Annotated in this window: 49 protein-coding genes and 7 pseudogenes (1 of these 56 running past the window's edge); 21 read left to right on the plus strand and 35 right to left on the minus strand. The window is 69.7% G+C overall.

Annotation, left to right across the window (positions count from 1 at the left end; translation table 11 throughout):
- Positions 1-207: 207 nt before the first annotated feature.
- Positions 208-327 (minus strand): annotated as a pseudogene (locus ACFU53_RS13060) (IMP dehydrogenase); the annotation flags it as partial.
- 11 nt (positions 328-338) lie between these two features.
- On the opposite strand from ACFU53_RS13060, the gene ACFU53_RS13065 reads away from it, so the two are divergent.
- A complete protein-coding gene (locus ACFU53_RS13065; RefSeq protein ID WP_383990135.1) occupies positions 339-563 on the plus strand; it encodes an FCD domain-containing protein in 225 nt (74 codons plus the stop codon).
- A 301-nt stretch (positions 564-864) separates the two neighbouring features.
- Here ACFU53_RS13065 and ACFU53_RS13070 read toward each other — a convergent pair whose 3' ends face one another.
- From ACFU53_RS13070 to ACFU53_RS13080, 3 genes and pseudogenes are all read right to left on the minus strand, one after another.
- Positions 865-1,494 carry a hypothetical protein gene (locus tag ACFU53_RS13070; protein ID WP_383990138.1) on the minus strand — a complete coding sequence of 210 codons (630 nt, stop codon included), beginning with the start codon at positions 1,492-1,494 and terminating at the stop codon, positions 865-867.
- Positions 1,495-2,028: 534 nt separating this feature from the next.
- Positions 2,029-2,265 (minus strand): annotated as a pseudogene (locus ACFU53_RS13075) (response regulator transcription factor); the annotation flags it as partial.
- Positions 2,266-2,474: 209 nt separating this feature from the next.
- Complete coding sequence (locus tag ACFU53_RS13080; protein WP_383990141.1) at positions 2,475-2,729, minus strand: hypothetical protein; 255 nt, start codon at positions 2,727-2,729, stop codon at positions 2,475-2,477.
- A 357-nt stretch (positions 2,730-3,086) separates the two neighbouring features.
- Between ACFU53_RS13080 and ACFU53_RS13085 the strand changes: the two genes are divergently transcribed.
- The 3 genes from ACFU53_RS13085 to ACFU53_RS13095 all read left to right on the plus strand — a co-directional run bounded on the left by ACFU53_RS13085 (position 3,087) and on the right by ACFU53_RS13095 (position 4,912).
- Complete coding sequence (locus tag ACFU53_RS13085) at positions 3,087-3,554, plus strand: VOC family protein (RefSeq protein WP_383990144.1); 468 nt, start codon at positions 3,087-3,089, stop codon at positions 3,552-3,554.
- 27 nt (positions 3,555-3,581) lie between these two features.
- A complete protein-coding gene (locus tag ACFU53_RS13090; RefSeq protein WP_383990147.1) occupies positions 3,582-3,722 on the plus strand; it encodes a hypothetical protein in 141 nt (46 codons plus the stop codon).
- A 518-nt stretch (positions 3,723-4,240) separates the two neighbouring features.
- On the plus strand, positions 4,241-4,912 hold the full coding sequence (locus tag ACFU53_RS13095; protein WP_383990150.1) for a hypothetical protein: 672 nt from the start codon (positions 4,241-4,243) through the stop codon (positions 4,910-4,912).
- A 115-nt stretch (positions 4,913-5,027) separates the two neighbouring features.
- Here the strand turns inward: ACFU53_RS13095 and ACFU53_RS13100 are convergent, their stop codons facing one another.
- Complete coding sequence (locus ACFU53_RS13100; RefSeq protein WP_383990153.1) at positions 5,028-6,245, minus strand: MFS transporter; 1,218 nt, start codon at positions 6,243-6,245, stop codon at positions 5,028-5,030.
- A 147-nt stretch (positions 6,246-6,392) separates the two neighbouring features.
- A complete protein-coding gene (locus ACFU53_RS13105; RefSeq protein ID WP_383990155.1) occupies positions 6,393-6,749 on the minus strand; it encodes a hypothetical protein in 357 nt (118 codons plus the stop codon).
- A gap of 261 nt (positions 6,750-7,010) precedes the next feature.
- On the opposite strand from ACFU53_RS13105, the gene ACFU53_RS13110 reads away from it, so the two are divergent.
- Entirely contained in the window at positions 7,011-7,424 is a 414-nt protein-coding gene (locus tag ACFU53_RS13110) for a hypothetical protein (protein ID WP_383990158.1), read from the plus strand.
- 130 nt (positions 7,425-7,554) lie between these two features.
- Here ACFU53_RS13110 and ACFU53_RS13115 read toward each other — a convergent pair.
- Together ACFU53_RS13115 and ACFU53_RS13120 are read right to left on the minus strand one after the other, a co-directional pair.
- Positions 7,555-7,825 (minus strand): annotated as a pseudogene (locus ACFU53_RS13115) (TauD/TfdA dioxygenase family protein); the annotation flags it as partial.
- A 15-nt stretch (positions 7,826-7,840) separates the two neighbouring features.
- A pseudogene (locus ACFU53_RS13120) lies at positions 7,841-8,000 on the minus strand (ABC transporter permease); the annotation flags it as partial.
- 695 nt (positions 8,001-8,695) lie between these two features.
- Between ACFU53_RS13120 and ACFU53_RS13125 the strand changes: the two are divergent.
- Positions 8,696-12,961, plus strand: a complete 4,266-nt coding sequence (locus ACFU53_RS13125; RefSeq protein WP_383990161.1) for a HAMP domain-containing protein — start codon at positions 8,696-8,698, stop codon at positions 12,959-12,961.
- A 76-nt stretch (positions 12,962-13,037) separates the two neighbouring features.
- The gene (locus ACFU53_RS13130) at positions 13,038-15,620 is read left to right on the plus strand and encodes a SpoIIE family protein phosphatase (protein WP_383990164.1); all 2,583 of its coding nucleotides are present in this window, start codon (positions 13,038-13,040) and stop codon (positions 15,618-15,620) included.
- A 9-nt stretch (positions 15,621-15,629) separates the two neighbouring features.
- Here ACFU53_RS13130 and ACFU53_RS13135 read toward each other — a convergent pair.
- From ACFU53_RS13135 to ACFU53_RS13170, 8 genes and pseudogenes are all read right to left on the minus strand, one after another.
- Positions 15,630-15,767 (minus strand): annotated as a pseudogene (locus ACFU53_RS13135) (IS481 family transposase); the annotation flags it as partial.
- A 21-nt stretch (positions 15,768-15,788) separates the two neighbouring features.
- Complete coding sequence (locus tag ACFU53_RS13140) at positions 15,789-16,898, minus strand: hypothetical protein (protein WP_383990167.1); 1,110 nt, start codon at positions 16,896-16,898, stop codon at positions 15,789-15,791.
- A gap of 296 nt (positions 16,899-17,194) precedes the next feature.
- On the minus strand, positions 17,195-17,986 hold the full coding sequence (locus ACFU53_RS13145) for an ABC transporter permease (protein ID WP_383990170.1): 792 nt from the start codon (positions 17,984-17,986) through the stop codon (positions 17,195-17,197).
- Positions 17,983-18,969 (minus strand): ATP-binding cassette domain-containing protein, encoded by a 987-nt coding sequence (locus ACFU53_RS13150; RefSeq protein WP_383990173.1) that lies wholly within the window; start codon positions 18,967-18,969, stop codon positions 17,983-17,985. The genes ACFU53_RS13145 and ACFU53_RS13150 overlap by 4 nt, the downstream gene beginning before the upstream one ends.
- An 82-nt stretch (positions 18,970-19,051) precedes the next feature.
- Complete coding sequence (locus ACFU53_RS13155) at positions 19,052-19,894, minus strand: DUF4097 domain-containing protein (RefSeq protein WP_383990176.1); 843 nt, start codon at positions 19,892-19,894, stop codon at positions 19,052-19,054.
- 80 nt (positions 19,895-19,974) lie between these two features.
- Entirely contained in the window at positions 19,975-20,493 is a 519-nt protein-coding gene (locus tag ACFU53_RS13160) for a toxin-antitoxin system HicB family antitoxin (protein WP_383990179.1), read from the minus strand.
- A gap of 271 nt (positions 20,494-20,764) precedes the next feature.
- Positions 20,765-21,109, minus strand: a complete 345-nt coding sequence (locus ACFU53_RS13165; RefSeq protein ID WP_383990182.1) for a hypothetical protein — start codon at positions 21,107-21,109, stop codon at positions 20,765-20,767.
- A gap of 852 nt (positions 21,110-21,961) precedes the next feature.
- Positions 21,962-22,132, minus strand: a complete 171-nt coding sequence (locus ACFU53_RS13170; RefSeq protein WP_037692688.1) for a hypothetical protein — start codon at positions 22,130-22,132, stop codon at positions 21,962-21,964.
- 270 nt (positions 22,133-22,402) lie between these two features.
- Between ACFU53_RS13170 and ACFU53_RS13175 the strand changes: the two genes are divergently transcribed.
- Together ACFU53_RS13175 and ACFU53_RS13180 are read left to right on the plus strand one after the other, a co-directional pair.
- Positions 22,403-22,819, plus strand: a complete 417-nt coding sequence (locus ACFU53_RS13175) for an ATP-binding protein (RefSeq protein ID WP_383990185.1) — start codon at positions 22,403-22,405, stop codon at positions 22,817-22,819.
- A 254-nt stretch (positions 22,820-23,073) separates the two neighbouring features.
- Positions 23,074-23,832, plus strand: coding sequence for a DUF5995 family protein (locus ACFU53_RS13180; protein ID WP_383990188.1), 759 nt, complete (start codon positions 23,074-23,076; stop codon positions 23,830-23,832).
- 728 nt (positions 23,833-24,560) lie between these two features.
- Here ACFU53_RS13180 and ACFU53_RS13185 read toward each other — a convergent pair.
- Positions 24,561-25,412 carry an RNA polymerase sigma factor SigF gene (locus ACFU53_RS13185; protein ID WP_383990191.1) on the minus strand — a complete coding sequence of 284 codons (852 nt, stop codon included), beginning with the start codon at positions 25,410-25,412 and terminating at the stop codon, positions 24,561-24,563.
- A gap of 294 nt (positions 25,413-25,706) precedes the next feature.
- Here ACFU53_RS13185 and ACFU53_RS13190 point away from each other — a divergent pair, with 294 nt between their 5' ends.
- The 5 genes from ACFU53_RS13190 to ACFU53_RS13210 all read left to right on the plus strand — a co-directional run bounded on the left by ACFU53_RS13190 (position 25,707) and on the right by ACFU53_RS13210 (position 30,924).
- A complete protein-coding gene (locus ACFU53_RS13190; protein WP_383990194.1) occupies positions 25,707-26,066 on the plus strand; it encodes an STAS domain-containing protein in 360 nt (119 codons plus the stop codon).
- Positions 26,063-26,992, plus strand: coding sequence for an anti-sigma factor RsbA family regulatory protein (locus tag ACFU53_RS13195; protein WP_383990197.1), 930 nt, complete (start codon positions 26,063-26,065; stop codon positions 26,990-26,992). The genes ACFU53_RS13190 and ACFU53_RS13195 overlap by 4 nt, the downstream gene beginning before the upstream one ends.
- A gap of 480 nt (positions 26,993-27,472) precedes the next feature.
- Complete coding sequence (locus tag ACFU53_RS13200; RefSeq protein ID WP_383990200.1) at positions 27,473-28,411, plus strand: ADP-ribosylglycohydrolase family protein; 939 nt, start codon at positions 27,473-27,475, stop codon at positions 28,409-28,411.
- Between the two features lie 513 nt (positions 28,412-28,924).
- On the plus strand, positions 28,925-29,959 hold the full coding sequence (locus tag ACFU53_RS13205) for a sulfotransferase (protein ID WP_383990203.1): 1,035 nt from the start codon (positions 28,925-28,927) through the stop codon (positions 29,957-29,959).
- A gap of 440 nt (positions 29,960-30,399) precedes the next feature.
- Complete coding sequence (locus ACFU53_RS13210) at positions 30,400-30,924, plus strand: hypothetical protein (RefSeq protein ID WP_383990206.1); 525 nt, start codon at positions 30,400-30,402, stop codon at positions 30,922-30,924.
- A gap of 204 nt (positions 30,925-31,128) precedes the next feature.
- Here ACFU53_RS13210 and ACFU53_RS13215 read toward each other — a convergent pair whose 3' ends face one another.
- From ACFU53_RS13215 to ACFU53_RS13235, 5 genes are all read right to left on the minus strand, one after another.
- Positions 31,129-33,894, minus strand: a complete 2,766-nt coding sequence (locus ACFU53_RS13215) for a LuxR C-terminal-related transcriptional regulator (protein WP_383990209.1) — start codon at positions 33,892-33,894, stop codon at positions 31,129-31,131.
- Positions 33,895-34,042: 148 nt separating this feature from the next.
- Entirely contained in the window at positions 34,043-34,753 is a 711-nt protein-coding gene (locus tag ACFU53_RS13220) for a sigma-70 family RNA polymerase sigma factor (protein ID WP_383990212.1), read from the minus strand.
- A gap of 268 nt (positions 34,754-35,021) precedes the next feature.
- The gene (locus ACFU53_RS13225; protein ID WP_383990215.1) at positions 35,022-36,911 is read right to left on the minus strand and encodes a hypothetical protein; all 1,890 of its coding nucleotides are present in this window, start codon (positions 36,909-36,911) and stop codon (positions 35,022-35,024) included.
- 492 nt (positions 36,912-37,403) lie between these two features.
- Positions 37,404-39,203 (minus strand): SulP family inorganic anion transporter, encoded by a 1,800-nt coding sequence (locus tag ACFU53_RS13230; RefSeq protein ID WP_383990218.1) that lies wholly within the window; start codon positions 39,201-39,203, stop codon positions 37,404-37,406.
- A 596-nt stretch (positions 39,204-39,799) separates the two neighbouring features.
- On the minus strand, positions 39,800-40,180 hold the full coding sequence (locus ACFU53_RS13235; protein ID WP_383990221.1) for a VOC family protein: 381 nt from the start codon (positions 40,178-40,180) through the stop codon (positions 39,800-39,802).
- A 478-nt stretch (positions 40,181-40,658) separates the two neighbouring features.
- Here ACFU53_RS13235 and ACFU53_RS13240 point away from each other — a divergent pair, with 478 nt between their 5' ends.
- Positions 40,659-42,197, plus strand: a complete 1,539-nt coding sequence (locus tag ACFU53_RS13240) for an RICIN domain-containing protein (protein ID WP_383990224.1) — start codon at positions 40,659-40,661, stop codon at positions 42,195-42,197.
- Positions 42,198-42,351: 154 nt separating this feature from the next.
- Positions 42,352-42,647: pseudogene (acnA, locus tag ACFU53_RS13245) on the plus strand (aconitate hydratase); the annotation flags it as partial.
- Positions 42,648-42,703: 56 nt separating this feature from the next.
- On the opposite strand, the gene ACFU53_RS13250 reads toward acnA, so the two are convergent.
- The 3 genes from ACFU53_RS13250 to ACFU53_RS13260 form a co-directional block, all read right to left on the minus strand.
- Positions 42,704-43,813 carry a hypothetical protein gene (locus ACFU53_RS13250; protein ID WP_383990227.1) on the minus strand — a complete coding sequence of 370 codons (1,110 nt, stop codon included), beginning with the start codon at positions 43,811-43,813 and terminating at the stop codon, positions 42,704-42,706.
- 2 nt (positions 43,814-43,815) lie between these two features.
- Entirely contained in the window at positions 43,816-44,865 is a 1,050-nt protein-coding gene (locus ACFU53_RS13255; RefSeq protein ID WP_383990230.1) for a hypothetical protein, read from the minus strand.
- Positions 44,866-45,349: 484 nt separating this feature from the next.
- The gene (locus ACFU53_RS13260; RefSeq protein ID WP_383990232.1) at positions 45,350-45,841 is read right to left on the minus strand and encodes a MarR family winged helix-turn-helix transcriptional regulator; all 492 of its coding nucleotides are present in this window, start codon (positions 45,839-45,841) and stop codon (positions 45,350-45,352) included.
- Between the two features lie 126 nt (positions 45,842-45,967).
- Here ACFU53_RS13260 and ACFU53_RS13265 point away from each other — a divergent pair, with 126 nt between their 5' ends.
- On the plus strand, positions 45,968-47,332 hold the full coding sequence (locus tag ACFU53_RS13265) for a pyridoxal phosphate-dependent decarboxylase family protein (RefSeq protein ID WP_383990235.1): 1,365 nt from the start codon (positions 45,968-45,970) through the stop codon (positions 47,330-47,332).
- 313 nt (positions 47,333-47,645) lie between these two features.
- On the opposite strand, the gene ACFU53_RS13270 is transcribed toward ACFU53_RS13265, so the two are convergent.
- Positions 47,646-48,107, minus strand: coding sequence for a MarR family winged helix-turn-helix transcriptional regulator (locus ACFU53_RS13270; protein ID WP_383990238.1), 462 nt, complete (start codon positions 48,105-48,107; stop codon positions 47,646-47,648).
- A gap of 104 nt (positions 48,108-48,211) precedes the next feature.
- On the opposite strand from ACFU53_RS13270, the gene ACFU53_RS13275 reads away from it, so the two are divergent.
- A complete protein-coding gene (locus ACFU53_RS13275; protein ID WP_383990241.1) occupies positions 48,212-49,159 on the plus strand; it encodes a zinc-binding alcohol dehydrogenase family protein in 948 nt (315 codons plus the stop codon).
- A gap of 440 nt (positions 49,160-49,599) precedes the next feature.
- Here ACFU53_RS13275 and ACFU53_RS13280 read toward each other — a convergent pair whose 3' ends face one another.
- From ACFU53_RS13280 to ACFU53_RS13310, 7 genes and pseudogenes are all read right to left on the minus strand, one after another.
- On the minus strand, positions 49,600-51,651 hold the full coding sequence (locus ACFU53_RS13280; RefSeq protein WP_383990244.1) for a PA14 domain-containing protein: 2,052 nt from the start codon (positions 51,649-51,651) through the stop codon (positions 49,600-49,602).
- A 319-nt stretch (positions 51,652-51,970) separates the two neighbouring features.
- A complete protein-coding gene (locus tag ACFU53_RS13285; protein ID WP_383990270.1) occupies positions 51,971-52,240 on the minus strand; it encodes an HAD family hydrolase in 270 nt (89 codons plus the stop codon).
- Positions 52,241-52,243: 3 nt separating this feature from the next.
- Positions 52,244-52,894 (minus strand): FGGY family carbohydrate kinase, encoded by a 651-nt coding sequence (locus ACFU53_RS13290; RefSeq protein WP_383990247.1) that lies wholly within the window; start codon positions 52,892-52,894, stop codon positions 52,244-52,246.
- Positions 52,895-52,897: 3 nt separating this feature from the next.
- A complete protein-coding gene (locus ACFU53_RS13295) occupies positions 52,898-53,344 on the minus strand; it encodes a hypothetical protein (RefSeq protein ID WP_383990250.1) in 447 nt (148 codons plus the stop codon).
- 95 nt (positions 53,345-53,439) lie between these two features.
- Entirely contained in the window at positions 53,440-53,871 is a 432-nt protein-coding gene (locus tag ACFU53_RS13300) for a hypothetical protein (protein WP_383990253.1), read from the minus strand.
- Positions 53,872-53,947: 76 nt separating this feature from the next.
- Positions 53,948-54,277, minus strand: a complete 330-nt coding sequence (locus tag ACFU53_RS13305) for a glycoside hydrolase family 3 C-terminal domain-containing protein (RefSeq protein ID WP_383990273.1) — start codon at positions 54,275-54,277, stop codon at positions 53,948-53,950.
- Positions 54,278-54,293: 16 nt separating this feature from the next.
- A pseudogene (locus tag ACFU53_RS13310) lies at positions 54,294-54,676 on the minus strand (transposase); the annotation flags it as partial.
- Positions 54,677-54,806: 130 nt separating this feature from the next.
- Between ACFU53_RS13310 and ACFU53_RS13315 the strand changes: the two are divergent.
- Positions 54,807-55,121, plus strand: a complete 315-nt coding sequence (locus tag ACFU53_RS13315) for a hypothetical protein (RefSeq protein ID WP_383990256.1) — start codon at positions 54,807-54,809, stop codon at positions 55,119-55,121.
- 50 nt (positions 55,122-55,171) lie between these two features.
- Here ACFU53_RS13315 and ACFU53_RS13320 read toward each other — a convergent pair whose 3' ends face one another.
- Positions 55,172-55,696, minus strand: coding sequence for a TetR family transcriptional regulator C-terminal domain-containing protein (locus ACFU53_RS13320; RefSeq protein WP_383990259.1), 525 nt, complete (start codon positions 55,694-55,696; stop codon positions 55,172-55,174).
- 42 nt (positions 55,697-55,738) lie between these two features.
- On the opposite strand from ACFU53_RS13320, the gene ACFU53_RS13325 reads away from it, so the two are divergent.
- Positions 55,739-56,440 (plus strand): 2-phosphosulfolactate phosphatase, encoded by a 702-nt coding sequence (locus ACFU53_RS13325; protein WP_383990262.1) that lies wholly within the window; start codon positions 55,739-55,741, stop codon positions 56,438-56,440.
- Positions 56,441-56,892: 452 nt separating this feature from the next.
- On the plus strand, positions 56,893-57,462 hold the full coding sequence (locus ACFU53_RS13330; RefSeq protein WP_383990265.1) for an SDR family oxidoreductase: 570 nt from the start codon (positions 56,893-56,895) through the stop codon (positions 57,460-57,462).
- On the opposite strand, the gene ACFU53_RS13335 is transcribed toward ACFU53_RS13330, so the two are convergent.
- The coding region annotated (locus ACFU53_RS13335) for an integrase core domain-containing protein (RefSeq protein WP_383990268.1) crosses the window boundary (this coding region is incomplete at its 5' end): on the minus strand, positions 57,379-57,671 show 293 of its 354 nt. Its footprint extends 61 nt past the window's final position. The genes ACFU53_RS13330 and ACFU53_RS13335 overlap by 84 nt on opposite strands.

Genomic DNA, 57,671 nt, shown 5'->3' on the forward strand with positions numbered 1-57,671 from the left:
CGCCCAGTCCGCCACCAGTAACGGCGCTCCGGTCGTCCAGTGGAACGACGTGAACAACGACGACCAGCTCTGGAAGATCGTCCGCATCAACTGAGAGGTCGTCTCCTTCCTCAACAACGGGCTGCAAGTGAGCAGGGGCCTCCCGGCGGTCGGCATCGCGATGCGAACCGATCGCCGGGAGGCCCCGGGGGTGTGCTCGGCGGCAGGTCAGAACGTGAGGAGCACCTTGGTGGCGCGTCGCTCGTCCATGGCCTTGTAGCCCTCCGCGGCATGCTCCAGCGGCAGGGTGAGGTCGAAGACCCTGCCCGGGTCGATCTTGCGGTCCCAGCAGCCGGATCGTGGAGCAGCTCCACCCCCAGATCCACCGCATCCTCTACCGCAAGTTCTCCACCCTGCTCGGCGGCCGCAACACCATCGAGCACCACGACCAACTCATCGACGTCTGCGCCGACGGCGACACCCGCGCCGCCGCCGAACTCTCCGGACACCACTGGTCCGAACTCGGCGGACACATCAACCAGCTCTTCGACACCAACCAGTTCGCCGAGGCTGCCACCGGTTAGGACGCCGGTCTCCGCCACGGGACAAGCGGACGGATGTCTCCGGTTGGCAAGGGTGGGCGTAGGGCAGCAACGGAGAGCACACCACCCGCCAGGCGAGCGCTGCGCGCGGACGCCCTGCGGAACCGGCAGCAGCGCGTCTTCTCGGCGAGCGCCTCGGTACCCCCGGCGCGGCGAGCGTCCAGCAGTACACCGCCTCCATCAACCAGGCATGGGTGCAGCTCAATGGCTGACGCCCCCGGCCCCGGTGAAAGCCTCGACGGATACCGCACGGCCGTCTCCGGGGCAGTGGAGAGGCCCAGCCTCAGCTGTCCGCCGACGCGGGTTCGGAATCGGCCGGGGACGGTGTGGTCGGTTCCGGCGCGTCGGCAGAGGTGTAGTAGACGGATGAGCCTTGCCTGGCGCGCTGGGCGTTGCTCTTGGCTACCAGCCCTTCGAGGGTGGTGCGCACGACATTGGTCTGAATACGGCGGTCGGGGTGAGCCTGGCTGAGCGCGGTGGCGACCTCTGCCGCGGAGCGCGGTTCGCTCTGTTCGGTGAGGTGGCGGCGGATGAGCTCGACGAGGGTGGGCTGGGACTTCTTGGGGACCTCGGTCTTGGCGGTGGACTTCTTCGCCTGCTTGGCGCCCTGTGGGGGAGTGTCCTTCTTCGCGCGCGTCCGCTTGCCGGTTTCCGTGGCGGTCTTCTGTCGGGGAACGGAAGGTGCTGCGACGTCTTCGGGTGCGGAAACAGGTTCAGGTGTCACGCCGCCGAGTGCCTGCTGCATGTTCACCAGCACGGTGTGGTCATGCTGCAGACTCAGGAGTTGGTCCTGCAGGGCGTCGATCTCCCCACGAAGTCGATCCTGCTCCTTGGCGTTGCGCTCGAGGTCGGCAGCGACCTGGGCGGTGTACTGCGCCTTGAGATCAGTTGTCTCTGATGGCGTCTCGGTCATGGCGGTTCCCTTCCCGGCAAACGAATGCGCTGTGTGCGGATGTTACTCACCTTCGCGCCTTCATGGCTGGTGCGTCTGCCGCATACGACCGACATGTGTTTCCTGCGGAGAGGGGCGCCGCCGGTGGGACGAGGCGGGGGAACCGTCCCGCCGACGGTTGCTCATGCCGGGCCGGGCGCCTGAACGCGGGGACTGCGGAAGGCCGGGCCCGGTCTGGGACCTGACCCGCGAACGTGCCCAGGGCCACCCTCGACCTGGCCACCCCGAGGTCCGCCACCCCGGGGGTCGGCCTCGCAGTAGTCGGTCCCGATCGTCGGCGTAGGTGCGGTACCGGCCGCTGACGTGGTCGAAGGCGATGAGTCGGTGCATGCGCGCTCAGTGCGGGTCGGTTGCTGATGCGGAACGCGGTGAAGCCAAAGGCGCGATCGAGGAGTGGGCGTCACATCTGGGTGGCGACTTTCGCTCCCCTACCGGGGTATGACGGTGCTACGCGGGCCGCAATGGCGCGGGCCTTCGCGCGGGGCCGACGACCCGTCATGACGATGCGCCTGGGGCGTCCAGTCCCGACTCGTAGGCGAAGACGACCAGTTGGGCTCGGTCGCGGGCGTCCAGCTTGGCGAGCAGTCGGGTCATGTGGCTCTTCACGGTCTGCTCCGCCACCACGAGTGTCTCGGCGATCTCCGTGTTCGACAGCCCCCGCGCCCCCACGAGCAGCAAGACCTCGGACTCCCGTGGCGTCAGGCCGTTCAGCCTGAGCCGAGCGTCGCGTCGGTGCGCGGAAACGGTCACCGATGTCCTCCTGTCCCGGCGGGCGCCCTGGCGGAACCACACGACCAGGAGCAGCGGGTAGACCAGGTAGCCGAAGCGGGTGGCCGGCATGAGGCACCTGGCCAGGCCGAGTCCGAGCGCCAGCCGGTCCGCGGCCGCGACGGCGGTGCGCGGCGGACGCACGACCAGCGAGACCGCCACCGCGACGGCGGTCACCACGACCGCCGCGGCCGCGACGGCACGCCCACCGGGACATACGCGGCCAGCAGGTACCCGGGCAGCGGACTGGTCGCCGGTGACGTCACGCCACCCGCGCCGAGCGGAAAGAGCACCACGTGCTCGGTGAACGCCCGCGGATCCACCAGCGCCACGGGCACCGCCGCGAGCCCAGCCACACCGAGGGCGACCAGGCCCGCGCGAACGGCAGCCCTGCGGCCCGCCGTCACCGCGACGAGCGCCAGGCCCACGGGCAGCAGTGGCCAGGCGGTCCACTTCGGGCCGGGACCGATGCGTGGGGTGGCGGGGCAGCCCTTCTCAGCTCTTGCCGGCCTTCGTCGGCCTTCGTCGGCAAGGAGCAGCGGCCTCGGCTGGGGTGGACGCGGGGGGCAAGCGGAGCCTCGGCCATTACGCCACCGTCCGCTCCACACCGACCTGCCCTGCGGCCGTACGGCTTCCTGGGCCGTCTGGCTGCGCGGTTTGGTGATGAGTGCCAGGCTTGTCCTGTATCTCGGCTTATCGGCACTCATGGGCATGGCGATCGTGCCTGGGCAGCGGCGATGACCGCGACAGACCCACGGCCGTCACTGACCGGAAGGTGGCAGACAGTGAGCGCAAAGCCCTTCTCCGAGGAACATCCGAGCGTCACGCCGTACATCTGCGTCGACGGTGCGGCGGCCGGGATCGACTTCTACGTCTCTGTTCTGGGCGCTACCGAGCGCATGCGGATGGCGGGCCCCGACGGCAAGATCCATCACGCCGAGCTGCAGATCGGCAACTCGGTGGTCATGGTCGCGGACGAGTTCCCGGACTTGGGGTTCCGCGGGCCGAAGTCGCTGGGCGGCACACCGGTGAACCTGTACGTCTACGTCGAGGACGTGGACGCGGTCTTCGCCAAGGCCCTCGCCAGGGGTGCCACGGAGCTCAACGCGGTCAAGGACGAGTTCTACGGCGACCGGGTCGGGCATTTCGAGGACCCCTTCGGTCATCGGTGGCACGTCGCCACGCATGTGGAGGACATCTCGCCGGAGGAGTTGGAGAAGCGGGCCGGGGAGGCCATGTCCGGCGGAGCGTGAGCTGCCCGTCACATCCACGACCATGTCGTGGCCGAGGTGGACGAGTTGATGGCGCGGCGCCTGCGGGAGAGCGGCCCCGCTCTCGACGTGTTGCTGCGGTTGAGCGGCGACATCGTGGCCGTCGGTGATCGCTGCCGGTTCCTGATCGCGCCCAACAACAGGTGGTAGTACCTGCCCAACACGTCCGAGTTCAAGAGCTACGTCGCCGAGCGCCAGCAGACGGGCGAGCTGCGCGGCGATCTGTCGCCCGAGTGGCTGGCGGCGGCCTACGGCGGTCTCATCGTCGCCGCGCTCGACCAGCTGGACGAGCAGCGCCTCAGCAGCGGTGTTTTCCGTCGGTGACGACTCGCCCGCACCATCGCTGCGGCCCTCTCACCCGAAGCGCCCGGACCTGTGCGGGAGCGTGACGGCCGCCCCGGTCCAAAGACCGACCGGCGCGGCCGCCTGCGGACCGGCATGTAGCCAACTCCCTGAGCCGTGGGTGGCGATCACCAGGCGGGTGCCGGCGTCGATGACGACCTGCACGTTCGCCGAGACCGGTAGGTGCGGCCGGAGCGCGGCTGGGCGGCCGGTCACCCCTATGACCCGCTTGACCCGACCGGTATCCGCCGGCTGCCGCCGGTGGGCGAAACTCCGTTGCCGAGGAGACCCGCCACCCGCGATCCTGAGGTCATGAGGCACTTCGTATGCGGCTGAGGCTGCGCCAGTTCAGGCCCCGGACCGGGCCGCACGAACATCGTGTCGTCCAGCCCGGGCAGCCCCTTCGTCACACCTCACTGCGCGCCCCCGAGCCCATCGGCTTGCTGCTCGGGGACCACGACGGGCTGAGCCGGCTCGCGGCCCTGCTCTCCTTCGCCGCCTACTCCCGGCACACGATCGTCCACGTACCACTGCGCAACAGCCTTCCCCCCGACGAGGGCGTCGGTGAGCTGGTCGACCTCGTCCTGGTTCACCACACGCTCGGCCTGCGCCCCAGCAAGTGGCCCGAGCTGCGGCGCAAGCTGGTGAACGGAGCCCCGCTGACCGTCCGCACCGACGAGGCACGCACCGTCCGGGACGCCACCACCTGGCGAGAACGCTGGGAACGGGCCGGCTCCCGGGACGAGTTGCGGCACGCCACCCACGCCCGCACGTTCTTCCTGTTCGGCAGCCGGGACGTCTTCGCGGAGACCGCCACGTCCTTCGCCCACGCGGCGGGCTGGGGCCCGCACCAGAAGGGCGTCGTCGAGGGCCACTCGGCGCTGATGACGGCGCTCCCGACGCTGGTCCAGGAACCCGGCGGAGGGCACCCCATCGAGGTACTGATCTGCTTCAAACCGTATCCGCCCTACGCCCACTTCAGGCGGCCAGGGCGCTGAGCCGGCCGTCGAGCGCCGACAGTGAAGACCAGCGAGCCTCGGTACCGGTCACGTCCAGAGATCCGGCCCCAAGAGCGGAAGACGAACCGCGATGCATCGGCCGACTCCCAGCCGATCAACTCGTCCCCTGGCGCACCCCGCCGGCCTCCGTTGCCGGTACCGGACGCCGTAGCAGGTAGACGCCTGCGAACGACACCAGAAGAGCCATGCACGCGATGAACACCAGCCCGGCGCCCTCCAGGCCGATCGACCCCGCCAGTAGCCCCACGCCGATGACCGGTACCGAGATACCCGCGTAAGCCAGCACGAAGAGCGCCGAGATCACGGCCGCGCGCCGGTCCGCCTCGGACGCGGAGGCCACGGCGGACAGCGCTCCGCGAAACGCGAGCCCCTGCCCCGCCCCGCCGACGATCGCGCTCAGCACCACCAGAAACAGGAGATCCCACCGCAGCGCGCCCGCCAGCAGCGCCAGCCCGGCCAGGAGCCCGGCGCAGCCCAGCGGCAGTGACCGGCTCACGCCGACCCGGCCGACGGCCAGCTGCCCGACGGTCGAGGCGAAGAAGGCCGACGCGACGACCAGCCCGCTCACCGCGTGGTTGTGCACGTTGAGGGACTGGGCGAGGAAGGACGGGCTGACCGACGTGAACACCCCGAACAGGGCGAACCCCACGAAGGAGGCAGCCGCCGCCGGTCCGAAGACCACCCGCACCGGCGGGGGCAGGCTGGGCCGTTGCGGCCGTACCGTGCTCAGCGGTCGGCGCTCCCGCACGGTCTCCGGAAGCCGCAGCACCACGGTGGCCGAGCAGGCCACCAGGGCGAGATGAACGGCGAACGGCAGGTACAGCGGCCAGTCGGCGTACTGCGCGAGCACCCCGGCGAGCAGCGGCCCGCAGCCGAGCCCGCCCATGTTCGCGGCGGTCGCCACGAACATGGCCCGAGAGACGCCGCCGGGCGGTGCCAACTCCATCACGTACGCCGTGGCAGCCCCGGTGAACAGGCCGGCGGACAGACCCGACAACAGTCGCCCCGCATACAGCCAGCCCAGCGCGGTGGCGCACAGGAAGCAGACGGCACTCGCGGCCGCGAATCCCAGGCCCCACAACAGCACCGGACGCCTGCCCACGGCGTCCGAGGCGTTGCCCGCCAGCAGCAGCACCCCGATGACGCCGACGGCGTAGACGGCGTAGACGACGGTGACGGTGAGTTCGGAGAAGTCGAACTTCTCCTGGTAGAGGCCGTAGAGGGGAGTCGGCAGTGTCGTGCCGGCCATGCAGACGGCGAACACCGCCCCGCTGAGCAGGCACCGGCGCCAGCGTCGAAGATCACCGCCCATACCGCAGACGGTAACCCCGCCCGCCGCCGCACGCGCCCTGACTCCGCCCGCACGGTGGGTTCGGCGGTGGTCGGGCGACGAACCCGCCGGAGGCGATCTCGGCCAGGCCGTTCAGCCAGGGCCGGGTGGGCGTCGGCGTTCCCCGACTCAGTGGAACCGCCGCTGCCACCGGCCGCCGAAGAGGTCGAGCTCCGAGTACTCGGCCTCGCCCCGGGTCTCGGTCACATTTATGCGGCCCTCGCCCTCGTCGATCGACCGCGGGGTGATGTCGTCGCGCAGCGTCTTCGGGCCCTCGGGCGTCCATTCGATGACGCCCCCTTTTGTGGCGGCGAAGAACAACCGGCCGTCGACGTGAGCCATGTCGATGACGGGCGCGTCGTGGCGCCCCAGCACCGAGAAGCCCTGCGTCGCGGACCTGCGCGGCACGCGGCCGCATCGGGACCTGCCGGAGATGTAGACGTCCCCGGTCTCGTCGAAGACGATGCCCGACAGCAGGTCGTCCACCTCAAGGCCGTCGGGATCGGCGATCCGCGTCCACTTTCGCCGTCGAAGTGCAGCAGCGTGCTCCCGCGCCCGCCACGGCGGTTCTGCAAGGGCCTGCTGGTAGGGATCCGGGCGATTGCTCGGTGGTGTTGAGGGGCGGGGGCCGTCAGCGCCGGGGTGGCGGCGCAGATCATCCGGAATTTCGAGCTGAGAGGGTCCGCCGCCCGGCTTCCGTGATACACCGGAAGGATCACCGCGACGCGAGCAGAGAGGACACCGCCCGTGGGCCGGCCGACGACGTCAACTCCTCTGCCGAGGGACACGAAGGTACTGTCCATCGGGCTGCATCCGAGTGTGCTCGACTACAGCCGCATGCCCGACGGTCTCGACGAGGCGGTGCTCACCACCCGGATCGAGGCCGGGAACGCGGCACTGCGTGAGGCGGGCTTCGATACTGTCCCGTGCCTGATCGACACCTCTCCGGACCGCGCCGAGGCGACCGTCCGGGAGCATCTTCAGGAGCATACGTTCGGCTTGGCGATGATCGGCGGTGGCGTACGTATGCTGCCGGAGAACACCCTGCTGTTCGAGCGGCTGGTCAACGTCCTCAGTGAGGCGGCGCCCGGGATCCGGTTGTGCTTCAACACGGCGCCGGAGAACACGGCCGAGGCGCTGGGGCGGTGGATCCAGTCGTAGGCGTGGCTGAGAAGCCGTCCGCACGCCGACCGGCGAGCGGCCTGAAACGAACGCTTAGCTCTCCCGCCGCCGACCGAAGTCATGCCCACCCACCCCGAACCGACGATGCTGTGCAATTCGGTTGGCACTTGAGCACCTGAGTCGACACCTCGAGCGCGACGCCCACGATGTGCGAGGTGAAGCCGGGGTTCACGAACAGGCCCTTGTGGCCGCTCTCGGGGTGCACCCGCACCACCGGGTGCTCCACCGGCGTCAGTTCGGTGAACACCTTGCCCTCCCACAGGTTTCCGCGGCCCTGCCGGTGCCGGGACAGGTAGTGGCCGAACTTGCGCGTGCCGTCGTGGACTGCGGCGAGCGTGTCGACGTACGCCCCGAAGGCCAGGCGACAGCGACTCGTAGGCAGCACCACAGCACGTAGGACGGGCGGCCACGGCCGGCAGGGTGACCTTCGGCTTCCTCGTTGATGCCCAGCCAGGTGATGAGCAGTGAGAGGTACGCCAGTGGTGGCAGCGTCCGCAGGAAGGCGATCCAGGGCTCGAACCGTGAGCGCATCCAACCGACTGTGCCCATGAGCAGCCACCGTCGTGCGTCGTGGACACGTCCCGCTCACCGCCGGGCAGTTGCCACAGGAGATGGAACAACAGGAGCGAGGAAGGGCGGACTCTGGGCGTCCTCCATGGGGCCGGGGCATGAGCAGCTGCCGTCGACAGACATGGCGGCCGTCCCCGAGCGAGAGCGATGCTCCGGTCGAGCCGATGTTCCGGAGCGCCCACGACTGCTTGTACATGACCGTTTCGGCGCGGACCACTGCAACTCCCGTGCCGGTGGCGGAAGATAGGGGCGGCGCTGCTCCTGGATCCACCGGCTGCCGCCGTCAACAGATGGGCGAGCGTGGTTCTTCCGTGGCGGTCAGACCGCCGATCACGACGAGTACGGGGTCATCCGTCGCGCGACGACCGGGAGCCGGAACGGCCGGGACAAGCTGTCGAGGGTGCCCTTCCGGCCCACACGCGAAACGGCAGTCCCGAACCCGACCGAGTACCCCGTGCCCGTCCGTGTATTCCACTCGGGACGGTGTCCTTTCGGGAGGCCGAGATCTTCGCACCAGGCTTTGGTTGTCGGGCGACAACTGAGTTAACCTTCACCGGATTTTCTCAACCGACCGATCAATGAACTGCGGAAATACGGACGGTCAGCGGGCCTTTCACAGGTCCGGCGCGGGTTCCGAGTCCTCGGCGCGAGGGCTCTTGGGGAGCGGAACGAGGGTGCGCATGAGCAGCAAGACGATCGAGGCCGTCGACCGGGCCCCGGGCGAGCAGGAGCTACGGCAGCTCCTGGCCGGACTGACCGCCGTACGGGACGGCGACTTCGGCACCAGGCTGCCGTCCGACGGCGAGGGGCTGCTCGGTGACATCGCCACGGTCTTCAACGGCATGGTGGACCAACTGTCCGTGTTCACCTCGGAAGTGACGCGGGTGGCACGCGAGGTGGGCACCGAAGGCACGCTCGGCGGTCAGGCCGAGGTGCCGGGCGTCTCGGGCACCTGGGCCGACCTGACCGACTCGGTCAACGCCATGGCGGGCAATCTGACCACACAGGTGCGCGACATCGCGCAGGTGGCGACCGCGGTCGCCAAGGGCGACCTTTCGCAGAAGATCGACGTCCCCGCGCGTGGCGAGATCCTGCAGCTGAAGGAGACCGTCAACACGATGGTCGACCAGCTGTCGTCGTTCGCCGCCGAGGTCACCCGCGTCGCGCGCGAGGTCGGCAGCGAGGGTCGGCTCGGTGGACAGGCCCAGGTGCCCGGCGTCGGCGGTGTCTGGCGCGACCTGACCGATTCGGTCAACTTCATGGCCGGCAACCTCACCTCCCAGGTCCGCAACATCGCCCAGGTGACCACTGCGGTGGCCCAGGGCGACCTCTCCCAGAAGATCACCGTTGACGCCCGTGGCGAGATCCTGGAGCTGAAGAACACCATCAACACGATGGTCGGCCAGCTTTCGGCGTTCGCCGACGAGGTCACCCGGGTCGCCCGCGAGGTCGGCACCGAGGGACGTCTCGGCGGCCAGGCGGACGTCAAGGGGGTGAAGGGCACATGGCGCGACCTCACGGACTCCGTGAACTTCATGGCGGGCAACCTCACCGCGCAGGTCCGCAATGTCGCACAGGTGGCCACGGCGGTCGCGCAGGGCGACCTCTCCCAGAAGATCACCGTGGACGCTCGCGGTGAGATCCTGGAGCTGAAGAACACCATCAACACGATGGTCGACCAGCTCTCCGGCTTCGCCGACGAAGTCACCCGCGTCGCCCGCGAAGTCGGCACGGAGGGCAATCTGGGCGGACAGGCGATCGTCCGGGGCGCGTCGGGGACCTGGAAGGACCTGACGGACAACGTCAACGTGATGGCGTCGAACCTGACCGGCCAGGTCCGCTCGATCGCCCAGGTCGCCACGGCCGTCGCGCGCGGCGACCTGTCCCAGAAGATCACGGTCGAGGCCAAGGGCGAGGTCGCGGCCCTGGCGGACGTCATCAACACGATGGTCGACACGCTCTCCGCGTTCGCCGACGAGGTCACCCGCGTCGCCCGCGAGGTCGGCACCGAGGGACGGCTCGGGGGCCAGGCGCACGTGCCGAACGTCGCGGGCACATGGAAGGACCTGACCGACAACGTCAACTCGATGGCCAACAACCTCACCGGCCAGGTCCGCAACATCGCCCTGGTGACGACGGCGGTGGCGGGCGGCGACCTGTCGAAGAAGATCGACGTCGACGCCCGCGGCGAGATCCTGGAGCTGAAGACCACCATCAACACGATGGTCGACCAGCTGTCGTCGTTCGCCGCCGAGGTCACCCGTGTCGCCCGCGAGGTCGGCAGTGAGGGACGGCTCGGCGGACAGGCGGAGGTGGAGGGTGTCGAGGGCACCTGGAAGCGGCTGACGGAGAACGTCAACGAACTGGCCGGGAACCTCACCCGTCAGGTCCGCGCGATCGCCGAGGTGGCCAGCGCCGTCGCCGAGGGCGACCTGACCCGCTCGATCACCGTGGAGGCGTCGGGCGAGGTCGCCGAACTGAAGGACAACATCAACTCCATGGTGGGGTCCCTGCGTGAGACCACGCGGGCCAACCAGGAGCAGGACTGGCTGAAGACCAACCTCGCCCGGATCTCCGGTCTGATGCAGGGCCACCGCGACCTGCCCGTCGTCGCCGAGCTCATCATGGACGAGCTCTCGCCGCTGGTCTCGGCACAGTACGGCGCCTTCTACCTCGCCGAGGACACCGAGCGTGGTCCCGAGCTGCGGCTTGTGGGCTCGTACGGCTATCCCGACGACACCGACCGGCCCGACCGCATCCCCGTCGGGCGCTCGCTGGTCGGGCAGGCCGCGCGCAACCGCCGTCCCATCAGTGTCGAGGAGCTGCCGCCGGGCTACGTGACCATCTCCTCCGGTCTCGGGCAGGCCGTGCCCAGCGCTCTGGTGGTGCTGCCCATCGTCGTCGAGGACCAGGTCCTCGGTGTCATCGAGCTGGGCTCCGTCACCCGCTTCACCCAGATCCACCAGGACTTCCTCGCCCAGCTGATGCCGACCATCGGCGTCAACCTCAACACCATCGTGGCCAACGCGCGCACCGACGAACTGCTGGGGGAGTCCCAGCGGCTGACCGCCGAACTCCAGGCACGGTCGGAGGAGTTGCAGGTGCAGCAGGACGAACTGCAGCGCTCCAACGCCGAACTTGAGGAGAAGGCCTCCCTGCTGGCCTCGCAGAACAGCGACATCGAGGCGAAGAACCTGGAGATCGAACAGGCACGGCAGGAGCTGGAGACCCGCGCACAGCAGCTGGCCCTGGCGTCCAAGTACAAGTCGGAGTTCCTGGCGAACATGAGCCACGAACTGCGCACCCCGCTCAACAGCCTGCTGATCCTGGCCCAGTTGCTGGCGCAGAACCCCTCGCGCAACCTCACGCCCAAGCAGGTCGAGTACGCGGGCATCATCCACTCGGCGGGCTCGGACCTGCTGCAGCTGATCAACGACATCCTCGACCTGTCCAAGGTCGAGGCCGGCAAGATGGACGTCACTCCCGAGCGGGTTCCCCTGCGCAAGCTGCTTGAGTACGTCGAGGCGACGTTCCGGCCGATGACGACGCAGAAGAGTCTGGACTTCACGGTGGCCACCGCGCCGGGCACGCCCGCCGACCTGCTCACCGACGACTCCCGGCTACGCCAGATCCTGCGCAACCTGCTGTCGAACGCGGTGAAGTTCACCGAACAGGGCAGCGTCGAACTTCGCATCGAACCCGCCGCGGACAGGGAGGTGCCCACGGGCGTCCTCCGCGGCGGCCCCGTCGCGGCCTTCCGTGTGAAGGACACCGGTATCGGCATCCCCCAGCAGCAGCTGGAGACGATCTTCGGGGCCTTCCAGCAGGCGGACGGCACCACCAGCCGCAAGTACGGCGGCACCGGCCTCGGCCTGTCGATCACCCGGGAGATCGCCCATCTGCTCGGCGGCGCCGTCACGGTCGACAGCACACCCGGTCAGGGCAGTACCTTCACCCTCTACCTCCCCGTGGCGCGCGCCGACTTCGAGGATCTGCTGGGCGGCGGCCTACCGACGGAGCATCCGCACACCACCGACCGTGAGCTCCCGGCGACCTCCCGGCCGGACGCCGCCGCCCCCGCGGTGCCCGAGCAGCGCCGACGCCGCCTGCTCGTCGTCGAAGACCGCCCACGCGGACTGCTGACCCTCGTCGCCGAACGCGCGGTCGCCGACCTGGCGCCCGACGACGACTCGCCCGGGGCGATCGACATCATCACGGCGGTCGGTGCGCAGGAAGCGGCGAGCACACTGGCCGCCGAACCCTGCCACTGCGTCGTCCTCGAACTCGGCATGCCCGACGACGAGGGCGCGCGTCTGCTGGAGGCCATGGAGGGTGACTCGGCGCTGGCCAGTGTGCCCGTACTGGTGCACACCGGTCATCGCGTGGACCTGGCGCACGAGCAGACGTTGCGCTCCCGTGCGGACGGCCGCCCGCTGGACTTTCTGTCCAGCCTGGACGAACTGCGCGAACGGATCACCCTGCACCTGTCCGCCGAGGAACCGGGGGACGTGCTGTCACTGGTACGCGTCGAGGAGTCCCAGCGCCCGGCGGCGCAGGTCGTCGACGGTGCCTTCCTCGGCCGTACGGTGCTCGTGGTCGACGACGACGCGCGCAACCTCTTCGCGCTGAGCGGGATGCTGGAACTTCACGGCTTCCACGTCCTGCACGCCGACAACGGCCGCAAGGGCATCGAGATGCTGCTCGCTCATCCGGACGTCTCGCTGGTCCTGATGGACGTGATGATGCCGGAGATGGACGGCTACACCGCCACCGCCGAGATCCGCGCGATGCCCCAGTACGCCGATCTGCCCATCATCGCCGTCACCGCGAAGGCCATGCCCGGCGACCAGGAGAAGAGCCTCGCCTCGGGCGCGAACGACTACGTCACCAAGCCCGTCGACACCAATGACCTCATCGGCCGCGTCCGACGCTGGCTGTCCGTGTGAACGTGAGTCACTCCGCCGCGCGTATCAGCCGACCGCGTGGCGTCCCTGGACGCCCGAGCCGAGGAACAGGTCAACCGTGAGCGATCCCCACCAGCCGGCCGAGCCGCACGCCGGGGCTTCGACGGGCGAGTCGCCCGCCGAGGACCCGACGGCGGACATCGACCTGCTTTCCGATGACCCGTCCGACACGATGCCCGTCGTCCGCGGCGACGATCCGGCCGCGACCGACACGAAGGAAGACGATCCGGCCGCGACCGGCACGAAGGAAGACGATCCGGCCGCGACCGGCACGAGAGAAGGAGACGGCAGGGGGCAGCCTTCCCCCGTCGGCAGACTGGCGGCGACCGTGGAGCGTTTGCGCCGCGAGGTGCAGGCGGCCCAGGCGGAAGCGGACGGACGTGCCGTGATCGAGCTGGCCAAGGGCATCCTTGTCGAGCGGCTCGGGTGCGGGCCGTCGCAGGCGGCACGGCAGCTCGCCCAGCTGACCGGGCAAGCGGGTGTGACACCCCTCGAATTCGCTGTCGAGGTCATCAACCAGGCCGCGCGCGACAGGCTCTCCGAAGTGACGACCGCCTTCCTCGAGACCACGGCGGGCCGCGGCGACGCCACCGACCCGCCGGGGAACGGTTCCTTCGCCGTACGGCTGCGGACCGCCGAGAGCGCCGCGCTGGCCGCCCACGACGCCCAGGCCGTGGCCGACTCCCTGCTGGAACACGCTCTGACGCCGCTCGGCGCGGAAGCCGTGGCCATCTGGGCGCTGGGCGCCGACGGCTCCCTCACCCTGGCGGGCAGCGCCGGATTCTCGGCCGCGGAGGCAGCACGCTGGCGATACGTGCCGCCGGGCGTGGTGACGGTGGCACGTCGCGGGCTCGGCGAGCGAACGGGCCAGTGGATCGGCTGCCTGTCGGAGACCGGACTGCCCTCCATCGGCCGGCACCACCACCCCGACGGCGGCCGGGTCGCCGTACCCGCGGGCACCGGCGGCCGGATCCACGGAGTGCTGGAAATCGTGTGGCCCACGCCGCTGGAAGCCCAGCCCCCGCAGATCGTCCGTCAGGTCGAGGCCCTGGCAGACCTGTGCGCGCACACGCTGGAGACCTCCACCCCGCACCACCCCGACGGCGCTTCGCGGCCCGGGATCCTGCCGGTCGTCGCCGAACTGATGGACCTGGCCGACGGTCTGCACGACCCCGCGCTGGTGCTCGTCCCGCATCTGGATGCCACCGGGGAGCTCGTCGACTTCCGCATCCACCACGTCAACAGCCGCTTCCTCGACCCGGCCGGCCGGCCGCGAGGCGTCGTCAACGGAGCCCTGCTGCTGGAGGCGTATCCGATGGCCGCCGGCGAGGGCGAACTGTTCGAGCAGATCGAACGTGTCTACGCCACGGGCGAGCCGTTCCGCGCCCGCCGCGTGCGGCTCACGGCCTTGGTGGACGACGTCCCGCTGGCGGGGGTCGCCGACATCAACATCAGCCGGCACGGAGGCAGCGTCCTGCTCATCTGGCGTATAGAGGACGAGACGGCACGGCTGGCGAGCCTGCTGCAGCACGCCCAGCGCCTCGGCCGCATCGGCGGTTTCGAGGAGAACCTCCTCACCGGCGAGATCACCTGGAACGGCCAGCTCTACAGCCTCTACGGCAAGCCCTCCGCCAGCGGCCCGGTCCCGCTGGAGGACCTGCCCGCCCACGCCCACCCCGACGACGCCGTCGCCATCGGCAGGTTCCTGCGCACCCTGCTGCACCACCGGCGCCCCGCGTCCGCGGCCTTCCGGCTCCAGCGGCCCGACGGCGTGACCCGGCACATCCGCGTGGTGGCCGAGCCGGTCCTCGACTCCGACGGCCGGCTGTTCGTCGTCCGGGGCGCCTACCAGGACATCTCCGCCCACCACTGGACGGAGGTCGCCCTCGCCGCCACCCGCGACCAGCTCGCCCACTCCGAGCAGCAGGCGAGCGAACGCAACCGGCTCACCCTGCAGCTCCAGCACGCGATCATGCCCCCGGCGCAGGCCCCGCTGGAGGCCCCCGGGCTGCGGGTGGCCGTTCGCTACCGGCCCGCGGAGACCCAGCACCTGGTGGGCGGCGACTGGTACGACGCGGTGGTGCTGCCGTCCGGGCTGGTGCTGCTGTGCGTGGGAGACGTCGCCGGACACGGCATCGAGGCGGCCACCAGCATGGTCGTCCTGCGCAACGCCCTGCGCGGTCTCGCCGTGACAGGCGCGGGACCGGGCCAGCTGCTGTCCTGGCTCAACATGGTGGCCCACCATCTGACCGGAGCCGTCACCGCCACAGCGGTCTGCGGCCTGTACGACCCCGACCGCCACACCCTGCGCTGGGCCAGGGCCGGCCATCTGCCGCCCGTCCTGGTGCGCGGCAGCGAAGCGGCGCCGCTGCCCTTGGTCAAGGGCCTGCTGCTCGGTGCCGTGCCCGAGGCGACGTACGAGGAACACGAGGTCCAACTGGCTGTCGATGACACCCTGCTGATGTACACGGACGGCCTGATCGAACGGCGTGACCGATCCGTCGAGGAGTCGCTGGCCCAGCTGCTGACGGCCGCGCGCACGGTCCCGCCCACGCTCGACCAGCAGTTGGACCGCCTGCTCACCCACAGCAAGTCCGATACGGACGACGACACGTGCCTCGTGGGCATCCGGGTGGCCTAGGTGTGTGCGGTTGGGGGCGCGGCTGGCGGGTGGTTGGCCTTTCAGCGCGGTGTGTCCGCGGCGGTGATCGTAGGTGTACAGCCAGTCGAGGGACGTGTCTCGTCGTTCGGTCTCCGTGCGGTAGGGGCGGGTTCGCTTGTGGGTGATCCCGGCCGCGGCAGATCCGTGTCAGGCGTGGAGGTGTTCGGCGTAGGCCTCGGTCGGGGGATACGGGCTGGGACGCGTCATGCCCACCGACCAGAATTCCGTGGTGCCGGGAACGGATGTCACGTCATTGAGGTACGGGGCCGGGGCCGTGCCGGCCGGGCCCCGGACGACGGCCCAGGTGTCGCCGTTCCGCTGTAGGTACGTACTGCGGCTCTGGTCCTGGAAGTTCCAGCCCGATATCCATGCGGCGCGGCCCTGCGCGTCGCCCGCGATTCCGGTCAACGACCCGAGGGTGAAGCCCGCTTCCATCCGGGTCCAGGCCGTGCCGTCCCAGTGGCTCAGGGCGGGGTTGCCGGGGCGGCCGATCGGCCCGCCGACGCCGGCCTCGGTGCCTACCGCCCATACGTCGTCCGGACCGGCGGAGTGGAGATCGGCGATGCCCAGACGCAGGCCCGTGACCGGGGGGAGGACCGTCCACGCTCCGTCCCAGCGGGCCACGAGTCCGGACCAGCCTCCGCCGTTCGACTGGTCTCCGCTCACCCAGACCTCGCCCGGCGGGCGCACCACGACCCGGTAGAGGTTCACGCTCGCGACGGGCAGCGGGTCCAGCCATCGCCATCGTCGCCCGTTGCCGTGCAGCAGACGGGCGGCGCCGCCTCGGCTGCCGCAGATCCACACCTGCCGGTCGGGGCCGACCGCCACCGAGCTGAGCCGAACGTCCGGCTCGCCCCTGCCCGGGAAGTCGGCTTCGCACCAGGTGGTTCCGTCCCAGCGCAGCAGGGGGCTGCCGTCTCCGGTGGGCTGGCCCACACTCCATGCCGTGGTCGCGCGCACACCGGCGACGTCGATCAACCGGGTGTGGCCGAGATGCGACAGGTCGGTCTTCGTCCAGACGCTGCCGTTCCACAGCATGGCCAGCCCCCGTTGCTGGGACTGCGGGCCAAGGTTCTCCTCGCCCACGGCCCAGGCCAGTCGGGGCCCGGCGACGGCGATGCGGCGCAGTTGCGCGGCGGGAGTGCTGCCGGGTGCCGGTACGGCCTGCCAGCCTTGCGTACGGGGCGCAGGCGTGTCGGCCCGGGACGGTACCGGGCCGAGCGCGATCCCCGAGAGTGTGCCGATCGTTCCTGCCACAAATCGCCTTCGTCTCACTGCTGGATCCCTCCGGGCGGATCGGGCGGATAGGAGGGTCCACCGTGGATCAGCACACCTCGAAGTTCTAGCTATGCACGTGACAAAGTAGCGGCCAGGGTGCCTGAGGCCGCGAGATGCGCCGTCCTTCGAAATGCGCCGACGATGTCTGCGGCGCCGGCCCGGCAGGCGGCCGAGAACGCCGACGGGCAGCGTACGCCGACGCCGTGTCGGAGTGCGCCGCCCTGGAGGGGACGTGCGGGCCGCGGCCCGCAAGCCGCTGACCGGTCCTTCTCGCGCTACTTCGGGTCGCGGTCGAACAGCGACTTGGACCAGAAGTAGCCGAGGACCGCGAGGCCGAGGCACCAGGCGATGGCGAGCCATCCGTTGTGGCCGATCTCGGTGCCGAGAAGGAGTCCGCGCAGCGTCTCGATGGCGGGGGTGAAGGGCTGGTATTCGGCGATGGGCTGGAACCAGCCGGGCATCGCGTCGACCGGCACGAAGGCGCTGGAGATGAGGGGGAGGAAGATCAGTGGCATGGCGTTGTTGCTGGCGGCTTCGGGGGTCGGGCTGGACAGGCCCATGCCGACCGCGATCCAGGTGAGGGCCAGGGCGAACAGGGTGAGCAGCCCGAACGCCGCGAGCCATTCCAGAGTGGTGGCGTCGGTGGAGCGGAAGCCGATGGCCACGCCGACGGCGCCCGCGAGGACCACGCTGGCGATGGACTGCAGCACGCTGCCGATGACGTGGCCGGTGAGCACGGAGCCACGGTGGATGGCCATGGTGCGGAACCGGGCGATGATGCCCTCGGTCATGTCGACGGAGACGGACACGGCGGTGCCGATGGTGGTGCTGCCGATGGTCATCAGCAGCAGGCCCGGCACGAGGTAGGCGATGTACTCGGACCGGTCCGCCCCGCTGCCCCCGATGCCGGCGCTCATCACATCGCCGAAGACGTAGACGAAGAGCAGCAGCAGCACGATCGGGGTGAGCAGCAGATTCAGTGTCATGGACGGATAGCGCCGCGCGTGCAGCAGATTCCGTCGCAGCATCGTGGACGAGTCGCGCACGGCGAGGGAGAGGGAGCTCATCGGGCATCCTCCTTGGACTGGTGGGGCACGGTGGTGCCGCTGGTGAGGGCGAAGAACACGTCGTCGAGGTCGGGGGTGTGCACGGTCAGCTCGTCGGCCTCGATGCCGGCGGCGTCCAGCCAGTCGAGGATGGAGCGCAGTTCGCGCTGGCTGCCGTCGCTGGGGATCTGCAGCGCCAGCGCCTCGTCGTCCCGGGTGGCTTCGCGCAGGGCGGAGGCGGCGGAGCGGTAGGCGGCCGGGTCGGTGAAGCGGAGGCGGACGTGCCCGCCGGGTATCTGTCGCTTCAGTTCGTCGGCGGTGCCCTCGGCGGCGATCCTGCCGTCGTTCAGCACCGCGATGCGGTCGGCGAGTTGGTCGGCTTCTTCCAGGTACTGGGTGGTGAGGAAGACGGTGACGCCGCCGGTGACGAGTTCGCGGATGATCTGCCACATGTTGTGGCGGGAGCGGGGGTCGAGGCCGGTGGTGGGTTCGTCGAGGAAGATGATCCGCGGGTTGCCGACCAGGGTCATGGCGATGTCGAGGCGGCGTTTCATGCCGCCGGAGTAGGTGGAGGCGGGCTTCTTCGCGGCCTCGACCAGGTCGAAGCGCTCCAGGAGTTCGGCGGCGACCCGTCGTCCCTCGTGCTTGGGCAGGTGGTGCAGGTCGGCCATGAGGAGCATGTTCTCCTCGCCGGTGATCAGGCCGTCGACGGCGGAGAACTGCCCGGTGACACCGATCGCGGCACGCACCCCGTCCGGTGACGTGGCGACGTCGTGGCCCGCGACCTGGGCCTGCCCGCCGTCGGCGGCGATGAGCGTGGAAAGGATCTTCACGACGGTGGTCTTGCCGGCGCCGTTCGGCCCGAGCAGCGCGAACACGGACCTGGCCGGGATGCGCAGATCGATGCCGTCGAGAACGGTCTTGTCGCCGTACGACTTGCGCAGACCGACGGTGGAGACGGCGGTGGGCGACTGCGGACTGTCACCCTGCTTGGATGTGGACATGACAGATGAAGGCACGGAGCCCTCCCCTTCGAAGGCTGAAGTGGCTGGGGGAGTGAGTGAGTTGCGGCCGGTTCTTCTGAGGTCAGACCTTGGCGCGGCGGACGTCGATGTTGCCGTACCGGGTGCGGGCGCGGACCTCGACGGTGTCCTCGGCCTTCTCCGGGGCCTCGGACGCGGTGAGTGAGTTGCGGACCTGCCCGGAGCCCGCGCTGACGTCGAGCCAGGCGGCCGTGCCCTCGCGGACGCCGACCTCGATGGCGCCGTACGAGGTCTCCAACTGGACGATGCCGCAGGCCACTTCGCCCACGCGCAGGGTGCCATGCGCGGTGGCGGCGGTGACCGAGTCCTCGGCGCGCCGGATGTCGATGTCGCCGATGGAGCCGCGCACCCGCAACTCGCCGGTCGCGGCGCCGACCGTCGTGGTGCCGTGCGAGTTCTTCAGGACGGCGGGGCCGTCGAGGAGGCCGACGCGCAGACTGCCGGAGCTGGTGGTGATCTCGGCCAGGCCCTCGACCCGGTCCACGGTGATCGAGCCGTGCGACGCGGTCAGCTGCAGCGGGCCGGTGGTGTCGAGGCGGACGTCGCCGGACGAGGTCTTCACGCGGACCTCGCCGAGCCGGCCCTCACCGAGCACCTGGGCCCAGGCGCCGGTCATGTCGATGCGCGAGCCCGTGGGCAGTTCGACCGTCACGTCGACGGTGCCGGTGCGGCCGAGCAGATTGGATTTGGGCGTCCTGACGGTCAGTGTGCCGCTCACGTATGTGACCTGGGTCTGGTCGGCCGTCCGTACGTCCAGGTCCTTCTTCGGGTCGCGGGGCCGCACCTCGACGACGGTGTCGATGCGGTCCCCCGCGGTGAACTGGATGGAACCGGCCTCCACGTGCGCCGTGGCCGAGATCGGTTCGGGAGTGTCGAAAGAAGGCATGGCTGTCCCGTCCTCATGAGTCTTGGGTCGTCCCCGCTGGTGGGACGTGGTGTGGGTGAAGTGGTGCGGGCGGGGCGCGGCTAGCGCACCCAGCCCCTGAAGCTCTGTCCGATGGTCTGGGCCTTCTCCGTCGTACGCGGCCGGGCGCCGCCGTCGACCGCGGCCGACACGGTGCGCACCAGCCATGCGTTGACCGACAGACCCTCGCGGTTCGCGGCCTCCTCGGCGCGGGCCTTGAGCTGGGTCGGCAGGCGCAGGTTGACGCGGGCGGTGCCGCCCTCGTCGCCGTCGGCCGGAGCTGGGGTCGTGAGTGGTTCGGCGGGCTCGGCCGGCTCCGCGGGGGCGCCGCCGTGAGCGAGCGGCAGTGTCACCACGAAGTCGGGGTCCAGCCCGCGCAGCCGTACGTCGACCGAGCCGGGGGCGAGTTCGCGGGTGATCTCGTCCATCGCGGCGGAGAGCACGCTGAGCATGGTCAGCCGGGTCGCCGACTCCAGGGGAGCGGTGAGCCTCTCTGCCAGCTCGCGGGCTTCGTCACCGCCGGCTTCGGCGGCCACCGCGAGTTCGCGGCGGAGGGTGTCGACATACGGGGTGAGGTCCATGACGCCATCATGGCGCCACAATGGCTCCATGTGCAAGTCGCGCGGTGACATTTCTGGGTCGGCAATCGAAGGCATTGCTCTGACCTGCGCCAATATCCTGGCGCCCGTCAGGGTAATTGTGGCGCCATGTGCGCCCATGGGCTTCAGAGGGGTGCTGAATGGCGCCGGATGGCGCCGGGTGGCACCGAATGGCGCAGGGTGATGCCAGATAAGTGCCAAGCGGTGCCACTCGACGCCATGATCGGCGTCCTCGCCTTCGGGTCGGGCCGCCTCAGGTATCCGCACCGCACCGACACGCTGACCATGGTCGGAGAACCCCGCGCCGGTCCCCTCCGTAGTGCCTGATGAGCGGGGAGCGGGCGGCTGTTCCGGCCGTCTTCGCCCCGGCGGCCGCGCAGACCGCGAGCACGAACGGCCAGAAGCTGTCCGCCAGTACGAAACCGGCCGTGGCCAGTGCCTGGACCGCGAGGGTGAGCGTGTAGACGCCGCGCGCTCCATATGTGTCCGCCAGATGACCGACCGTGACACCCAGAGCCAGCGCGACAAGACCGGCTAAGCCGAGGCCGAGTCCCACCCTGTCCGCCGGAAGGTGAACCGCCTGGGTGAAATACAGCACGCCGGCAGTCAGATAGAGGCCGCTGCCAACGGTGTAGACGAAGTTCGAGGACGCGCTGCGGCCGGGTGTCCGGGATCAGGCGGGGCATGGCAGGACTCCACGTGACAGGTGGGAAGCAAGGGCCCGGCAAGCTTTGTTGTGCACTACCTGCCATCGCATGAGTGCCGCCCTGGCCGGACGGCTCCCACCCGCAGACCTCCTGCGCGGCCTGGGTGGCACCCGGACCAGACATTCATGGGCGCTCGACGGGTAACGTTCCCCGTTCTGGCGGGCCCTCGGGGTGAAGGATCAGTCCACCGCCAACGGCACCAGGGTTCTCCAGTGGGCCGAACGGCGACAAACGCAACCTAGAGGCCGATGCGGCAACAGCCCTACCGCCTCAGGGATTGCCAGGCCCACCATCTGTGGCGGCGACCACGCCGAAGCCGGTACCCGGGCACGTCGCCACCACGCTCGATTCGACGACAATGTCTCCGACGCCGGGCAATGTCTCCGACGTCGGCGATGCCGCCGATTCCGGCGTACCGATCCCGATGTTGCCGAAAACAGCGGCTATCCGCAGAGTATCCAGCGTGGGGCGGGCAGCTACGAGGATGACTCCCTCCAGCGGGATGTCCGTGCGGTCCAGTGCTTTCGCGAACCAGACCGATACCGAAGCCGCGGTGTGGGCACGGGGCGGAGACGGTGCAGGCGCGCGCGGGGACGCCGGCTCTCGGTCTGACCGGCCCGCGGACCCGCGGACAGACCGGGGGCAACCCGTGTGTGCGCGACGTGAGAGACCAACGGATATGGGTGGGGGCGCACCGGCGTTCGGCGCGCCCCCACTCCGCGTGTGGCATCTATGAATGCGTGTTACCAGCGATACCAGCGACCTCGCTTCCCGCCTGGTCCGGTGGAGCGAGCGAGGAAGCCGACCAGCCAGATGACCAGGACGATCACGGCGATCCACCACAGGGCCTTGAGGGCGAACCCGGCGCCGAAGAGGATCAGGGCGAGCAGCAGAACGAGTAGCAGGGGAACCATGGTTATCAACCTCCGTCCCGTCGTGTGCCCCGCCGCGATCTCCGCACACGCTGAAATTTATCTGTTGCTTATTCGCCGCTCGGGGTATCTGACGGGCTGACTACAGCCATGCTTGCCTCTCATCGCACGGTCCCAAGCGCCAAGCGTGGACACCTCGGCCAGGCCGTGGGCCAGGACTTGAAAGGACACCGGCGACGGAAAGGTCTGCGAACGCGGTTGGCGGGCACACGGTGTGTACGAGTTGATTGGGACGACAGGACGGGGAAGTCGGTGGTGATCAAGGCGATGGGCTGGGCGCATTCGTTTCCCGTATCAGGGGGCGTGTACGCCGGCCGACGGTGGACGCGAAGGCAGTTGGAGTCGCTTCCGTGGACCGCTGCTGAGCCCGAGACGGTGGACGCTGTCGTCCTGACAGTGTCCGAACTGCTCACCAACGCACATGTCCACGCACACAGCGACGCGCATCTGATCCTCACTTGGGACGGCGACTGCCTCCATGTGAGCGTCCACGACGAGGACCCGACACTGCCACGCCAGCGTGACCCGCAGGCGGGTGAGGCCTCCGGCCGCGGAGTGGGGATCGTACGGATGCTCGCTGATGAGTTGCAGATGAAGTGCCAGCGGCACGGCAAGACAGTGTCGGCGTGCTTCCGTCCAGGCGGCGCCGACCGGCCAGGTGGCAGCTGAGCGCGCTGCTTCACCAGTGGCCTGCCCCTCAGAGGGCTGAGCTCGTCGTTCAACCCCCATGGCCCCACGCACAGTCCCGTCTCCCGGTGTGCCGCGGCCGCCGCCATGGTGGGGAGACGAGCGGGGCTCCCGTCCCAGTTCCTCCAGGGCGTGGACCCTCCACGGTGTGCGGTGGTAGGACGGGGCTGTAGTCGGCACTGCGGACAGCAGTCAGTGTGCGGACCCAACGAGGGGACCGCGAGAGGGAGTTGGGCATGGCGGCAGAGAACATCGACGATGTCGTGGACAGGCTTGCCGGGATCGTGCGAAAGGCGGGCCGCGCCGGTGACCGGGTCGGGTACTTCGCGGCGCTGTACCGACAGGTGACGGTTGAGGTCCGCACCGCCATTCACGGTGGGCTGTTCGACGACGGCGCCCGAATGGACCGTTTCGACACGCACTTCGGCAACCGTTACTTCGACGCTTACGACGCCTGGCGTCGTGACCGGAGCGGGCCGCGTTGTTGGCGCGAGGCGTTCGGGCTGCTCGACGACGCCGACACCGTCATCGTCCAGCACCTGCTGCTCGGCGTGAACGCGCACATCAACCTGGACCTGGCCATCGCCGCCGCGCGGACCAGCCCGGGCGAGGCCATCCACGCGTTACGGCGCGACTTTCTGCTGATCAACGACATCCTTGCGCGGGTGGTGCTGGCGGTGCAGGAGTCGGTCGGCGCCCTGTCACCACTCATGTCGCTGCTGGATCAGGTCGGAGCCCGCACCGACGAGCGGATCCTCGACTTCAGTGTCCGTCAGTCCCGCGAGGAGGCGTGGTACAACGCCGTCCTGCTCGCCGGCCAGAACGAAGGGGAGCGCAAGGCCACCATCGAGCGGCTCGAGGTCCGGGCCGCCGTGCTCGCACGGTTGATAGCGCGACCGGGCGGCCTCGTCCGGCCGGCCCTGCAGCTGATCCGGAGCACCGAGAGTGAGGACGTGCCCGCCGTCATCACTCATCTGGACAACGCCATGGAGTGACCTCCGCCCGGCAGGGGACCGGGCGAGGCCCGGCGGATCGACCGTCCAGCATCCTGCTGGAGCTGGTGCCGAACACCGGCTCACCCAGTGTCAGAACGAGCCTTGTCCGCCGCTCGACGAAGCGATTCAGCAGACCCACGTGCGGACGATTCCCAGGCCGACGCCCCGCGGGACCGCGGTCCCCCGGGGCGACGGCGGTCACGTGCGGGGCGGCATACGCATCGCACCGGAGTTGCTCTGACGCGACCGGCGGTGATGGCGAGGCGAACAAGGCGGTGATGGCGAGGCGAACAAGGCGGTGATGGCGAGGCGAACAAGGGGTCCCGTCCCGGCTTCCACAGAACGGGGCCCCACAGAACGGGGCCTTTCCCCCATCAGCTCCCGGTTCCTCGCCGTTGGCAGCCATGGGTCGGTGGGGTGGCGGTCGACCAGGTGCAGGGTGCGGCGGCCCACCGGGTGGGGGCCGGTGGGGGGCAACTCCAAAACCCATTGCCGCTGCCGTTCTGCTCTGCTCGCTACTCGGCTTCGAGCGCTTCCGTACCCCGGACGTGCTGCTCCGGCCCACCAGGGCGCACTGCCAGGCGGGCCCGCGACGCCCGCCGCACCCTCTGCAGCCGGAAGAGGGTGCGGCCGGGCCGAAGCCGGGAGGAGCAGAGCCGGGGCAGGGCCCGGGCGTTCCTGCGTGCGGTCGCGCGGAGGCGGCAGCGGACCGTCGGCTGCCGTTCGGCTCAGTTTGTGGTGAGCATGCCCCGGCGCAAGCGGGTCAGGGTGCGCGAGAGCAGGCGTGAGACATGCATCTGGGAGCAGCCGAGATGCTCGGCGATCTGGGCCTGGGTGAGTTCTTCGACGAACCGCATGTGAATGATCTGCCGGTCGCGCTCGTCCAGTTCGGCGAGCAGCGGGGCCAGGGCGTGGAAGTCCTCGACCAGCTCCATGGCGGCGTCTTCGGTGCCGATGAAGTCCGCCAGCGCCGCCTCCCCGGTCTCGTCACCGTTGATGGCGGCGTCGAGGGAAGAGGAGTTGTAGCCGTTGGCGGCCAGGCGTGCCTCGACGACCTCTTCCTGCGACAGGTTCATCAGCTCGGCCAGTTCCTTGACCGTCGGGGTACGGCCCAGCCTGCTGCTGAGTTCGTCGGTGGCGCGGGCGAGTTCGACGCGGGCTTCCTGCAGACGCCGGGGTACGTGCACGGCCCACGAGGTGTCGCGGAAGAACCGCTTGATCTCTCCGACGATGTAGGGGACGGCGAAGGAAGTGAACTCCACCTCACGCGAGAGCTCGAACCGGTCGATCGCCTTGATCAGCCCGATCATGCCGACCTGAACGATGTCCTCCATCTCGTCCGCGCCCCGGCTGCGGAACCGGCCGGCCGCATAGCGGACGAGGGAGATGTTCATCTCGATCAGCGTGTTGCGCGCGTACTGGTACTCGCGGGTGCCCTCTTCCAAAATGGCCAGCTGTTCGAAGAACAGCTTCGACAGCGACCGCGCGTCCTTGGGGGCCACCTTCAGCGGATCGGTAACCTCCGGCAGTTGCGCGGTAGCGCGATCGACGCCCGTCCGGAGACTCATGCTCGCCGTCATCCTTGCTTCCCTCCCTTGCGTGTCGGCCAACCCTTGCCCGTTGTGGGCCGACGACGAGCCGCTTACCCCGTCCGTCTACGACCATGCGCAACATTTTCGCGATCGGCTCTGTTCACCCATTGCGGTCCCGGGAATGAGGGGAGAACCACATGCCATTCTCTCCGGCCCGCCGACGCCCGGTGCACTGGGGGCTATACGATGACGTGTCCGCAGCCCGCCTGTCCGTAGTGCGGTAAGCGGTAAGCGGAGAGATGGGGAGCGCCGCTCGGCGGCACCTGAGGCAGGGGAGAGAACGTGAATGCCTCCCACGGCGTGGAAAGGCCGGTCCCGGCGCCGTCGCACGGCGGCGCTGTGCTGGAGATCCGCTCTTTGTCCGGTCGCCCTGGGATTCGTGCCGCTGGAGAGATCAACGTGATCACCCGTTCATCATGGGAACAGGCCCTGGAGGATTTGGCGAGCGCCCACACGGACCTCTCCTTCGTGGAACTGTCCGGCCTGATGTCCATCGATGTGGGCGGCGCGGCGGCGCTGGCGGTCACCGCGCAGCAATTGGGTGCCGGCCGAATCGTCCTGGACCGGCCGCCGCCGGAGCTGGAGCGCATCCTGGACATGTTCTGGCCTGGCCTTCCGACGATCGAGGTGGCGGGGCGATGAGTACGGCCACCAGCAGTGAACCCTTTGTGCACCCTGCGCTGTTCTACCGGGGCAGGGAGCAGTACACGGCGGGCACGGTGCCCTTCCTGGTGGAAGGTCTGGCCGCCGGAGAGGCCGTCGCCGTCGCCGTTCCCGGCCCCAACCTCGAGCTGATCAAGGCCGAAATGGGGGCGAGTGCCGCCGAGGTCAAGTTCCTCGACATGACCCAGGCGGGCCGCAACCCGGGGCGGATCATCCCCGGCGTACTGCGTGCCTTCGCCGACGCTCACCCGGCCGGCCGGGTGAGGATCATCGGGGAACCGATCTGGGCCAGTCGTTCGGCCGTGGAGTACCCGGCGTGCGTCCAGCACGAGGCTCTCATCAACGCGGCCTTCCAGGGCCGTGAGGTGACGATCCTGTGCCCGTACGACGCGGATGGCCTGGAGCCCGGTGTGCTCGCTGACGCCTACGCCACCCATCCCGTGGTCATCGACACCGGCGTCGAACTGACCAGCGACGCCTACGATCCAGAGCTGGTTGTCGCTCGCTACAACCAGCCGCTCACGTACCCGCCGGGAGCGGCGTCCCTTTCGTTTGACGCGGCAGCACTCCCGCAGGTCCGCTCTTTCGCAGTCCAGGAAGCCAAGCAGCTGGGCCTTGACGGTGACCGGCTGCAGGATTTGACGCTGGCGGTGGCGGAGCTGACCACCAACAGCGTGGTGCACGGCGGTGGATCGGGGACGCTGCGGATCTGGGCCGAGGGCGAGCAGATCGCCTGCGAGGTCCACGACCGCGGTCGGCTGACCGATCCGCTGGCGGGCCGTCGGCCACCGGCACGCGACCAGCTGGGCGGGCGCGGCTTGATGCTCGTCCACTACATCGCTGACCTCGTACGCCTCCACACCGCCCAGGACAGCACCACCATCCGCTTCTACCTCAACCGTTGACCACTTCGCCCCGCCGAAACGGGCCGCTGTTCATGGCGGTCAAGCAGATGAGCCGGCGAGACCAGAGGTGCGTTGCTGAAGATCCCCACGCAGGCCCATGACGCCGTGCAGGCGGGTCGGGGGTGGGGGGCGGCCGTGCCGCAGCGGCATTTCACGTGAGCAGGATGAACCGGGCGTGGACGCCGGGTAGAGGTAGCGGGCGGCAGCGCCGGGCCGCCGGCACACGGGACGCGAAGTGGGTCAGACGGCCAGGGTTCGCTCGACGGTGGGATGGCAGGAGATGACCTGGTCGAGGCCGACGATCCGAAGGGCCCGCAACACCGGATCCCGGGCGCGGGCATCCTCGCGCCCGCGTATACGCTCCCGGGCGGTGCTGAGGGAGCCGCGCAATTCTGGCGCCTCGATGGAAGCGGTCGTTGGCGACAGTGATCCCGTCCTGCCGGTCACCCGGGCCGGCGACTCGTGCAGAGGAGTTTTCCGATGACCGGTCCGCAGCACGCCCATGCGAGCCTGGACGGCCTTGTGATGGGCGATGCCTTCGGTGACAGCTGGTTCACGGGCTCCGACGAGAACGCCGAGGAGCAGTGGGCCGCGCGGGACCTGCGTCCGCTGCCGTGGTCGTGGACGGACGATTCCGCCATGGCCTTCGTCCTGTTCGCTCACCTGATGACTCATGGAGAGATCCGCCCGGATGGTCTGGCGGATGAGTTCGCCGCCGAGTACGAGCGGGAGCCGGGGCGCAAGTATGGGCCGTCGATGCACGGTGTACTCCGGAGCATTCGCGAGGGCGGGGACTGGCGGGCCGTCACCACGGCGCAGTTCGGCGGACAGGGTTCCTACGGGAACGGCGCTGCGATGCGGGTCGCCCCTCTCGGGGCATGGTTCCGTGACGATCTGACGGCTGCGGGCGAGCAGGCCCGGCTGTCCGCGCTGACCACTCACGCTCATCCCGAGGCCGTCGCCGGCGCCGTGGCCGTAGCAGTCGCCGCAGCGCTGGCAGCTGCCGACGAGGGTCCAGACGCTCCGCCGCGCGCGGAGTTTCTGCGGGAGGTCGCCGACCATGTGCCGGACAGTGACGTCCGCTCCCGACTGCTGGTGGCCGCGAACTTCTCCGACCGTACGTCGGTTCGCCACGCCGCGTCCGTGCTGGGCTCGGGGACGCTGATCTCGGCCCCGGACACGGTTCCGTTCGCTCTGTGGTCCGCCTCCGGGCATCTGGACGACCTGGGCGAGGCGTTGTGGCAGACCGTTGCCGCGTGGGGCGACCGCGACACCACCTGCGCGATCGCCGGTGGGATCGTCGCGGCCCGCACCGGCACGGGCGGGCTGCCCGCCGCGTGGTTCGAAGCCCGCGAGGACATCCCCGCCTGGAGCCGCTGGGAAGCCCCTACGGGGGCCCGAAGGGCGCTGGGTGGGTAGGGACAAACGCGCGGCCTCCGCTCCGACGGTGCTTGAGGGTCGTGGCCAGGGACAATTGGTTGGCGCCTCCGGGGGAGTATCCGCGTCACAACGCCACTACCTGGACGTGCCCGTTCGCCGAAACCCTCGACTGACACGCGACCAGGCCGGTCGCCGATGATCTCGACGAGATGCAGCCGCCTCCCAGGTCTGGCCGCTGTCGGCCTCGATATCGCCCGCGCTGCCCTCGACCACGTCATCGCGCGCACGCACCTGCTTCCGACGCACCGCCGAGGATGCTGTTCTGCATTGGTGTCGACCAGAACCTCTTGACCTGCCCACCGGCCGGCGCAAGACCCGCTGGGACGGCGGCACGACCATGCTCATTCAACTGGGTGTGCGATCTCTCTGGTTCGCCGTGGCACGCCTGCCCGGCGTTACGGGTCCACAACCTGTCGGATCGGGCAGAGTTGCACAGTACGCACGGTCAATGCCCCCATGGACGGCACCGATCGCACCATTCGAAAGGGGATCATGCGTTCTTTGACCTTCGTCTTCGGTACGGGGCGCAGCGGCTCGACGGCGCTGTCAAGCATCCTCAACGCCCACCCGGACGTGCTGAGCCTGAACGAGTTCATGGCCTCGGTGGGCGACGCGGCCTTCCCCGGGGGGAAGGTGAACGGCGAGGAGTTCTGGCAGGCGCTCTTCCGGCCCGCGCCGCATTTCGAGCGGATGATCCGCAGCGGGCTGCCACTGCCGGAGTTCCTCTACACCCGCCGCCCCGGCAGGTACTCGGCACAGACCGCGGGCATTCCCGCGCTCTCCCTGATGGTGCTGCCCCATCTCACCGACGACCCGGACGGACTACTCGACGAACTAGGCGCAGCGGTGGTGCGGTGGCCGGAGCGCACCGCCGCCGAGCACCACCGGGCCCTGTTCGGCCTGCTCTGCGCCCGGCTCGGACGCACCGCCGTCGTGGAGCGCTCCGGCTACTCGACCGGCTGGGCACCGGGACTGCGGGAGGCCTTCCCGGACGCGAAGTTCGTGCACATGTTCCGCGACGGCCCGGACTGCGCCCTGTCCATGAGCCGCCATCCCGGATACCGCACCATCTCCCTGCTCCGCGAGCTCAAGACCCGCTCCGGCATCGACAGCTTCGCCGACCTGACCCCCGAGCACGTCCGCGCGCTGCCCCCGGACCTGGCGCCCCTGCTCGACGAACGTTTCGACCCCGCCCTGGTACGCGACCGGCACATCCCCCTGCGGACCTTCGGCGCCCTGTGGTCCGAACTCGTCACCGAAGGAACGGAGTTCCTCACCCGGCTCCCCGCCGGCCGGCGCACCACATTCGCTTACGAGACCCTCCTGGACGACCCTGCCGAAGAGCTGACCCGCCTGGCGGAGTTCATCGGCGTGGCCCCCCTGCCACAGTGGCTGCACACCGCGTCCGCCCTGCTCGACCACGGCCGACGAGGCTCCGCCCGCAGCCTGCCCGGCGCCGAACTCGCCGAACTGCAGGACAGTTGCGCCCCCGGCACCCACGTCCTGGAGGGGCAACCGATCCCCTGACGCTCTCCCGCACCCGCACCCGCACCGCAGCCGGACCCGCGGTGGGGTCCGTTCGACGAACCGATCCGGCTCCGCGGGCCGCCTTTGCCGCCCCCTTCGGCCTCGGCTTCCCGCTTCCGGCGGGTGGCGTGACCCTGGCCGGGCCTCTGGGGGCGTGCACACGGCACGGATCTCGGTCCAGGGGCCCGGCTCGGTCCGGGGTGTCGTAGCATTCACTTTCAATTCATTGCAACAAGCGTGATAGGTTTGTTGCATTAACCTCACTCCAGTTGCAACGATATCAGGGCTCTTACCTGCAATTATTGTGATCATGCGCAACAAGTACGTTGCTAGATAAGTGAATGCAACGTAGCGTTTCCATCACAAGAAACGACGGACCGAAGGCCTCATAGGCCGAGAGATGCGCGTTTCGCGGTGTGAGCGTTCAAAGGGGTCGGATCATGGAGAGATCGCAGAGTCGGCAGCAGGCGGCACCCGGCGCCTTCACCGCCTTCGCCCGCTTCGTGCTCTGCGGCGGCGGAGTGGGACTCGCCTCCAGCTTCGCCGTGGCGGCCCTCGCCTCCTGGATTCCCTGGGCCCTGGCCAATGCCTTGATCGCTGCGGTTTCCACGCTCCTCGCCACCGAGCTGCACGCCCGCTTCACCTTCGGCGCAGGCGGGCGCGCGACCTGGCGCCAGCACGCGCAGTCGGCCGGGTCCGCGGTGGCCGCGTACGCGGGAACCTGTGTGGCGATGCTTGTCCTGCAGCAGTCGGTGGCGGCGCCCAGCGCGGTGCTCGAACAGGTCGTCTACCTGTCCGCCTCCGCACTCGCCGGTGTCGTGCGGTTCGCGGTGCTGCGCCTCGTCGTCTTCGCACGGAACCGCTCGCAGGCCGCGGTCACCGTCCGCGCCACCCGTCCCGTGCACACGACCGCGGCCCGCGCCGCGGCACCCGCCGGCCCGGCTGTGCTCTGCCGCGCCGCCTGACCCCTCCGCCGGGCGACGTGCCGCGAGGGCCGACGGGTGGAAGCGACGGCGGTGTCGCGGGGGTCGTTGTCCTGGACGGCGGCACCGGCTGAGGCTGTGCCGGCCGTGAGGACGGCGATGATGAGCAGGGCGAGGATTCGGGTTCGTGAAGCCCAGACGCGAGGCGTCCACCGCGGGCAAGCTCGTCGAATGAACACCCAACCGTCAGGCGCGGGCCAACGCGCCGCGAAGCTTGTTCCGTGAGTTGACGTCGAGCTTGGTGAACACCTTGTGCAGGTGCCATTCGACCGTGCGAGGGCTGATGAACAGCTGGGCGCCGATCTCGGAGTTCGTCTTTCCGTCGGCGGCCAGCCGGGCGATCTGGGCTTCCTGCGCGGTGAGGGCCTCACGTACGTCGACCGCGTGTTGCCGTACCGACTCGCCGGTGGCCAGGAGTTCGCGACGGGCGCGCTCGGCGAAGGCGGTTGCTCCGAAACCGCGCAGCATCTCGTAAGCCGTGCGCAGTTGCTCGCGCGCGTCGAGGCGTCGGTTCTCGCGACGAAGCCACTCGCCGTACACCAGGTGGGTGCGTGCGAGGTGGACGGCGATCCGGCTGCGCTCCAGGCGCTCGATGGCCTCGCGGTACAGCAGGTCGGCGGCCGGGCCGTCGCAGAGCAGCGCTCTCGACCGGGCCAGGAGGCCAAGGACCCAGTCCGTGCCGCCGGCGTCGGCCCGTTCCTCGAGTCGGCGCAGGGCAGCCGCGGCCGCCTCAGGGGCATCACTGCGAGCGCCCGCCTCGACGAGTTCGACGAGGGAGAAGCCGACGACCGCCAGATCGTCGTGCTCCACCGCCCGTTCGGCGCCGGCCAGGGCGTCCTGGTATTGGCCGAGGCCGTTGTACAGCACCGCGAGCAGGTAGTGGGCCAAGCCGATCGCTCGCCCCTCGCCCCAGGCGGTCGCGTCCCGGGCGGCGGCCTGGATCAGCGCCGGTGCCTGGGAATCCTCGCCACGCCAGGCCACGAGCAGAAGCGAGGGATACGCGATGGGCGAGTTGCCGGTCAACTCCGTCATGCTGTCGGACTCGTTGATCAACGCCGAGGCAAGGTCGAACTCTCCGGCGTGCACGTGCACGGCGGCGCGGTAGCCGAGGGCCAGGGGAAGGAAGTTGAGCGCGCCGGTCTCGCGAGCCGTCCGGACCGCGTGAGTGGTCAGTTCATGCCACGCTTCGTCCTCCCACAGGTCGCCGGCGACCAGCCACGTCAGCCAGAGCCAGCGCATGGCGTCGTCGTCCTCGTCGTGCCCGGTGGCTCGCCGGAACGCCCGCAGCGCGGGCTTCAGCAGCGGCGCACCCTTGACGTAGCCTTCGGCGAACCGTGTCGCGAGGCCGTCGAGAAGTAGGTCCGCCGGCCGCGGGGGTTGTGGTCCGCGCGGTGCGGCGCGGGCGGCCTCGGCCACCTCCCGCACTCCGATACGTCCATGGAGGCGACCGGCGAAGACCGCTGCTCCGACCGCTTCGAGGTACGCCTCCCGTGCCTGTCCGTCGTCGACCCGTTCCAGTCGGCCGGCCGAGTCGAGCAGCAACGGCAGAGCCTCACCGCCGCGCCTGCGCGCGAAGACGATCTGGGCGCGCAGCCGGGCCAGCCGTGCGTGCCGGACCTCGTCCAACGGGCCCATCTCCGCGGCGGCGAGGAGTTCGAGCGCCGCGTCGGGCGCCCCGGCCTCGAAGGCGGCCTGCGCGGCGGCCGCCGCCCTGGCTCCGCGTCTGGCCGGATCGGGCGTCAGCTCGGTCGCACGTCTCAGGAACGCGGCCGCCGCCGCGACACCACCGCGAGCCTGGGCCCGGCCGGCTGAGCGTTCCAGCTCGCCCGCCACGGCCTCGTCGGGTTCGACCGCCGCGTGGGCATGGTGCCAGGCCCGTCGATCCGAGTCGAACGCGGGATCGGTCGCCTCGGCCAGCGCACGATGCACGTCCCGGCGTTCTCCGGGGTCGGCCGCGCGATAGGCCGCCGAGCGCACCAGCGGATGTCGAAACCGTACCCGCGCTCCGAACTCGATCAGTCCCGCCGCCTCGGCCGCCCCCGCGGCCTCCGCCCCGATGTCGAGCCGTTCGGCCACCCGCCGCAACAGCGGTACGTCCCCCACCGGCTCGGCGGCCGCCGCCAGCAGCAGCCGTTGCGCCGCGTGCGGAAGCGACCCGATGCGCCGCAGGAAGGTCTGCTCGATCTGACTCGCCAGCGGCCGCGCGTCCGGTCGTCCGAACCCGCCGGCCAGCTCTGCCGCAGTCAACCCCCGCGTCAATTCCAGCAGAGCCAGCGGGTTGCCGCGGGTCTCGGCGACGATCCGGTCCCGGACGCGTTCGTCCAGCCGCCCGGGGACCACCGAGTCCAGCAGTGCGCGAGCATCGTCGTCGCGCAGACCCCGGACCACGAGCTCCCGCAGTGCCCCCAGCGGATCATCACTCGGAGCGAGCGCCGATGTGCGCACCGCGAACACCAACGCCACCCGCTCCGCGAGCAGGCGGCGCGCGACGAAGGCCAGCGTCTGCGCGGAGACCCGGTCGAGCCATTGGGCGTCGTCCACCACACAGACGAGCGGCTGCTCCTCCGCCCCTTCGGCCAGCAGACTGAGCACCGCCAGCCCGACCATGAAACGGTCCGGCGCGCTCCCCGCACTCAGACCGAACGCGACGGCCAAGGCGTCACGCTGTGGGCCGGGAAGACGATCGAGCTGCCCCATCATCGGCATGCACAGCTGGTGCAACCCGGCGAACGCCAGCTCCATCTCGGACTCGACGCCGGCGGCCCGAAGGATCTGACATCCTGCCGCGCCCCCTACCAGGTACTCCACCAACGCGGACTTGCCGACCCCGGGCTCGCCGCGCAGCACCAGCACCTGGCTCTGCCCCGCCCTGGCACCGGCCACCACCTGATCCAGCGCCCCGCACTCACCACGCCGGCCACGCAGCCCGCGCCGAGGAGCGCTGCTCGACATCCACCACCACCGCGCAGTTCAAAGGAGCCAGACCCTGATCAACTCGGGTCGTGCCCATCATGCACCCGTGCGCGCGGCCCGGACAATCAGCCGGAGAGTCATCGCCAAGGCCCGGCCACGGCGTCGTCAACTGCTGGTAGCGGCATGGTTACCAAGGGGGATCATCGGGGTTGCGGCGGGTGCGAAGTCCCTGGAGCAGGTCGATGAGGTGCGCCATGTCGCCGGCTTGCGCCGCGTCGAGGAAGGCTTCGAGCAGCCCGTCTCGCTCCGCCGAATCGACCGGGTTGTGCCGTTGTTCAGCGAGATGCCTGCGGGCCCGGAGCGCCACTTGTCGCGCGTTGCCCTCGCTCAGCGCGAGAATCTCGGCGATCTCGCGGAACGGATATGCGAACGCCTCGCGGAGCACGTACACGGCGCGTTCGACAGGGGACAGTCGTTCCATCAGGAGCCGTACCGCGAGCTCGATCGCCTCCCCGCGTTCGGCCTCCCGTGCGGGATCGACGGATGCGAGATCGTGTTCCGGAATCCATCCGCCGGCACTGACCTCGCGACGAGCGCGGGCCGAGGTCGCCTCGTTGAGCGCGACCCGGATCGTGATGGTCACGAGGAACGCGACCTGATCCCGCACCTGTGCCCGGTCCGCGCCCTGCCAGCGGACCCACACGTCCTGCACGACGTCCTCGGCGTCGGCGACACGCCCCAGCAACTGGTAGGCGATCCCGAACAGCCGGGAGCGGACATGCTCGAAGTCTGCCGTCGCCTCGGGCCCGGAGCGAACGGCGGTCGTCGTCGTGTTCCCGGTCGTACCCACGCTGGACGAGCCTGGTTTCGACACGACGTCGGTGTTGGACAAGTGCATGACGATCTTCCCCGGTCCCGGTGGTCTGGACCGCCGGGACCGGCTCATCGTGCGCCAGGTCCCGGCTCAGTGACCTAGCCACCGTCGTCCGGAACGGGCCCCGGGCGCACCCGTGGAAACCCGGGTGTACCCCCGGGCGAAGCGCGACCGCGTCGTCCGCACCCGGCGCGGGAGCGGCGTCCCCGGCCGTGGCGGCGTGCCGCGGGGAGGAGCTTTTCGTGGCCGGTCTTGCTCTTCGTCGAACACCGGGGCCCACGTCGCGACCGGTCTACTTGAGGGAACCGCTTCCCGCGTAGGCGATGTTCGGCCGGGGCGGCTGGGCCATGCCGGCCCCGAGGAAGTAGTCGACGTGGTGGGACTGCATGTAGCCCTTGAACGTCATGGCGTTTCGGTAGGCGGGGTTGTGGGCCGGTGTGTACAGCCGGGTGTTCGTCGGCTGGTTCGTGGTGAAGACGATCAGCTCGTTGTAGGAGGCGTTGGTGTATACGGCCTCCTCTCGCCAGTCGCCGAGGATGTCGCCGACGAGGGTGGGCCCGCCCTGCGCGGCCGTGACCGCGCCGTGGTTCCAGGTGCTGACCAGCCGGGGCAGGCTGCCGCTCGACGTCGGGTTCAGTGGGTTCCACTTCTCGATCTTGCCGTCGTTGAGCAGCTCCATGGTGAGGTCGCCGTCCCACCACAGTCCCAGCTGCGGCCACGGGCGCAGCGAGGTGTTCGGTTCGGTGAGCCGGTTGGAGGGCGCGTTGTACAGACCCGAGAAGGACCAGACCTCCATGCCGGGGAAGCGCGGGTCGACGTCGCCCGCCATGCCGCGTCCGACATCGGCGGGGCCACCGTTGTGCTTCCAGATGACGGAGCCGCTCGCAGCGTCGTAGTAGTACTCCAGCAGGCCGCTCGGGTTGTCCTGCTGTACGCCGTAACCCTCAAGGCCCGGACGGCTGGGGTCCATGTCGGCGATGTGGAAGCGGTCGCCGTGGATGATGCCCTGGGGTCCCATCGAATAGCGCAGGGAACCGTCGCCGTTGAGGACGAACCCGATCTCGGCGACCTCGTCCGTCCCGTCGCCGTTGACGTCGACGGCGCGGGTGTTGTGCCCGTCGGGCGCGTTCTGGCTGCCGCGCAGCCACGTCCACTCCTGCCTCAGCGCACTGCCGGTGAACCGCCAGGCGGCGACCATCAGGTTGAAGGCCCCGTCGTCGCGCCGGTTCTTCATGTAGGCGACCAGGCTCGGCGTGGTGCCGTTGAGATACGCGACCCCGAGACGCGCGCCCATCGGACCGTCGCCGAGGTAAGTGGTCGGCACCGCGGCCCAGTTGCGGAGCGCTCCGGTCCGGCCGTCGAGGACGGCCATGAACTGACGCGCGTCGTCCGCGTGCGTCCAGGTCGTCCCGTCGCCGAACCTGACGCCGTCGGCGATCTTCAGGGCGACCTCGGCGCGGCCGTCGCTGTCGAAGTCGTACACGGTGACGCCGTCCCAGTGGCCCATGTCGATCGCGGACGACCCCGGTTCGATGTTGTCCTGGTTCTGACTGTTCGGCCCCAGGTCGACGTCCCAGAGGAACTGACCGCGGCTGCTGTACGCCTCCAGCTTCTGGGGGGAGGTCTGCCGGTCCAGGACATAGTCGTACTCGCCGTCGCCGTCGAGGTCACCGACCCAGACGAACTTCACCGGCCCGCCGGAGCGCAACGGCACACGGACCACGGGCTCCGTTGCGTGATCGGCCGTCAACGTGAAGGCTCCGCTGGGCGCCTGTTCCTGCCCGCCCACCACCGGAACGACACGGTAGCTGTTGGACCGCGCCAGATCGGCCGTGGAGTCCACGTAGTTGGTCCCACCCGTCAGGACGCTCGCGTTGAGCTTGGCGTACGCGCCGCCGCCGGTGGACCGGTACACGTCGAAGCCGATGCCCTCCGGATCGAGTCCCAGCAGCCGCCACGAGACCAGCACCTGGCTGCTGCCGGAACGCACCGCAACGACCCCACGCCCGAGGTTCTCCATCACACGCGCGGCCTGAACCGTCGCATCGCCGGTCACGGCTGCGGTCGCGCCGGACGAGGCGAGGCTCGCAGGCCCGGTGGCCACCGCGGCACAGACGGCCAGGACCACCGAGATGCCGAGGGACCTCCGACACGCAACCCACGACCGTAACGTCATGCGCATGACAACCTCCTGTGATTCGCGGTTGCTGTACGGGGCGTACGGCCTGGGCGTCCGGTCTCGGTCCGGAACGGAAACCCTGGAGAGTTAAACCGTTTACACGCTTGCGATGGAAGCACCGTGAGAAGTGCGCGTCAAGGCAGTCGAAGCGACAACATCTGTGGAGTTCAAGGGCGTTGGCGTCCCTGAAGGCCTTCTCGGCGGTCGAGTGGAAACGCTTTCACGCGAGTGCCGGACACAGGAGGCCCGATGCCGCACCGGCCCCCCTCGACGACGGCCGGCTCCGCACAGCGACGATCCGCGACGTGGCCCAGCGCGTCGGCCTCTCGGCCGCCACCGTCTCCCGGATCCTGGCCGGCAACTTCATCGGAGCAACCACTCGCCACGGCACTACTCCACGTCGCGGAGTCGATGTCGAAGACAGGTCGGCACCTGTCCCGCCGTGGGACTCACGGGGGTTGGGAGACCATCGGATCGCGCCCAAGCAATGGGTGGTCACTGCTCGTTGACGGGCGGAGGAGCAGCGGTATCGGTTTGGGGACGGGTGGGCTGTTCGAGGGTGTTGAGGGGGGTCCACTCCGCTCCGGTGTGCAGGCGGAAGGCGGCGATGGCGGCCTCCACGGTGGGGAAGAAGTGCCGGGGGTCGATGGTGCGAGTGAGTCCATACCGTTCGATCTTGCGCCGTACGGGGTCCTTGAGCTCGGCGAACACGAGGTGTACATGGTCCGCGTTGAGCGTCTCGTCGAGTTCCTCCAGGACGTCGGCGGCGGTGGTGTCCACGTCGGTCATGGGCTCCGCCGCGATCACGATCCAGCTCGGCCGCGGGTCGGCGTCGGCCAGCCGCCTGATCTCGTCGCGGAAAGCCTTTGCGTTGGCGAAGATCAGCGGGGCGTCGAACCGGTAGATCACCAGGCCCGGCAGCTGACCGGCCTGCGGGTAGGAGCGGATGTCGTGGTAGCCCTCCAGGCCCTGCACCCGCCCCAGCACGGTGTTGTACGGCCACCAGGCGCGTCGGAAGACGTTGAGGACGGACAGGGCCACGGCGACGGCGATCCCGGGCAGTACGCCGAGCAGGGCCACGCCGACGAAGGCCGCGAGGCACAGCAGGAACTCCGCCCGGCGCTGCCGCCACAACCGTACCGCCCCCGGGACGTCGGCCAGGGAGAGCGACGCGGTGATCACCACGGCGGCAAGGGCCGGCTGGGGGAGATCGCGGAACAGACCCGGAGCCACTACGAGCATGAGGACGATGAGCGCCGCTCCGACGACCCCGGTGAGCTGACTTCTGGCCCCCGCGCGCTCCGCCACCGCCGTACGGGATCCGCTCGTGCTGACCGGGAAGCCCTGGAAGAGCCCGGCCGCCAGATTCGCGACACCGACCCCGGCCATCTCCTGGTTGCCGCGGACCTCCTGCCCCGTGCGGGCCGCGAAGGCCGACGCGTTGGAGATCGTGTCGGCCAGGGACACCAGGGCAATGCCCAGCGCACCGCCGAACAGCGGTGCGAGGTCGGAGAGTCGGATGTCCGGGATCGTGAACGGTGGGAAGCCCTCGGGTAGTTCTCCGACCAGGTTGACGCCGTGCGCGCCGAGGTCGAAGGCGGTGGCCGCGGCGATCGCCAGGACCACCATCGCGAGTACGGCGGGGATCTTCGGCAGGAAGCGTTGCAGGACCAGGATCAGGGCGATCCCGCCGCCACCGACCGCGGCGGCGGCCGGCACCGCCGCCCCGTCGGCGAGTTTCTGCACGAAGCCGACGCACTCGCCGATCAGGTTGTCCGCCTCGACCTTGAAGCCGAGCAGCTTGGGCAGCTGACCAATCAGGATGGTCAGGGCCAGGCCGTTCATGTAGCCGATCATCGTCGGTTTGGAGATCAGATCGGCGATGAAGCCGAGCTTCGCCACCGAGGCCAGGATCATGATGGCCGCCACCATCAGTGCGAGCATCGACGCCAGCGCGACAGCCCGGTCGGGATCCCCGTCTGCCACCACCAGGGGCAGCACGGTGGCGGCGATCATCGGCCCCAGCGAGGAATCCGGCCCCAACACCAGGATCCGGGACGGCCCGCACACCGCGTATCCGAGCAGGCAGAGAATCGTCGTGTACAGACCGGTGATGGGCGGCAGGCCCGCCAACTCGGCGTACGCCATGCCTTGCGGCACCAGCAGCGTGGTCAAAACGACTCCCGCGACCAGGTCCTTGACCAGCCACTCGCGCCGGTAGGACGACACCGCACGGATCCCGGGAACAGCCCGCAACCTGGACAGAAGTCCTCGGCTCTTGTGCTGGGTTGTCACAGACCGCCCTTCCGTTCTGATCCGCTGCTCCCGGTATTCTCCGGCCGGTGCGATGGGAGTCGAGAGTTCACGCGCGGCAAGCGTGGCACGCGAATGGCGAGGCCTGTGTCCGCGCGGTGAAGTGTTGGCCCATCAGGTGTCTCTCGACCTGCGGGCCAGGAGCTTGCTCAGTTCCCACACGGGGGCAGGGGCAGGATGGCGGCCGGCGTTATGCCGGCCCGGCCTGCGAGACCACCATCCGTCCGCCGCCCTCGACGCGGACACGCGGGTCATGGCAGTCCGGGACGTCCCGCCAGGGAGCACCGACCCGCACCCGCCCCTGATCCCGTCGATGAGCTGCCGTTTCGTCCATGCCGACGGCCGACCCGACCGCGTGGACACAGGCAACAGCGGTTCCAGCCGCGCCCACTGCTCATCGGCCAGGTCAAGCCGCCTCGCACCGCTAGGGTGGCCACGCGGTCTCCGGTCTTCGGGTTTTTCTTGGTCGACGGACCCTCTACCGGAGACCTCACCTACTTCACGATCACGACACGCCCGTCACACCGGACTTCGGGGCAGACCCTGGATACAGAGTGTCGAGGCGTGACCGATGAGCATCAGAGTGGGTTGAGGCGGGCCTTGAGCAGGCAGAACTCATTGCCCTCGGGGTCGGCAAGAACGTGCCACTGCTCCTCCCCTGTCTGGCCGATGTCAGCCGGGCGCGCACCAAGTTTCAGAAGGCGTTCGAGCTCGGCGTCCTGATCGCGGTCGGTGGCGTTGACGTCGATGTGCAGTCGGGCCTTCCCCGGCTCCGGCTCATCCCTGCGGCTGAGGATGATCGTCGGCTGTGGACCACCGAACCCTTCGCGCGGCCCGATCTCGAAGTAGTCGTCCCCTTCGCGATCGAGCACTACGAAGTCCAGGACCTCGCACCAGAACCGCGCCAGCACCTCAGGGTCGCGGCAACCGAGCACGAGCTCACTGATACGACATGCCATAACGAAACCTGCTCTCAGCCTGGGAACTGCCGGGGAGGCCGCACGCGAACCTCATGGGCTCCCAGCAGTGAAAACAATCCCGCGACCGTACCGGACGAGGCGAGCACGGGCGAAATGATTTAAGGGCCGCCCCTGTCCGGGCAGCCGGGCAAGGCCGTTGGCCATGCAGTAGGGAAGCTGACTTTGGGACTCGGCTCAGCTGCACCCGCTGGATATTCGCGTCCCGTAATCCGGGTGACCTCTGCGTCAGAGTGGTCGCCGTCCGGAGCGGCCCGACGGCAGATGACAGCTCCCATCGGTGAACCGTGTAACCGTTCGGGACGTACTCCTGATCGATCCCGGCGTGACCGCGACCAACCGGCTCGGGCGTCCGAGCGCGGAACTGCGATCGGCCGTATCGACGGCACGGAACAGGGAGGGGACCGGATTCATGGATGGTGCTCCCGCGATGGAAGCTCCTTTCTGCGGAGGAGAGCGCATGACGCCCGGAGAGGATCTCGTCTTCGAGCATTCCGAGCCCATGGAAGAGGAACGCGGAGACGCGGCGCCTTCGGTCGATGAGCTGTTGACGCTGCACGGCAAATCCGTCCTTGACTACGCGGCGCTGTGCACGGGGCCGAGCCGGGGCGCCGCGGAGCGGCTGGCCGGGCAGGCATTCCGGCACACCTACGGCGACGCGGCCTCGCATGCCGGCGTCGACTTCCCGTGGCGGCCGAGGCTGCTCGCGGCGGTCCTTGAGGCAGCCCGGGAGTGGAGTGCGGACGACAGGCGCTCGTCCCTCCACCCGGACCTGCGGGACGGCGGAACCAGCGTCGCGCGCCGGGCGGTGTCCGGCACGGACCGCGGGAGCAGTGACAGAAGCCTGGTCCTGCGCGCCTTACGGAACCTGCCGGACCGCGCTCATGTACTGCTGTGGCACACCGCGGTCGAGGCCGAGGGCATCGAGGCGGTGGCGTCCCTGCTCGACGCTGAACCCTCCCTGTTGAATCCCGAGCGCGTCCGCACCCTGCTGCGCGACGAGTGCGTCCGGGTCCACCTCGACCTCGCGCCCGACGAGCGCTGCCGCCGCCTCAACCGGCTCATCGACGTCCACGCCCGCCGAGGATCCATCGAGATGATGGCGGAGGTGCGTGAACACCTCGACGGCTGCGCCTACTGCGGGGCGGCGGTGGACCAGCTGGACCAGTCCCCGGACCGGCTCCCCACGCTGCTCGCGCAGGCCGTACTGGGTTTCCGAGCGGCGGACTACCTCGCGACCCGGCCCGCGCGCCAGGCGATCGCGTCGGCTCGCGCGCGTTCGGAGCCCGCCCCACAGCCCGCGGACGAGGAGGCCCAGCCGACGGCCGCGGGTGATTCCGCACTACGGCGGCGCCGGTGGCCGCTGCTGGTCGCCTTGGGTGTGGTGCTGTGCGGGGTGATCGCGGCGTCTCCCATGGCCCTCAGCGGAACCGGGGGCGATCGCGAGGCGGCGGGCGGGCCGGCGTCCGGGCCGACCCGGAGCCCGTCCGGCTCCGCCCCCGCGCTGTCCGCCGTCCCCGGCCCGCCCGGCGACTCTTCGGCCCCCGGCGAGAGCGAAACCCTGGTCACGCGGCTGCGCAACGTGAGGACGGGGCTGTGCCTCGACTTGCGCGGTTCGGCGGAGGTGGTGGGCTCACCTGCGGTGACGGCGCAGTGCGGGGGATCGGCGACCCAGATGTGGTGGTTGGAGGACGGGGGACGGCTGCGGAACCGGGCCGCCCCCGGGCTGTGTCTGAATGCCGAGCCGCAGGGCACCGTCGCCCTGCGGCCGTGCGCCGCTCCGGAGGGTCTGGACGGCGGGGAGCCCGGTGATACGCGGTACGACCTGGCGGCCGACGGCCTCCTCACCCTCGTCGCCGAGCCTGGAGTGGCCTTGACGCCCGTTCGCCGGGCTGAGGGGGCGATCATCCTCCTGGTGCCTGTCCCTCAGGACAGGGAGCGCAGGTCCCAGCGCTGGCGCATCGATGAGGGGTCCGCCCGCGTCACCTCGCTGTCGTGAGTCGTGTGGGAGCCTCCGCCATGCGGAGGCCGAATGGCAGGTCGTCCGGTCGGCTGCCGGTTCCGGCGTGGGTCTCGGGAACGGGACGGACCGGCCGAGGGCCATTGCCCGCGTGTGATGCTCGACGCGGACAGGCATGTAGTCGCAGGCATCTGACTGGGCGGCCAAGGAAACCTCGCTGCTGGGGGGGCGCACTGTGATCATCGAGTCGTTCGAGCGCATCCACCGGTCGAACCTGATCAGCATGGTCGTGCTGCCGCTGCGGTTCTCGGGTATCACCGCGCTCAACGAGGCGGTATCCCGGCCACGGTGCACGTCACCGCGGCCAAGGAGTCGGGCGAGGAGGTGGAGTTCGATGCCAAGGTGCGCACCGGCACCCCGGGTGAGGCGGATCACTACGGCAACGGCGGCATCATGCAGTACGTGCTGCGCGAGGTGCTGCGGGGCTGAGCCTCCGCCCGCGAAACGGGGCTTCGTGCACTTCGGACGGAGCCCTGTTCGTCTTCTCAGCCGAATCGCAGGATGCGTGGGGCGAAAGTGCCCTCGGGGCCGTCGGCGCGGCCGACCGACCACACCGTCGCCGTGCCCGGCACCGGCGCCAGCCGCAGCATTGCGGAGTCACCCTCCCCGGCCACCGCCGGTTCGCTGTACTCGGTGAACGACTGTCCGTTCCAGGCAAGGAAATCCGGCCCGGGGACATACGGCGGATAGCTGCCCGGCGGGCCCCACTTCTGCGAGCGGGCCACCGAGACCCAGGCCAGCGCGCCGGGCGTGGTGGGTGCCAGTGAGCTGATCGAGCCGAAGTCGGTGGGCACGGTCACCCGGCTCCACGCCTGCCCGTCCCAGCGGACCAGCAGTGGCGGAATCGGCCGGCCCACCGGGCCGCCGACGAACCCGGCCGTGCCACCCGCCCACACCTCCGTCGGTGAGACCGCCAGCACACTGCTCACAGCCGACCGCGGGAACCCGTCCACGATCGTCTGCTGCCACGCCTGCCCGTTCCAGTGCGACACGGCCGCACCCGATTCGGTGGCGCCCGCGGCCCAGACGTCGTCCGCAGCCAGGATGTGCAGGCCGTACACGGATCCCGGCGGCACCGGCACGTCCCGCCAGCCGTGCCCGTCCCAGCGCAGCAATACCTGCGCGCCGTCCCGCGAACCGATCAACCAGGTCTCACCGCCGCCGGCGACGACTTTGGTCAGCACGACACCGCGCGGCGGCCGGCTCTCGTACCAGGCGACGCCGTCGAAGCGGAGCAGGTGGGCGCCGCCCGCCGCGTCGCGGCCGACCGCCCAGACCGCGGTCGGTGAGGTCGCGGCGATGGACAGCAGCTCTCCCTGCCAGCCGATCCCGGGCAGACTCTGGCGCTGCCACGCGGTTCCGTCCCAGCGCAGCACCAGCGGGAAGCCCGGCGCCTCGCGACCGACGGCGTCGGCACCCACCGCCCACGCCCGGTCCGGCCCGAACGCCACGGCCTCGTTCAGCCCGGCCTGGGGGCGTACCTGTGCCGGGACCGGAACGTGTTGCCAGGACAGAGTCTCCGCCGCGGCCGAGGTCATGATGGTCATGATCGTCATGGCGACAGCGAGGGCCGCGACGAGAAGTCGGCGTGCCATGGTCAGCCTCCCAGCCGCTCGCTCATCAGGTTTGGTTTCGAGCCGTAGATCTCGACGGTCCCGAAGGACAGCAGTGAGAATCCGGCCCTCGCCAGTGCACGCGGTTTGACGTCGATCGCGTTCGTGCGCTCCGGGCCGTAGGAGAAGGTGGTGCGGGGGCCGTCCACCCGTGCGTACTTCGACTGGAACGCGCGGTCGCTGCGCACCGGCAGCCACAGCGCGCCGTCCGGGCCGCGCACCATGGCCTCGGTGTAGGTGTCGCCCAGCGGCGGGTAAGTGGTGCGCCATGCGCGCCCGTTCCAGCTCATCAGGTAGGTGCGGGCCACGCCGTCGGTGTACCTGCTGCCGCCGATCGTGACCCGCCCGGACGGTTCGAGCATGATCGTGTGCACGTTGCTGTTCGGCGGCAGCGACACCTTCGCGTCCCGCCACGCCGTGCCGTCCCAGCGCAGGACGGTGGTCCCGGTGCTGGTGTCCGCCCAAGCCCAGGCGTCGGTGGCGGTACGCGCGGTGATCCCCATCAGGTACAGCACATCGTCCGGGGTGGACTGTGTGGTCCAGCCGGAACCGTCGTAGTGCAACACCTTCAGCCCGGTGTCGTCCTCACCGACCACCCACGCGGCACCCGGTACCGCGGTGAAGTCCTGGTAGGTCCACAGGGTCCGCGGCAGCGGGACGGCACTCCACCCTCCTGCCGACCGGCGCAGGATCTCCCCCACGCCCACGCGGTCGTGGAAGATCCACACCTCCTCGCCGACGAACTGCACCTTGCCGAGCCGGCCCGGCTCACCGGCGCCGGGGAAGGTCGTGTCCCGGCTCCACGCCGTGCCGTCCCACCGGTACAACATCGGCCGCACTCCGTCGGCGGCGTGCTCGTACCCAGTCGCCCACGCCTCACCCGGCCCGCGGGCGGCGAGATCGGACACGGTCACCGGCGGGGCCGCCGCCGGCACCGGCAGCGCCGACCACTTCGGCGTCACAGCCGCGGCCGGCGACACCACCGCGGCACACACGATCACAAGGCAGACGATGACCGCACGGAGACCGTTCACAAGACCCCCCAGAACGCGAAGGTCGCACAGGCTATTGGCGTTCACCCACCCGTGAACAGACGGCATTCGGCCGATCACGTGGGCGGCTGCGGACGGGAAATCCGCTGCAAAAGAACGAGGCCCGGCGTTGGCGCGTGCTGACGTAGCGCACGGCCGCGCCCCACTTGTCCTGCACCGGGGCCAGGCTCACCGGCACCAGGGGCAGCCACCGTTGCCGTACCTGTGGGTTTTGCGCTGGCAGACAGAAGACCCGACGGCGCTGACATTCGATTGACGCGCGGGTCTGCGACTCCTCTCGCCGACGGAGGGGATGTGCACGTGACAGCTCGGGGCACTCCGCCCCGGCATCGCCTACTCCAGGATCCCGAGGTGCCGGTCGGGCTCGCAATGGGTACAGGCGCAGACCATGGCACTGGCGAAGGTCACCGTCAAGATCCAGCTCTGACGCGGCCCCTCAACTCCGGGTACGCCGTCCCGCACCCTGTCAGCCGGCGGCCTCGCGCAGCGCCTTGTCGATCTCGCTCAGGGCATCAGTCAGCCGAGCGTAGTCATCGGCGTCCAACGGCCTGACGAAGAACTTCTCCACCACCCGGGCATGGACGGCCGCGGCGCGGAGGAATGTCGCACGGCCCTCGGTGGTCGGTTCCACCAGGGCCACCCGCCGGTCCTCGGGAGACGGAACGCGGCGGATCAGGCCCGCCGCTTCCATCCGGTCGATCAACCGGGTCGTGCCACTGCTGGTCAACGTGAGGTCGTCGGCCAACTGCCGCTGCGAGACCTCCTCGCCGGGCCGGCGGCAGAGTCGGATGAGCACTTCCAGCATGGTGTGGCTGATCCCGCAGTCCCGTCGCAGGGCGGCGTCGATCCGTTGTTCCAGACGAGTCGCGGACTTGATCAGCAGGCCGAAGTCCCGGACGAGCCCACTGTTGGCGGCGTGAGCGGCGGCCGCGGCGTTCGGCTCGGACATGTCGTTCATCGCCGTGAGTTTACTGCCGGAGCACCTACTGCTGCATCAATTGCTGATCAGTCAATTGCTGATCAGTCAATTAAATTCTAGAGTGGGCGCACCCCAAGAGTGAGAGCAGGAGTGAGAGGGAGATCGGTGGATCTGCAGCACTGGCTCGGTCGAGCCACTCACGCGATACAGGACTGGGCCGACACCTTCGGCCCCTACCAGCCCCACCCGTCCCTCCAGGTGGACGACGACGGCTTCGCCGACGCCTTTGAGCTGTTCACGGGACGGCTGAAGGACAACTATCCCTTCTTCCACCCGCACTACGCGGGCCAGATGCTCAAGCCCCCGCACCCTGCAGCCGTGGTCGGCTACCTCACGGCGATGCTGATCAACCCCAACAACCACGCCCTGGACGGCGGCCCCGCCACCGCGGCGATGGAACGTGAGGTCGTCGGGCGGTTGGCCGCGATGTTCGGCTACGACACGCACCTGGGCCACCTCACGACCAGCGGCACCGTCGCCAACCTCGAAGCCCTGTTCGTGGCCCGCGAACTCCACCCCGGCCGGGGGATCGCCTACAGCGCGGACGCCCACTACACCCACGGCCGCATGTGCCACGTCCTCGACATGACGGGCCACCCCGTACCCACCGACAACCGGGGCCGCATGGACCTCGACGCACTGGAGGACGTCCTGCGCACCGGGAAGGTCGGCACCGTCGTCCTCACCACCGGCACCACCGGACTGGGCGCCGTCGACCCCGTCCACCAGGCCCTGCCGATCGCCGAGCGCCACGGCGTCCGCGTCCACATCGACGCCGCGTACGGCGGGTTCTTCACCCTCCTCGCCGACGCCGACGGCCCTGAAGGGCTCCCGGCCGAGCCCTGGCGGGCCGTCGCACGATGCGACTCGGTCGTGGTCGACCCGCACAAGCACGGACTCCAGCCCTACGGCTGCGGCGCCGTCCTCTTCCGCGACCCCGAGGTGGGCCGCTTCTACCTCCACGACTCGCCCTACACCTACTTCACCTCCGCCGAACTCCACCTCGGCGAGATCAGCCTGGAATGCTCACGCGCCGGCGCCTCCGCCGCCGCCCTGTGGCTCACCTTCCAGCTTCTCCCGCCCACATCCGACGGCCTCGGTCAAGTCCTGGCGGCCGGCCGGCGAGCGGCGCTGAGGTGGGCGCAACTCATCGACGAATCCGAGCACTTGGCGCTCTACCAACAGCCCGAGCTGGACATCGTCAGCTACTTCGCCACCGTCGAACCGGCCACCCTGACCGGCATCGACACGGCCTCCGCCCGCATCCTCACCAACGGTATGACCGGCCCCGACCCGATCTTCCTGAGCACCCTCAAAGCCGGCCGTGAGGCGTTCACCGCACGTCACCCGAAGGTCACCGCAGACGCCGGCGGCGCCCGGATCCTGCGGAGCGTGCTGATGAAGCCGGAGTCCGAACACCACGTCCAGGACCTGCACGACAGGGTCGAGCAGCTCGCCCGGGCCCACTGACCGCAGCACGACGGCAACTGGAGTTCCACCCTGCCCGGCCTGGCCTGGTGGCGCAGTTCCTTTCCGAATCTTCCTTCGGCAAGAGCCACCACGGCCACATGACTGTCACCGCTCGGGCCTGTCTCCGAGGCCGACATGGCCGGGGCGACGGCCCGGGCGACCACATCGCGGGCCAGTTCCGGGCACGGCCAGCGCGAGAGCGATGTCCCGCTCTCGGCGAGCAACCGGCAGGCCGGCGCTTCATCCTCGGCGACCTGCAGCGGGGTGACCGAATCTTCCCGAGCGGGTACGCGGCCATGGGGCTCCCGCGGGCTCAGGTGGCGGGCGGGGCTGACGCGTGGCGCGTCTGCTGGATCAGGACGGTGGTGGCGCGTTCCAGCAGTTCGCAGAGTGCGGCGTGTTCGGAGGGCGTGAACGCGTCGGTGAGCGCGCGCTCAAGGATGATCACCTCCTGGTAGGCGCGGTCCAGCAGCGTCTGGCCCTCATCGGTGAGGGTGGCGATCTGCACCTTGGCGTGCACCGGGGACGTCTCGCGGCGGATGAGTTCCTTGTTCTCCATATTGGTCAGCACGCTGCTCATGCTCTGCTGCGTCACCCCGCAGGAGCGGGCCAGTTGGGCGCCGGACATGCCGCCTTCGCGCGAGAGGATCAACAGCACGGTGTACTGCGTCATGGTCAGCCCGTAGGCACGCAGTACTGCCTCGTGGTGGGCCATCAACGCCTGCTCCGACCGCCTGATCCGGGTGCAGAGGTCGTTCTCGATCGGGGCTTCCACCGCACACTCCCACTCCATTGAAGGTTCATGAGTTGACTCAGGAACCTTACACACCTACCGTTCTCGATTGTAAGGATACTGAGTCAACACAGGGGGCTGTAACCATGAAGGCTGTCGTTCTCGACACCGATGACCACTACCGGGTCGCCGAACTCGATGAGCCCACCCCCGGCCCCGGCCAAGTGGCGATCCGTGTGGCCTACGCCGGGATCCAGTGGGGCGACACCATGGTCAGGGACGGCCACTTCGCCGTACGGCGTCCCTTCGTCCCTGGGTTCGAGGCATCCGGGCACATCGTCGCGGTAGGCGCGGGTATCGACGCACGCCGTGTCGGTGAGGCCGTCACCACGCTGACCACCTCGGGCGCCTACGCCGAGGTGGCCCTGGCACCCGCCACGCTCACGTTTGGCATCGGCAGCATGCCGCTGAGGACAGCCGCAGGTCTCGGGTGGGGCGCACCGACCGCCTATGACCTGATCAACACCGCCGCGCACGTGCGGCCCGGCGAAAGCGTGCTGATCCACGCCGCCGCCGGCTCAGTCGGCACGCTCGCCGCCCAATTCGCCCGACTCGCCGGAGCAGGCCGGATCGTCGGTGTGGTGGGCACTGCCGACAGGGCGGACTACGCCGCGCAGTTCGGGTACGACCAGCTCCTGCTCCGCGAAGAGTTCCCGGCCAAGCTCGGCGACGAGAAGCCCGATGTCATCCTCGACCCGGTCGGCGGCTCGACCCGCACCGCCGGCCTCGAACAGCTCGCAGTACACGGCCGACTGGTGGCATACGGCAACCTCGCCACCTACGAACCCGTCCTCGCCAACGCCAACGACCTTCTCATGGACGGAAAGTCGCTCCTGACCTACAACAGCAACCTGCTCAGCCAGACCCACCCCGGGCGGCTCGCCGACAGTGCCCGCCGCGCACTCGGCCTCGTCGCCGACGGCGAGGTCCGCGTGGACATCACCACCGAGTACGCCCTCGGGGACCTGGCTGTGGCCGTGCAGCGCCTCGCCGAGGGCACAACCCATGGCAAGAGCATCCTCCGCATCGCCTGACAACACGCAGAAAGCGCCGGCCACGAGGCGGCTCCCGCGAGGAACCCCACCAGGACGGGAAGGGATCGCCTCCGACGCGGGAGCGACCACATATGCCCCTCATCAGCGCTGGGCAGCGGCCTTGGCCGCTGCCCAGCCTGCCGCGCCCCACAGGCGAACGCAGCCGCTCATTCCGACGGATGCGCAATGGGAGAGTCGGTAGCGACGCCCGCATCAGTCACCTCAAACGCACCTCCGGACTCCGCCCGCCGCACCCGCCTGCGCCACCTGGCGGGTGCGCAGAATCTGGACCGGACTCGGGATCTCCGCCTGCAACCTGCAGCGCATGGCCGTCGTCAGCCGATGACTCCGTTCCCACCCGCAGGAGACGCCACCACGATCCGACCCCGATATCGCTCTGAGCTGGTCGAACCCTTTTCAGGGCAAGTAGCTAGCTATAGCTAGACGCGGTCCTGGAAGACGCAGCTCCACACGTGCGTGCCCGCGACGCTGCCGTCGGCGCGCACCGCCTCCAGCGTGTAGAAGTGCGTGGTCCCTCGCGCAGCCGTGGTGTCCGTGTAGGCGCGGGTCTCCTTCGGCAGCAGTCCGGTGTGCAGCGGCTCGTACGCCTTCGTGGCCGCGCTCCACCGGCTGACCCGGAAGCCCGCGACGGTGTCGCACTCAGCCGTCCTGTCGCACTCCCAGCCGATGGACGGCCCGTCCTGGTCGGGCCCGCCGATCACGGTGCCGTAGCCCATGCTGCCGAGGTCCCAGTCCCGGGTGACCGTCACGGACGGCCGGACGTCCAGCTCGGTGGCCTCGACGACCGTGACCTTCGGGTCGCTCGGGTGCAGCGCGTTGTCCCAGCGGTCCCTGGCGACGACCGCGTACACGTATGTCTCGCCGTCCGGCAGGTCGCCGCAGAGGACCGCGAGCGGGTCGCTCGTACCCTCGTGGCAGGAGGTGGAGCTGAGCCACTTGACCGTGCCGTCGGCCTGCCGGGCCCCGGTCCAGGCCGCGTAGCGCTCGACGTCGTCCTCGGTCGAGGCCGTCCAGCTCACCAGCACGCCGTCGGCGCGCGGGGTGGCCTTCACGCCGGTGACCGGGCCGGGCGCGACGTGGTCGCCGGTGCGGACGACGAGCGGGGCGGACAGCGCCGACTCGTTGCCGGCCGGGTCCACCGCCGCGACCGCGTACGTCACGTACGTGCCCGCCGGCATGTCCAGGTCGTGGCAGATGCCGCCGGTGCTGGTCTCGTCGCTCTCCTCGGCGCAGGTCACGCGGGTGAGCGCGGCCGGGTCGAGGGTCTTGCCGGGCGAGCGGTAGACGCGGTAGGCCCCGCCGTTGGAGAAGTCCTCGTAGAAGCCGTCGGGCTGCTTCCAGTACACGTCGGTGTAGCCGACGCGGACGACGGAGCCGAGAGAGGTCGGGGACTTCGGCGGCGTCCGGTCGACGCCGTCGCCGGTGACGGCGGCGTACGCCGACGGGTTGCCGAGGGCGTCGAGGGCGCGGACCCGGTAGTGCCGGGCGGTGTTCACGGGTGCGTCGGTGCGGTACGACGTCGTGGTCGTCGTGCCCAGCAGCTCGAAAGGGCCGGTGGCCGCGGAGGCGGCGTACACCTCGTACTTGGCGGCGTCGGCGATCCCCTGCCAGGCCAGGGTGGCCCACCACGCGTCGCCGGTGACCGTGAGACCGGTCGGCGCCGCCGGGCCCGTGCGGTCCACGGTCACAGCGGTGGCGTCGAGGCTGCCGGCGGACTCGCGGCCCGCCTTGTCGACGGCGCGGACCTCGTACAGGAAGGTCTGGCCCGTGGCAGGCGTCGCGTCCACGAAGGACCGTGAGGTGAGCAACGACGAGCCGCTGACCTTCGCCCATTGGGTGGTGCTCAGCCGGCGGTACACGCGGTAACCGGCGAAGTCCATCTCCTTGTTCGCGGCCCAGCGCAGGGTGGTCTTCGTGGTGTCCCGGTTGTACGCGGCGGTCAGACCGGTCGGGGCGAGCGGCTTGACCGTGTCGACTGCGGCCTCGGTGCGCGGGGCGTAGGTGAACCCGGCGTGGGCGAGGCCGGTCCAGGCGACGTAGTCCACGCGGATCGTGTGCTTGCCGGCCGGGATGGTCAGGTCGACCGTCTTGCGGGCTGTGGTGGAGACGTTCTTCCACAGGTCGATCTTCCGCACGCCGTCGACGTAGACGCGCATGCCGTCCTGCGTGGCGGCGGAGAGCCGGAAGGGGCCGCCGGAGCCGAAGTCCCGGGTGAGGGACCAGCGGACGGAGAAGTTGTCCTTGGGCAGGGTGACGCCGGTCGGGTCGCCATACCCGTAGTTCTCGCTGATGGCGGAGTCGCAGGCGGTCAGCTTCGGCGTGCCGCTGAAGGTGGTGTTGCCGAAGTACTGCGCCCTCCAGACGGGAGAGGTGCAGGTGACGGCCGCGGAGGCCGGGGCGGCGGTGATCAGGCCGCCGGTGGCGGCGAGGGCGGCTGTCGCGGCCAGCGCGGTCAGCCGAGTACGAGTCATCACAGAGAGTGGGGCCCCTTCCGGACCATGGAAACAGGTGAAACAGGTGAAACAGGTGACGCCTGTGTGACCCATGAGGCGGGGGCAGGGTTGCCCCGCCCCTCACCTTTTTTCACGCCCGTCGGTTCGGTGGGCGGCGACAGCAGTCGCTGCTGGGGGAGGGCCTGGTGATGCAGGGCTATGGCCGCACCCGGGTTTGCCTCGCCCTGTTCCGCCGTGCCCGGCCGGGGCAGCCTGTGCGCGCAGAGGAAGAGCGCCCCGGCCTGCTCGACGACGTCGACCGCCCGGCGGAGCAGGCGCTTGGCCCCACTGTTTGCTGTCAGGTCACGAGTCGCAGTACGTCCGCCAGGCCGCGCTCTCCGGTGCGGTGTTCCGCCGGCAGGATGTAGGTGCGCAGGCCGCAGGCGGCGGCGGCGCCGTCGCGGACGGGGTTGTCGCCGACCATGAGGGTGGCGCGGGGGTCTGCGCCGAGGTCGGCGCAGGCCTTGAGGAAGAGCTGCGGGTCGGGCTTTTCGCGGCCCTGCTCGTAGGAGATGACGCAGGTGTCGATCAAGGCGTCCAGCCCGTGGTGGGTGAGGTGGGTGCGCAGGTCCTAGGCGAAGTCGCTGACGATGGCGATGCGCAGTCCGCGTTCGTGCAGGGCGCGCAGGACCGGTTCGGTGTCGGGGTAGGGGATCCAGGCGTCCGGGGCGGTGAGTTCCCGGTAGGCCGTCTCCTCCGCGCCGCGCAGGAAGTCCACCTGCTGCGACCATCCCCACATCGCGCGGTGGTGCCAACGGGCCTCTTGAAGCACCCGGTGCTCGTGGCGGGCGAGCCAGGCCAGCAGGGCGGCCGGGGAACCCGCGAAGGGCACAGTGCCCGACAACTCAAGGGCCTGGGACCAGACCGGAGTGCCCCGCCATTCCTCCAGCACCGGTTCGGCGCGCATGTCCATCGCGACGATGGCGGCCCGCACCGGCCGACCCCGCCCGTCGATGGCGTAGAGGCCGTCGCCGTGCCCGGCCAGCCCCACCGCGGCGACGGACCGCCCCACGCCTGGGCCCGCCTGTGCGAGACAGTCGGCGATGGCCTGGTGCGCTGTCCGCCACACGTCGTCCATGTCCCGCTCGACCCAACGGGGGTGCGGTGTGCTCAGGGGAAGTGTGCCGCTTCCCCGTGCCACCGCTCGGCCGGTGGCGTCGAACAGCACGGCCTTGGTCACGGTGTGTCCCGCGTCGACACCGAGCACCAGTTCACGCGCCACCGCTCACACCCACCTCGGTTCGCGGGCATTGACCGCCACGGCGCACCTGCTGGAAGCGGCGAGTCCGACGGCGGCCGTGGCGTTGCGGCCGGACACCGGTACGACCGCCACGCCGCGGGCGGTCGCGGCGGCGATGCCGACGTTCTCCCGTCCCGCCCGGGCCGCGCAGACGGCCCGTAGCTGCGGAGCGATCCGGAGCACCTCCCAGGACACGGGTGCGAAGTGCAAGGCCGGTACCTCGGAATCGCCCACCGAGACCACGATCTCGCCGAGTGCTGCCATGGCCCCGGGCCCGTGCCACTCCATGGTCTGCTGCGCGTCGTGCTGCTCCGCCTTGTTTCCCGGCCAGTCGGCTTGGACCGGCCCGAAGCGAGGACCACACACCGCTGCCAGGGCGTCGACGTAGTACCCGGCAGAGATGAAACGATCACCGACGGACAGAACGCGCAATGCGGTCTCCTCGCGTGTCGAAGCCACACCGCCCCTGGGGCCGATCGTCCCACGTAGCCGGTCGGCACGCCCGGGACCCCCGGCGGCTTTCGGGCTCACAGCAGGCGACTCACACCCGCTGTCGACGGCCGCTTGGCGGACCTGTGACGGCCTGCTCCGAGCGGAAGGCCGAACTGGGAGGCACTGTCCGTCGAACGCCGTTCACCGGGCTCGAGGTGCACCCGCGAGAAGGCCACGAGGCGGGGCACGAAGTCGGCCGCGTCGCTTCCGTCGTGAGTGCTGCGGCTGACGTACGCCTGCGCCATGGCGGCGCCCGCGCGGGCGCCGGTGTTGGTGACCGTGATATCCACTGGGACATCACTTTCGTGCGTCGTGACGGACCGGTCACTGAAGTCGAACGTCGTGTACGACAGGTTCCATCCGAAGGGGTGGCCGGGCGTCAGCCGCTCTCGCTCGAACCAGCGGTAACCGACGTCGCTGCCCTCGATGTCGTGCGAGACTTCGAAGATCTCGCCGATGCGTTCCATGTTTGGGGTTCGACGTGGTCGTGGCCGGGTCCTTCTGCTCGGGCCGCGGGAGCTGCTCGATCTCCGCGCCGCGCCCTCATTGGTAGAACGCGGCGATGACTGCCTGGATCTTCGCTGTCCAGGGGATGCGGAGGGCGCCTCCGGACTGCACGACGACAACCGTGCACGGGTTGGCGTCGGCTACCGCTTCGATCAGCGACTCCTGCCCGTCGGGCAATGTGAGGTCCTGCGCGTCGAGGCCCTCGCGCCATTCCTCAGCGATGACGACGACCAGGTCGGCGTCCCGCGCGCGGCCTCGACGGCGGCATCGACGTCGAGGCCGTCGTGGAAGTCGACGTGGGCGGCGGGCGCTTCGGCGCGGATCGCGTGCAGCGGCGAGGAGGGGTGGTGGACCCGGTCGGCCCAGACCCGGTCGATTCCGGACTTCTCGGCCGACCGAGGATGAGCTGCGAGGCCTTCTTCGTGCGGCCGTGTACGTGGCAGAACAGCCGCTCCGGCGAGCACGGCGCGTTCGGCCGCAGCCACGTCAAGACATCCACGGCCAGGACCAGTCGCCCGTCAGGAAGCTGCGGGAGCGGAGGGCCGGCCAGTACCGTCCGCAGGCTGTCAGCGTCGATCCGGCCGTGATTGAGCCCGTCATACATTGCTCCGTGCCCACGGCGGTGCTCCGGCAGCAGTGTCAGCCCCACTGCGGACTTCACGCTCCGTCCGCGCACAACGCGACGTCTGACGGCTCGAACAGTTCATCGCGAAGGCCACCTGCACGTCCGGCGAATCCCCAGCCGAGCGAATACGTTCGATACATGGTTCGAGATCTGGCACCATGTGCGGCATGACGACGAACCGAAAGGTCCATGCCGCGTAGACGGCCAGGGCACCCCCGGGCCGGCATCTCCCGCCACCGGACATCAGACGCAAAGCCGGTCATCGACGGCTTGTCTGCACGCGCACTGTCCGAGATCTTCCGTCTCGAGCGCACCCGCAATTATCTGCAGCCGGGGGACGTCCACGCAGCCGTGCGCTTGTGGAAGGACTACGTCCACCGTCCCGAGCGCGAGCTGTGGCACGACTACGAGTGGGGCAACGTGCACTGGTACTGCTGCGACGACCCTCTCGAAGCCCGCGCTCTCCTCGACACGGTGATGCAGGCCATTTCACCCCGAAGCGCACGCGAACTCCGCCAGATCATCAGCCGGTTCGACGCCGTCTGGAACCAACCATCGCCGCCATACAACGCAGACGTAGGTTAAGTAACAAGCCCTACCCCCTGATCCGCACGAACTCCGTGGCGGTACGAGCTCTACCGACTGACGCGGATTTCCGGGGCGTTGGCCGTCGGTCGCCGGGTGTTGGCGGCCCGAGCCAGGCGGTCGCGAATGGCGCGGCGGGCGCGGTCGCGGGCTTTGGGGTCTCCGAGGAGCTGGCGGGTGAGTTTCGATTCGAGGATCGCGCCGTGCAGTTCGAAGACGAGTTGGTCGATGTCCGTGTCCGGGACGAGTTCCCCGAGGCGGACAGCCAGGCGTAGTTGTTCGGCCGCCACCTGGAGGCCGCGCCGCAAGCCATTGCGGAGCGCATCGCGGACGGGGCCGGGGCGGGCGTCGAACTCGTGCGCCGCCGCGGCGAAGAAGCAGCCGCCGGCGAAGACGTCTGGCGCGGCGCCTCCGTCATCGCTCTCGCCGCCCTGCTCCTTGCCGCAATCCTCGGACGCGCAGGCACTCGACAGCCTCGCGTGTGGTGATTGAGCAGGCGCCAGTCGCGGACCGCCTTTGCGACGCAGGCAGCCGGAGGTGTTGCATTTGGAGACCGTCGATATGATGTGGATCACTCTCTGGCTGCTTCGGGTCGGGTGTGCGCGATCATGATCGGAATGGACGCTCGTTTCGTTGGCATCACTGAGCTGGTCAAGGCCCCGTCCGTGGCGGTCGTAGTCGACGTCATGCGTGCTTTCACCGTGGCTGCCTGGGCCTTTGCCCAGGGGGCGGAAAAGATCGTTCTCGCTGAGTCGCTGGACGACGCTCTGGCGATCAAGGCTCGCCACCCGGATCGGGTGGCGCTCAAGGACGGGCCGCCCGCGCCTGGGTTCGACATGGTCAACTCGCCGGGCCTGTTGCGGTCCGTTGACCTTGGCGGACGGACCGTTGTGCAGAAGACCACAGCAGGGACGGTCGGCGCCCTTGCGGTCAAGGAGGCGTCGCTGGTGCTGTGCGCCAGCTTCGTAGTGGCGGAGGCAACGGCTCGGCTCTTGCGGACACGCAAGAGTGACAGTGTCACGTTCGTGGTCACTGGCGACGATGGACAGGCCGATGAAGACCTGGCGTGCGCTCAATACATCGCTCGGAGAGCCACCGAGGCTGGGACGGATGCTGCTGAGTTCCTTCGCCGCGCTGTCGAGTCGCGCGCCGCCGCCGAACTGGCAGAGGGTGTGCGTCAAGGAGTTCATCCTTATGACCTTGCACTCTGTCTTGAGCTCGACCGGTTTCCCTTTGCCATGGTGGCGGCCTTGGAAGACTCGCTCATGGTCCTGCGTCCGTGCGCCGTGCCTTCGCCGGCCGACGACGCCTCGATCTGAAAGGCGATGTCAGCCGCAACGGCGGCTGCCGGCTTGTCCGATGGGGCCGCCGACCGCCAGGGGTGGGGGTGGAGAGGGGTGCTGAGCTCGGGTCATCCCGCGGGCGCTCGCCGACTCGTGGCCGTTGGCCGGGAAGGCGCCACGCTGCCGAGGTCCCGGACGGTGTCGCCGTTCGGGGTGCGGGCAACGTCGGTCGGGCAGGTGAACGGTGGCAACGCCCGCGCGACCGGGGTCTGTACGGCCCGGTACTGGGGGTAGTTCGGGGTCTCTCCCGCAGCCGCCAACCGGACAGGAAAGTCTCTTCCAGTTGGCTGTGTGGGCGACCTCCTCATGGTGGTCGTCTCGTCCTTGAAAACGTCAAGCGCAGGGAAGATCGGGGCGGTTTCATCTCCGTGTTCGAGTGATTACTGTGCGTTTTGATCTTTGGGTGGCTGGTGGTCCATCCTGGCGCGGTGACTGTACTCATCACAGGGGCTACCGGCTTCGTGGGTTCCCGCCTCGCGCACGCCCTCCTCACCGGCCGGGGCCAGCGCCTTGTCGCTGTCGGGCGGGGAAGCCTCGCCACTGCTCAGTCCCGCATTGTGGAGGCGGTGAGCGCGCACGGGCGCCTTGATGAGTCGGCACGACGCCGGTTGCGTTGTGTGGGCGGTGACATCACCCAGCCGTGGCTGGGCATGCCGCCTGCCGTCTATGCGCAGCTGGCGCGTGAGGTCAGCGGGGTGTGGCACTGTGCCGGTGACATCGCGCTGGCTGGTGATCGTGAGCGGCTGTTCGGCGTGAACGTGCAAGGCACGGCCAACGTGCTGGACTTCGCGGAGCTGACAGGGCACGCGTGCCGCGTGGTGCATGTGAGCACCATCGTGGTAGCCGGCCGCCGTGCCGACGGCAGCGTGCTCGAGGACGACCTGTGTCAATCCCCTCGAACTGTGGAGACCTTCCTATGCAGCCAGCTCCTCGGTGAAGCTGGCCCAGTAGTCGTGTTCGTAGTCGATCGGGCTCTTCCAATGGCACACGCTGTGTAGCCGACGGGTGTTGTAGAAGTCGGTGATCCAGGTCGCGATCCTGATCCGGGCCGCGGCGCGGGTGGCGAAGGTGTGCCGGTGGACGTACTCGACCTTCAGCACGCTGTTGAACGCCTCGCTGACGGCGTTGTCGAAACAAGATCCGACCCGGCCCATGGACTGGAAAACGCCCAGTCGGCGGCAGGCCCGGCGGAACCTCCGTGAGGCGT

Origin of the sequence: Streptomyces sp. NPDC057474, assembly GCF_042802555.1 — a bacterium.
Taxonomy (GTDB): Bacteria; Actinomycetota; Actinomycetes; order Streptomycetales; family Streptomycetaceae; genus Streptomyces.

What these genes read in the sequence shown, in the direction of transcription:
- ACFU53_RS13070 (WP_383990138.1), bottom strand. Translation starts at nt 1,494, where the DNA reads ATGACCGAGACGCCATCAGAGACAACTGATCTCAAGGCGCAGTACACC.
- ACFU53_RS13095 (WP_383990150.1), top strand. Translation starts at nt 4,241, where the DNA reads ATGCGGCTGAGGCTGCGCCAGTTCAGGCCCCGGACCGGGCCGCACGAA.
- ACFU53_RS13100 (WP_383990153.1), bottom strand. Translation starts at nt 6,245, where the DNA reads ATGGGCGGTGATCTTCGACGCTGGCGCCGGTGCCTGCTCAGCGGGGCG.
- ACFU53_RS13125 (WP_383990161.1), top strand. Translation starts at nt 8,696, where the DNA reads ATGAGCAGCAAGACGATCGAGGCCGTCGACCGGGCCCCGGGCGAGCAG.
- ACFU53_RS13145 (WP_383990170.1), bottom strand. Translation starts at nt 17,986, where the DNA reads ATGAGCTCCCTCTCCCTCGCCGTGCGCGACTCGTCCACGATGCTGCGA.
- ACFU53_RS13150 (WP_383990173.1), bottom strand. Translation starts at nt 18,969, where the DNA reads ATGTCCACATCCAAGCAGGGTGACAGTCCGCAGTCGCCCACCGCCGTC.
- ACFU53_RS13155 (WP_383990176.1), bottom strand. Translation starts at nt 19,894, where the DNA reads ATGCCTTCTTTCGACACTCCCGAACCGATCTCGGCCACGGCGCACGTG.
- ACFU53_RS13160 (WP_383990179.1), bottom strand. Translation starts at nt 20,493, where the DNA reads ATGGACCTCACCCCGTATGTCGACACCCTCCGCCGCGAACTCGCGGTG.
- ACFU53_RS13170 (WP_037692688.1), bottom strand. Translation starts at nt 22,132, where the DNA reads ATGGTTCCCCTGCTACTCGTTCTGCTGCTCGCCCTGATCCTCTTCGGC.
- ACFU53_RS13180 (WP_383990188.1), top strand. Translation starts at nt 23,074, where the DNA reads ATGGCGGCAGAGAACATCGACGATGTCGTGGACAGGCTTGCCGGGATC.
- ACFU53_RS13185 (WP_383990191.1), bottom strand. Translation starts at nt 25,412, where the DNA reads ATGACGGCGAGCATGAGTCTCCGGACGGGCGTCGATCGCGCTACCGCG.
- ACFU53_RS13195 (WP_383990197.1), top strand. Translation starts at nt 26,063, where the DNA reads ATGAGTACGGCCACCAGCAGTGAACCCTTTGTGCACCCTGCGCTGTTC.
- ACFU53_RS13200 (WP_383990200.1), top strand. Translation starts at nt 27,473, where the DNA reads ATGACCGGTCCGCAGCACGCCCATGCGAGCCTGGACGGCCTTGTGATG.
- ACFU53_RS13205 (WP_383990203.1), top strand. Translation starts at nt 28,925, where the DNA reads ATGCGTTCTTTGACCTTCGTCTTCGGTACGGGGCGCAGCGGCTCGACG.
- ACFU53_RS13210 (WP_383990206.1), top strand. Translation starts at nt 30,400, where the DNA reads ATGGAGAGATCGCAGAGTCGGCAGCAGGCGGCACCCGGCGCCTTCACC.
- ACFU53_RS13215 (WP_383990209.1), bottom strand. Translation starts at nt 33,894, where the DNA reads ATGTCGAGCAGCGCTCCTCGGCGCGGGCTGCGTGGCCGGCGTGGTGAG.
- ACFU53_RS13220 (WP_383990212.1), bottom strand. Translation starts at nt 34,753, where the DNA reads ATGCACTTGTCCAACACCGACGTCGTGTCGAAACCAGGCTCGTCCAGC.
- ACFU53_RS13225 (WP_383990215.1), bottom strand. Translation starts at nt 36,911, where the DNA reads ATGCGCATGACGTTACGGTCGTGGGTTGCGTGTCGGAGGTCCCTCGGC.
- ACFU53_RS13235 (WP_383990221.1), bottom strand. Translation starts at nt 40,180, where the DNA reads ATGGCATGTCGTATCAGTGAGCTCGTGCTCGGTTGCCGCGACCCTGAG.
- ACFU53_RS13240 (WP_383990224.1), top strand. Translation starts at nt 40,659, where the DNA reads ATGACGCCCGGAGAGGATCTCGTCTTCGAGCATTCCGAGCCCATGGAA.
- ACFU53_RS13250 (WP_383990227.1), bottom strand. Translation starts at nt 43,813, where the DNA reads ATGGCACGCCGACTTCTCGTCGCGGCCCTCGCTGTCGCCATGACGATC.
- ACFU53_RS13260 (WP_383990232.1), bottom strand. Translation starts at nt 45,841, where the DNA reads ATGAACGACATGTCCGAGCCGAACGCCGCGGCCGCCGCTCACGCCGCC.
- ACFU53_RS13275 (WP_383990241.1), top strand. Translation starts at nt 48,212, where the DNA reads ATGAAGGCTGTCGTTCTCGACACCGATGACCACTACCGGGTCGCCGAA.
- ACFU53_RS13280 (WP_383990244.1), bottom strand. Translation starts at nt 51,651, where the DNA reads ATGACTCGTACTCGGCTGACCGCGCTGGCCGCGACAGCCGCCCTCGCC.
- ACFU53_RS13300 (WP_383990253.1), bottom strand. Translation starts at nt 53,871, where the DNA reads ATGGAACGCATCGGCGAGATCTTCGAAGTCTCGCACGACATCGAGGGC.
- ACFU53_RS13325 (WP_383990262.1), top strand. Translation starts at nt 55,739, where the DNA reads ATGGACGCTCGTTTCGTTGGCATCACTGAGCTGGTCAAGGCCCCGTCC.